Annotated in this window: 54 protein-coding genes (1 of these 54 running past the window's edge); 31 read left to right on the top strand and 23 right to left on the bottom strand. The window is 49.0% G+C overall.

What is annotated here, in order from left to right:
- From ACFQ45_RS05015 to ahpF, 10 genes are all read left to right on the top strand, one after another.
- A protein-coding gene (locus ACFQ45_RS05015; protein WP_377365886.1) for a TRAP transporter small permease crosses the window boundary here: on the top strand, positions 1 to 231 show its final stretch. It extends 285 nt beyond the left edge of the window; the window shows 231 of its 516 coding nt (coding positions 286-516); its start codon lies off the left edge, out of view; the stop codon is at positions 229 to 231.
- 3 nt (positions 232 to 234) lie between these two features.
- A complete protein-coding gene (locus ACFQ45_RS05010) occupies positions 235 to 1542 on the top strand; it encodes a TRAP transporter large permease (RefSeq protein WP_377365885.1) in 1308 nt (435 codons plus the stop codon).
- 12 nt (positions 1543 to 1554) lie between these two features.
- Positions 1555 to 2298, top strand: a complete 744-nt coding sequence (locus ACFQ45_RS05005; RefSeq protein WP_377365884.1) for a 5-oxoprolinase subunit PxpA — start codon at positions 1555 to 1557, stop codon at positions 2296 to 2298.
- Positions 2295 to 3020: a 5-oxoprolinase subunit PxpB gene (gene pxpB / locus ACFQ45_RS05000; RefSeq protein ID WP_377365883.1), complete on the top strand. Its 726-nt coding sequence runs from the start codon at positions 2295 to 2297 to the stop codon at positions 3018 to 3020. The genes ACFQ45_RS05005 and pxpB overlap by 4 nt, the downstream gene beginning before the upstream one ends.
- Positions 3010 to 3933: a 5-oxoprolinase subunit C family protein gene (locus ACFQ45_RS04995; RefSeq protein WP_377365882.1), complete on the top strand. Its 924-nt coding sequence runs from the start codon at positions 3010 to 3012 to the stop codon at positions 3931 to 3933. The genes pxpB and ACFQ45_RS04995 overlap by 11 nt, the downstream gene beginning before the upstream one ends.
- Positions 3934 to 4200: 267 nt before the next feature.
- Complete coding sequence (locus ACFQ45_RS04990; protein ID WP_377365881.1) at positions 4201 to 5430, top strand: ABC transporter substrate-binding protein; 1230 nt, start codon at positions 4201 to 4203, stop codon at positions 5428 to 5430.
- Entirely contained in the window at positions 5423 to 9286 is a 3864-nt protein-coding gene (locus tag ACFQ45_RS04985; RefSeq protein ID WP_377365880.1) for a hybrid sensor histidine kinase/response regulator, read from the top strand. Before ACFQ45_RS04990 ends, ACFQ45_RS04985 begins: the two co-directional genes overlap by 8 nt.
- Positions 9287 to 9302: 16 nt before the next feature.
- Positions 9303 to 10361, top strand: a complete 1059-nt coding sequence (locus tag ACFQ45_RS04980; protein ID WP_377365879.1) for a response regulator — start codon at positions 9303 to 9305, stop codon at positions 10359 to 10361.
- A gap of 118 nt (positions 10362 to 10479) precedes the next feature.
- A complete protein-coding gene (ahpC, locus tag ACFQ45_RS04975; RefSeq protein ID WP_377365878.1) occupies positions 10480 to 11037 on the top strand; it encodes an alkyl hydroperoxide reductase subunit C in 558 nt (185 codons plus the stop codon).
- Between the two features lie 195 nt (positions 11038 to 11232).
- Positions 11233 to 12780, top strand: coding sequence for an alkyl hydroperoxide reductase subunit F (gene ahpF, locus ACFQ45_RS04970; protein ID WP_377365877.1), 1548 nt, complete (start codon positions 11233 to 11235; stop codon positions 12778 to 12780).
- Between the two features lie 103 nt (positions 12781 to 12883).
- Here the strand turns inward: ahpF and ACFQ45_RS04965 are convergent, their stop codons facing one another.
- Both ACFQ45_RS04965 and ACFQ45_RS04960 read right to left on the bottom strand, forming a co-directional pair.
- Positions 12884 to 13168 carry a hypothetical protein gene (locus ACFQ45_RS04965; RefSeq protein WP_377365876.1) on the bottom strand — a complete coding sequence of 95 codons (285 nt, stop codon included), beginning with the start codon at positions 13166 to 13168 and terminating at the stop codon, positions 12884 to 12886.
- A gap of 43 nt (positions 13169 to 13211) precedes the next feature.
- Positions 13212 to 14102 (bottom strand): LysR family transcriptional regulator, encoded by an 891-nt coding sequence (locus ACFQ45_RS04960; RefSeq protein WP_377365875.1) that lies wholly within the window; start codon positions 14100 to 14102, stop codon positions 13212 to 13214.
- Between the two features lie 128 nt (positions 14103 to 14230).
- Between ACFQ45_RS04960 and ACFQ45_RS04955 the strand changes: the two genes are divergently transcribed.
- The 3 genes from ACFQ45_RS04955 to ACFQ45_RS04945 all read left to right on the top strand — a co-directional run bounded on the left by ACFQ45_RS04955 (position 14231) and on the right by ACFQ45_RS04945 (position 17551).
- Positions 14231 to 14992: an SDR family oxidoreductase gene (locus ACFQ45_RS04955; protein ID WP_377365874.1), complete on the top strand. Its 762-nt coding sequence runs from the start codon at positions 14231 to 14233 to the stop codon at positions 14990 to 14992.
- A gap of 34 nt (positions 14993 to 15026) precedes the next feature.
- Positions 15027 to 16073, top strand: a complete 1047-nt coding sequence (locus tag ACFQ45_RS04950) for an SDR family oxidoreductase (protein WP_377365873.1) — start codon at positions 15027 to 15029, stop codon at positions 16071 to 16073.
- 164 nt (positions 16074 to 16237) lie between these two features.
- Positions 16238 to 17551 (top strand): esterase-like activity of phytase family protein, encoded by a 1314-nt coding sequence (locus tag ACFQ45_RS04945; protein WP_377365872.1) that lies wholly within the window; start codon positions 16238 to 16240, stop codon positions 17549 to 17551.
- Between the two features lie 7 nt (positions 17552 to 17558).
- Here the strand turns inward: ACFQ45_RS04945 and ACFQ45_RS04940 are convergent, their stop codons facing one another.
- A complete protein-coding gene (locus ACFQ45_RS04940) occupies positions 17559 to 18437 on the bottom strand; it encodes a LysR substrate-binding domain-containing protein (protein ID WP_377365871.1) in 879 nt (292 codons plus the stop codon).
- A gap of 110 nt (positions 18438 to 18547) precedes the next feature.
- Here ACFQ45_RS04940 and ACFQ45_RS04935 point away from each other — a divergent pair, with 110 nt between their 5' ends.
- A complete protein-coding gene (locus ACFQ45_RS04935) occupies positions 18548 to 19468 on the top strand; it encodes a DMT family transporter (RefSeq protein WP_377365870.1) in 921 nt (306 codons plus the stop codon).
- A 26-nt stretch (positions 19469 to 19494) separates the two neighbouring features.
- On the opposite strand, the gene ACFQ45_RS04930 is transcribed toward ACFQ45_RS04935, so the two are convergent.
- Complete coding sequence (locus tag ACFQ45_RS04930; protein WP_377365869.1) at positions 19495 to 20727, bottom strand: MFS transporter; 1233 nt, start codon at positions 20725 to 20727, stop codon at positions 19495 to 19497.
- Between the two features lie 114 nt (positions 20728 to 20841).
- A complete protein-coding gene (locus ACFQ45_RS04925; RefSeq protein ID WP_377365868.1) occupies positions 20842 to 21348 on the bottom strand; it encodes a glycine cleavage system protein R in 507 nt (168 codons plus the stop codon).
- A 214-nt stretch (positions 21349 to 21562) separates the two neighbouring features.
- On the opposite strand from ACFQ45_RS04925, the gene ACFQ45_RS04920 reads away from it, so the two are divergent.
- The 5 genes from ACFQ45_RS04920 (at position 21563) to ACFQ45_RS04900 (ending at position 29797) form a co-directional block, all read left to right on the top strand.
- Positions 21563 to 23392 carry a two-component system response regulator gene (locus ACFQ45_RS04920; protein WP_377365867.1) on the top strand — a complete coding sequence of 610 codons (1830 nt, stop codon included), beginning with the start codon at positions 21563 to 21565 and terminating at the stop codon, positions 23390 to 23392.
- The gene (locus ACFQ45_RS04915; protein ID WP_377365866.1) at positions 23374 to 26409 is read left to right on the top strand and encodes an ATP-binding protein; all 3036 of its coding nucleotides are present in this window, start codon (positions 23374 to 23376) and stop codon (positions 26407 to 26409) included. The genes ACFQ45_RS04920 and ACFQ45_RS04915 overlap by 19 nt, the downstream gene beginning before the upstream one ends.
- Before the next feature lie 70 nt (positions 26410 to 26479).
- Positions 26480 to 28405 carry a putative bifunctional diguanylate cyclase/phosphodiesterase gene (locus ACFQ45_RS04910; RefSeq protein ID WP_377365865.1) on the top strand — a complete coding sequence of 642 codons (1926 nt, stop codon included), beginning with the start codon at positions 26480 to 26482 and terminating at the stop codon, positions 28403 to 28405.
- Between the two features lie 136 nt (positions 28406 to 28541).
- On the top strand, positions 28542 to 29180 hold the full coding sequence (locus ACFQ45_RS04905) for an NAD(P)H-dependent oxidoreductase (RefSeq protein ID WP_377365864.1): 639 nt from the start codon (positions 28542 to 28544) through the stop codon (positions 29178 to 29180).
- 80 nt (positions 29181 to 29260) lie between these two features.
- Complete coding sequence (locus ACFQ45_RS04900; RefSeq protein WP_377365863.1) at positions 29261 to 29797, top strand: DUF3750 domain-containing protein; 537 nt, start codon at positions 29261 to 29263, stop codon at positions 29795 to 29797.
- A 28-nt stretch (positions 29798 to 29825) separates the two neighbouring features.
- Here the strand turns inward: ACFQ45_RS04900 and ACFQ45_RS04895 are convergent, their stop codons facing one another.
- Complete coding sequence (locus ACFQ45_RS04895; RefSeq protein ID WP_377365862.1) at positions 29826 to 30086, bottom strand: YheV family putative zinc ribbon protein; 261 nt, start codon at positions 30084 to 30086, stop codon at positions 29826 to 29828.
- A 10-nt stretch (positions 30087 to 30096) separates the two neighbouring features.
- The gene (gene prlC, locus ACFQ45_RS04890) at positions 30097 to 32127 is read right to left on the bottom strand and encodes an oligopeptidase A (protein WP_377365861.1); all 2031 of its coding nucleotides are present in this window, start codon (positions 32125 to 32127) and stop codon (positions 30097 to 30099) included.
- Positions 32128 to 32298: 171 nt separating this feature from the next.
- Between prlC and ACFQ45_RS04885 the strand changes: the two genes are divergently transcribed.
- From ACFQ45_RS04885 to ACFQ45_RS04855, 7 genes are all read left to right on the top strand, one after another.
- A complete protein-coding gene (locus tag ACFQ45_RS04885; RefSeq protein ID WP_377365860.1) occupies positions 32299 to 32850 on the top strand; it encodes a gamma carbonic anhydrase family protein in 552 nt (183 codons plus the stop codon).
- 128 nt (positions 32851 to 32978) lie between these two features.
- Positions 32979 to 33605 carry an RNA polymerase factor sigma-70 gene (locus tag ACFQ45_RS04880; protein ID WP_377365859.1) on the top strand — a complete coding sequence of 209 codons (627 nt, stop codon included), beginning with the start codon at positions 32979 to 32981 and terminating at the stop codon, positions 33603 to 33605.
- Positions 33602 to 33811, top strand: coding sequence for a zf-HC2 domain-containing protein (locus ACFQ45_RS04875; RefSeq protein ID WP_377365858.1), 210 nt, complete (start codon positions 33602 to 33604; stop codon positions 33809 to 33811). Before ACFQ45_RS04880 ends, ACFQ45_RS04875 begins: the two co-directional genes overlap by 4 nt.
- Positions 33812 to 33948: 137 nt before the next feature.
- Positions 33949 to 34224 (top strand): BufA1 family periplasmic bufferin-type metallophore, encoded by a 276-nt coding sequence (locus tag ACFQ45_RS04870; RefSeq protein WP_377365857.1) that lies wholly within the window; start codon positions 33949 to 33951, stop codon positions 34222 to 34224.
- A 10-nt stretch (positions 34225 to 34234) separates the two neighbouring features.
- The gene (gene bufB / locus ACFQ45_RS04865; RefSeq protein WP_377365856.1) at positions 34235 to 35140 is read left to right on the top strand and encodes an MNIO family bufferin maturase; all 906 of its coding nucleotides are present in this window, start codon (positions 34235 to 34237) and stop codon (positions 35138 to 35140) included.
- On the top strand, positions 35124 to 35909 hold the full coding sequence (locus tag ACFQ45_RS04860) for an HvfC/BufC family peptide modification chaperone (protein WP_377365855.1): 786 nt from the start codon (positions 35124 to 35126) through the stop codon (positions 35907 to 35909). The genes bufB and ACFQ45_RS04860 overlap by 17 nt, the downstream gene beginning before the upstream one ends.
- Entirely contained in the window at positions 35903 to 36370 is a 468-nt protein-coding gene (locus ACFQ45_RS04855; protein WP_377365854.1) for a DoxX family protein, read from the top strand. Before ACFQ45_RS04860 ends, ACFQ45_RS04855 begins: the two co-directional genes overlap by 7 nt.
- A gap of 65 nt (positions 36371 to 36435) precedes the next feature.
- Here ACFQ45_RS04855 and znuB read toward each other — a convergent pair whose 3' ends face one another.
- From znuB to ACFQ45_RS04815, 8 genes are all read right to left on the bottom strand, one after another.
- Positions 36436 to 37230 carry a zinc ABC transporter permease subunit ZnuB gene (gene znuB / locus ACFQ45_RS04850; protein ID WP_377365853.1) on the bottom strand — a complete coding sequence of 265 codons (795 nt, stop codon included), beginning with the start codon at positions 37228 to 37230 and terminating at the stop codon, positions 36436 to 36438.
- Between the two features lie 21 nt (positions 37231 to 37251).
- Positions 37252 to 38031, bottom strand: a complete 780-nt coding sequence (gene znuC, locus ACFQ45_RS04845; RefSeq protein ID WP_377365852.1) for a zinc ABC transporter ATP-binding protein ZnuC — start codon at positions 38029 to 38031, stop codon at positions 37252 to 37254.
- Positions 38028 to 38519 (bottom strand): Fur family transcriptional regulator, encoded by a 492-nt coding sequence (locus ACFQ45_RS04840; protein ID WP_377365851.1) that lies wholly within the window; start codon positions 38517 to 38519, stop codon positions 38028 to 38030. Before ACFQ45_RS04840 ends, znuC begins: the two co-directional genes overlap by 4 nt.
- Complete coding sequence (locus ACFQ45_RS04835) at positions 38519 to 39406, bottom strand: nickel/cobalt transporter (protein ID WP_377365850.1); 888 nt, start codon at positions 39404 to 39406, stop codon at positions 38519 to 38521. The genes ACFQ45_RS04840 and ACFQ45_RS04835 overlap by 1 nt, the downstream gene beginning before the upstream one ends.
- A gap of 143 nt (positions 39407 to 39549) precedes the next feature.
- On the bottom strand, positions 39550 to 40161 hold the full coding sequence (locus ACFQ45_RS04830; RefSeq protein WP_377365849.1) for a MarC family protein: 612 nt from the start codon (positions 40159 to 40161) through the stop codon (positions 39550 to 39552).
- Positions 40162 to 40196: 35 nt separating this feature from the next.
- Positions 40197 to 40829 carry a LysE family translocator gene (locus ACFQ45_RS04825; RefSeq protein ID WP_377365848.1) on the bottom strand — a complete coding sequence of 211 codons (633 nt, stop codon included), beginning with the start codon at positions 40827 to 40829 and terminating at the stop codon, positions 40197 to 40199.
- Positions 40830 to 40857: 28 nt separating this feature from the next.
- A complete protein-coding gene (locus ACFQ45_RS04820; protein ID WP_377365847.1) occupies positions 40858 to 41436 on the bottom strand; it encodes a DUF1007 family protein in 579 nt (192 codons plus the stop codon).
- Between the two features lie 4 nt (positions 41437 to 41440).
- On the bottom strand, positions 41441 to 42403 hold the full coding sequence (locus tag ACFQ45_RS04815) for a homoserine kinase (RefSeq protein ID WP_377365846.1): 963 nt from the start codon (positions 42401 to 42403) through the stop codon (positions 41441 to 41443).
- A 204-nt stretch (positions 42404 to 42607) separates the two neighbouring features.
- Here ACFQ45_RS04815 and polA point away from each other — a divergent pair, with 204 nt between their 5' ends.
- The 3 genes from polA to ACFQ45_RS04800 all read left to right on the top strand — a co-directional run bounded on the left by polA (position 42608) and on the right by ACFQ45_RS04800 (position 47379).
- Entirely contained in the window at positions 42608 to 45373 is a 2766-nt protein-coding gene (gene polA / locus ACFQ45_RS04810; protein WP_377365845.1) for a DNA polymerase I, read from the top strand.
- 359 nt (positions 45374 to 45732) lie between these two features.
- Positions 45733 to 46338 (top strand): transposase, encoded by a 606-nt coding sequence (locus ACFQ45_RS04805; RefSeq protein ID WP_377365844.1) that lies wholly within the window; start codon positions 45733 to 45735, stop codon positions 46336 to 46338.
- A gap of 168 nt (positions 46339 to 46506) precedes the next feature.
- A complete protein-coding gene (locus tag ACFQ45_RS04800) occupies positions 46507 to 47379 on the top strand; it encodes a dioxygenase family protein (RefSeq protein WP_377365843.1) in 873 nt (290 codons plus the stop codon).
- Between the two features lie 45 nt (positions 47380 to 47424).
- Here ACFQ45_RS04800 and ACFQ45_RS04795 read toward each other — a convergent pair whose 3' ends face one another.
- Positions 47425 to 48237 carry an arylamine N-acetyltransferase family protein gene (locus ACFQ45_RS04795; protein WP_377365842.1) on the bottom strand — a complete coding sequence of 271 codons (813 nt, stop codon included), beginning with the start codon at positions 48235 to 48237 and terminating at the stop codon, positions 47425 to 47427.
- 258 nt (positions 48238 to 48495) lie between these two features.
- Between ACFQ45_RS04795 and ACFQ45_RS04790 the strand changes: the two genes are divergently transcribed.
- The gene (locus ACFQ45_RS04790) at positions 48496 to 48987 is read left to right on the top strand and encodes a hypothetical protein (protein ID WP_377365841.1); all 492 of its coding nucleotides are present in this window, start codon (positions 48496 to 48498) and stop codon (positions 48985 to 48987) included.
- A 36-nt stretch (positions 48988 to 49023) separates the two neighbouring features.
- Here the strand turns inward: ACFQ45_RS04790 and ACFQ45_RS04785 are convergent, their stop codons facing one another.
- The 7 genes from ACFQ45_RS04785 to ACFQ45_RS04755 form a co-directional block, all read right to left on the bottom strand.
- A complete protein-coding gene (locus tag ACFQ45_RS04785) occupies positions 49024 to 50190 on the bottom strand; it encodes an aldose 1-epimerase family protein (protein WP_377365840.1) in 1167 nt (388 codons plus the stop codon).
- A gap of 47 nt (positions 50191 to 50237) precedes the next feature.
- Entirely contained in the window at positions 50238 to 51320 is a 1083-nt protein-coding gene (locus ACFQ45_RS04780; protein ID WP_377365839.1) for a CobW family GTP-binding protein, read from the bottom strand.
- 183 nt (positions 51321 to 51503) lie between these two features.
- Positions 51504 to 52154 carry a glutaredoxin 2 gene (gene grxB / locus ACFQ45_RS04775; RefSeq protein ID WP_377365838.1) on the bottom strand — a complete coding sequence of 217 codons (651 nt, stop codon included), beginning with the start codon at positions 52152 to 52154 and terminating at the stop codon, positions 51504 to 51506.
- Positions 52155 to 52204: 50 nt separating this feature from the next.
- The gene (locus ACFQ45_RS04770; protein WP_377365837.1) at positions 52205 to 52516 is read right to left on the bottom strand and encodes a 4a-hydroxytetrahydrobiopterin dehydratase; all 312 of its coding nucleotides are present in this window, start codon (positions 52514 to 52516) and stop codon (positions 52205 to 52207) included.
- Between the two features lie 258 nt (positions 52517 to 52774).
- A complete protein-coding gene (locus tag ACFQ45_RS04765) occupies positions 52775 to 53632 on the bottom strand; it encodes a nitrate- and nitrite sensing domain-containing protein (protein WP_377365836.1) in 858 nt (285 codons plus the stop codon).
- On the bottom strand, positions 53629 to 54771 hold the full coding sequence (locus ACFQ45_RS04760) for a methyl-accepting chemotaxis protein (protein ID WP_377365835.1): 1143 nt from the start codon (positions 54769 to 54771) through the stop codon (positions 53629 to 53631). Before ACFQ45_RS04760 ends, ACFQ45_RS04765 begins: the two co-directional genes overlap by 4 nt.
- Positions 54772 to 54923: 152 nt before the next feature.
- Positions 54924 to 56234, bottom strand: coding sequence for a methyl-accepting chemotaxis protein (locus ACFQ45_RS04755; protein ID WP_377365834.1), 1311 nt, complete (start codon positions 56232 to 56234; stop codon positions 54924 to 54926).
- Positions 56235 to 56480: 246 nt separating this feature from the next.
- On the opposite strand from ACFQ45_RS04755, the gene ACFQ45_RS04750 reads away from it, so the two are divergent.
- On the top strand, positions 56481 to 57572 hold the full coding sequence (locus ACFQ45_RS04750; protein WP_377365833.1) for an endonuclease/exonuclease/phosphatase family protein: 1092 nt from the start codon (positions 56481 to 56483) through the stop codon (positions 57570 to 57572).
- Positions 57573 to 57671 lie beyond the last annotated feature (99 nt).

The raw sequence follows: 57671 nt of genomic DNA, 5'->3' as shown, positions 1-57671 counted from the left end.
GCTTTAACAGCATTCATCGCCTACGCCAGCTGTTACATGGTGTATGAGTCCTACATTTATGAAGAAGTGTCCTATGGCTACATCCCTGTTCCTCTTTGGATTCCTCAATTACCCGTGGCGATTGGCGCCCTTGCACTGGTGCTTGCGGTACTGGATGCCTGGGTGGGTTCTTTACGCGGGAAAACCCCGAACTACATGAAGCATGAAGACGAATTGTCTTTCGAGGAATAAGCCATGGATCTTACGTTAATTTCAATTGTTCTCGCCGTTGCCATGATCGCCATGTTGGCCTTCGGTGTTTGGGTATCTTTTACCCTCATTTTCATCGGTGGCTTAGGCCTAGTCATGTCCGGCAACATGCAGATTGGTCTGTTATTTTCCACCTCCTCATGGGGAGCAGGTACCGCTTGGTCCCTGACTGCATTACCTCTGTTTATTTGGATGGGTGAGATCCTCTTCCGTACACGTCTGTCAGAGGATTTATTTAAAGGCTTGTCCCCTTGGTTAGGCGGTGTGCCTGGAAAACTGCTACACGTGAATATTTTAAGCTGTGGCATCTTCGCTGCAGTGTCTGGCTCCTCTGCTGCCACAGCAGCCACCATTGGTCGTATGACCTTACCTGAGCTTAAGCGCCAAGGTTACAGCGAGCGCATGGCCATCGGCACCCTTGCTGGCTCGGGGACCTTAGGGCTGTTAATCCCACCGTCGATCATCTTGATCGTTTACGGGGTGGCCGCAGAAGTGTCCATTGCTCGTTTGTTCATTGCAGGGGCACTGCCTGGCTTACTATTGGTATGCCTATTCATGGGTTACACCATGATTTGGGGGATGTTGCGCAAAGACGAACTGCCTCAGCAAACCTCTGAGCACACTAGCTGGAGTAAACGTATTAAAGCCCTTAAACAATTGCTGCCTGTGGTGGGATTGATCGGTTTTGTATTGGGCTCTATTTATGGCGGCATTACCACACCAACGGAAGCCGCGGCGTTAGGTGTTACAGGTGCCCTAGTGATTGCAGCCATGACGGGCTCCTTGTCTACCAGTAGCTTTATGGAAAGCATCATGGGAGCCGTTAAAAGCTCTTGTATGATCACCTTCATCTTGATCGGCGCTCACTTTCTTACCCTTGCCATGGGCTTCTTAGGCATTCCTAAAGAGTTGGCTGTATGGATCGGTAGCTTAAACCTATCCCCGATGGAGTTGATCCTATACCTAACCGTCTTATTTGTGGTGCTGGGTTGTTTCCTCGATGGTATTTCCGTGGTGGTGCTAACCGTTGCCGTGGTATTGCCCATGGTAGAAGCCGCTGGGATCGATCTACTTTGGTTCGGTATCTTCATCGTGTTGGTGGTGGAAATGTCACAGATCACCCCTCCGGTAGGTTTCAATTTATTTGTTATCCAAGCACTCACTGGCAAAAACATCCTGTACGTAGCACGTGCGGCACTGCCGTTCTTCTTATTGATTGCTGTGGCAATTGGCTTAGTCACGTTATTCCCAGAAATCGTGACCTACCTACCCACTACGATGTCGCAACGCTAATTGGAGAGAATCATGAAATTAAACTGTGATATGGGCGAAGCATTTGGCGCATGGACCATGGGCTTAGACGAGCAAATCATGCCCTTCGTTGACCAGGCTAACATTGCCTGTGGCTTTCATGCATCAGACCCACTCACCATGAGCAAAACCGTGGCACTGGCTGCCAAACATGGCGTTACGATAGGTGCCCACCCCGCTTACCCAGATTTAGTCGGCTTTGGTCGTCGTAATATGGATGTGGCACCTGCTGAGTTAAAAGCCCTGATCCAGTATCAGATTGGCGCGTTACAGGGTATTTGTGCCACCCATGGCACTCATGTCACCTATGTAAAACCCCATGGTGCCTTGTACAACACCATGATGAGCAATTTCGCGGTACTTGAAACCGTAATGCAGGCTGTGAGCGAGCTGGACAGCTCATTGGTACTTATGGTCATGGCGGTGCCAGAAGCCGAGGAAGTGAAAGCTTTGGCGCAAAAATACCAACTGACACTGTGGTTCGAAGCCTTTTCCGATCGTCTCTATACAGACGAAGGGCGTCTGACGCCACGGAAGCAATCCAATGCCGTACACAGCTCCTTTGAGCGCATTGAACAGCAGGTGCTTGAGCTCAGCAATACAGGAAAGCTCACTACAGAATCCGGTGCATCGCTGGAAGTCCATGCGGACACTATTTGTGTCCATGGTGATGGTGCCCACGCCGTTGAAGCGGTAAAACGCATCCGCGCAGTGGTCAACGGGTCAAACGCATCATGAGCAGTCACCAACACCCGTTACCACAAGCCATGGATACGGCCATTGAAATGGTCAGCGATCATGCTTGCTTGCTGACTTTTTCAGACACCATCAGCAATGAAGTGTCGGACCGGATTGGCTTGGTTACAAAGAAACTGCGCTGTATTGAAGGCATCCTAGACCTGATCCCTTCTTACACTACCCTGTTGGTAGTATTTGATACGGATCATTTTGACCGTTTTAAAATTTGCCATCAGATCGCTCAAGTCATCGATAACCTAGATCCCAACGAAGCCCAAGCTCGGGATGCCCGTGAAGTGGTTATTCCTGTGTATTACGGCTCCGAGGTGGGGCCCGATATTGAGGACGTGGCGCAACACTGCCAGATGAGTGTTGATCAAGTGATTCAACAGCATTCTGAAACCGCCTACCGTGCCTATGCGATTGGCTTTACACCGGGGTTTGCCTTCTTGGGGAACACCCCCAAAGCACTGCATATCCCGCGTAAAACTACCCCAAGACTAAAAGTGCCCCTTGGAAGTGTCGCCATCGCAGAACAGCAAACCGCTGTGTACCCAAGCGTGACCCCAGGTGGCTGGCAAATCATCGGCCGCACGCCTTTACAATTGGTTGATTGGGGCAGTGAAAGTCTAGCCTTGATCGAAGCTGGCGACACCGTGCGTTTCACACCGATCTCCCGTGAAGAATTCCTCGCACAAGGAGGCAAATTAGATGGCTTTTAATGTTGTAAAGCCCGGCATGTTGGCACTTATCCAAGACCTTGGTCGCCACGGCTATCAGCACCTAGGGGTCACCTCTGGAGGCCCAATGGACGAATTAGCGTTCCGCTGGGCCAATGCTCTCTTAGACAACGCCGACAACGCACCGCAGATTGAAATCACCTTTGGTATGCTGACCTTAGAAGCCCAAGCCAATACCAGCATCGCTATCACAGGCGCAGACCTTGGGGCTCAGTTGAACGACAAGCCTATTTTGCCATGGCAAACCTACCCGATTAAAAAAGGGGATGTGCTGTCATTCCAACAACCGAACCACGGCTTACGTGCTTATTTAGCCGTCAAGGGTGGCTTCCAAGTTGAGCCAGTTCTCGGCAGTGTCTCCACTGTGATGCGGGAGCAACTGGGGGGATTATCCGGTAAGGGCAAAAAACTTGAGAAAGGTGACAAATTGCCTTTCACTGGGACCGATGACCATGTGCAGCGAATTGTGCCGCGCTTAGCCATCCCTAACTATGATAACCCCGACATTCCCGTGGTTATGGGCTATCAATTCAAAACCTTTTCGGGACTCGATCGGGCACACTTTTTTGGCAGTGATTTCAAAGTCACCCCCGACAGTGACCGTATGGGCTATCGTATGAATGGACGAGCCATTGGTGGCGACAAAAAAGGCATCATCTCAGAAGGCATCGCTTATGGTGCCATTCAGATCCCTAATGACGGCCAACCGATTGTGCTATTACGGGACCGTCAAACCATTGGAGGCTATCCCAAAATAGGCTGCGTCACAGCCTTTGGTGGAGGGCTGTTAGCACAGAAAAAACCCGGAGATATCATAGGCTTCCATTGCGTTTCCGTTGATCAAGCAGAGCGGGAGCGGTTACTGCAAATGGCTCGTATCGCCCAATGGCGATAGCCTCAGTCTGACGCCTAGCCTCTTCCCGAAAGGGCTCAACTAAGCGAAGTTGAGCCCGCTTCCACCCTCTATTTTTACAGAACATCACACAACCCCTCCCCTGTATTACACAAACATCTTCTAAACTATAACGAATAATCTCGGCCTTCTATGCATACTCTACCGTATACGAATGCCCTTAAGCCCAATCTCAATCTGTTTTTTAGGATTGGTCTTACGGCTTAAAGACTTAATACACGTTCTGATTTTTACGGGAAGCAGTACCCTATGATAAAGCGAGTGAGCCAATTGATGGCGCTGATTGCGGTTTGGATGACCCTACCTGTATTGGGCCATGCTGAACCTATGCGCGTTGGTTTCACTGGTCCATTTGATGGGCCAAACGCCTATTTAGGAGAAGAGATTTCTCGCGGAATAGAGCTAGGGTTAATGCACATTAACGCCCACAAATCTCTGAATTATGATGTCACGCTTGTACCGATGAATGACAGCTACGAACCCGCTCGAACTGCTGAAGCCATTACCGCACTGGTAGAAGAATACGATATTAAGGCCATGCTTGGCAGTGTCGGCACCCCCACAGCGGTAGCCACGTTACCCCTGCTCAAACACTACAACGTGCCTCTGATTGCCCCCTTAACCGGAGCAAAATACCTATACAGTGAACGAGCCAAAGGCACCATTTTTAACGTACGAGCAAGCTACGAAGACGAAGTCTTCCTATTGGTAGAAAAGCTCGTCGAAAACCTAAACATTCACTCTGAAGATATCGCCATACTGGCACAAAAAGACGCCTATGGTGAATCGGGATTAAACAGTCTCTTGAATGCCCTAAAGTACCATGGCATCAAACACCCAGAACAAGCCTTGCAAATACGTTACGCTCGCAACTCTCCCTTTGCCGAACATGCGGCAGCAGACATACTTTCACACAAGAAACTGCCCAAGATAGTATTTATCATTGGCACCTATGAAGTAGCGAGCCAACTCATTTCCATTCTCGACGAAATGGACATTTCACCTCTTTACGCGACACTGTCCGCGGCAGGAATTGGCGCATTGGCGGATCGTACTCAGCACACAAAAGCCATGATTCTGTTTACCCAATCCACACCACCACTGTCCCACAACTATCTACCCTTAATTAAAGAGTTTCTTACAGACAGTGCGAATTTTATGCCCGAAGACACCCCCACTAACTTGAAACTAGAGGGGTACATCTCAGCACGTATTTTAGGCTTGATACTTAGCGAGTTTCATAGGGAACATATTCCAACCAGCAAGTCCCTCTCTGTGAGCATGAATCGAGTTGGCAGTTTTGATTTAGGCGCTGGGTTTAAACTCGCTCTACAATCCACCGATACCCCTAACCACAAGACCATCTGGTTAAGGTTGATCTCGGGGGGACAGGTTCAAGACGTCTCACAAAATAGTGAACTACTATATAACAACGAATCAGCAGACTTGGCCAATTCGGAGGGCCATGACTATGACTAGCAGCCACCGTAAACACGTTTCAGTGTCGCCATTGGTTTGGACACTGGCAATATTTGCCGTGTTTTCCTCACTCATTGGTGCCATCATTTTATCCAGCACCTTGTCGGATTTGCGCCAACAGCAAGCAGACATACGGATGCAGCAAACTTCCATGCTGACTGCCGCATCAGAGCTGCGTGAGATCATCCCCGCACAGCAAAGTCGATTGCGCCAAGCCTTGTATGGCGGGACTAACATGATGTATCAGGATGTGAGCAACTTCAGCCGCTTCTCGGATGCTGTGACGACACTACGAGCGGCAGCTCCGAAAAATACCAGCACTACGGTATTGGGCGTGGTACTTAAAACCCGTGGTAACCAAATCGAGCAGGTCACTTACAAAATCAACGACTGGTTCGAAAGAAAAACCCAGTTCGAGGCCATACAGGAAGAAGACGATCTCGCCCAGAAAGCCCTCTTAAAAGTGAGTGCTTTAAAAACTCTGCTGACTGCTTTAAACGGACGTAACCGTCTGAAAGAAAGCCGCCTTTTGTACACTTATGAAAACACCGATGATAACTCTGAAAAGAGGTTGCTGTCGGAAGAGTATCTAGACTTACGTTTGGCTTCATTGAACTCCTCATTAAGTACCACCACCGAGGATATCGCCATCTTAGAGGTAGCGATCAACCTTGCGATTAATGCTTCCCGTAACGAAGAGCTGATCGATTTATTGGAAAACCAGCTCGTGCCATCTATCGATCGGTTGCAGTATGTCATTAATCAAGCCCAAGAAGAGTATCCATCGAGCGCCCAAAGCTTCCAACGCCTTATCGCGGAACTCAACGACATTTTATTTGGCACAGACTCCAGCTTTAGCCGTGATACTCAGACCATGAATTTAGGAGAAGGGGGGCTGTTTAACGAGCGCTTCGCCCAACTCAAGATCGAAACCCAGCGGGTAGCCTTAAACCGTGAGTTTCAAGCGATCTTCTCGCCACTGCCACGTCTTCTGGATCAAATTGGCGACATTGTGCAAACCAAATCCTCCGAGCAGGAACAAGAAATCGAAGAGCAGCTTACACGGGTAAACAGCACTATTATCTCAATCAGTGCCATTACCATTGCCATTTTAAGCATCTTGGCTTGGGTGGTCACCAAAGGGGTAAAACGTCAGCTCGCCAACTTGATAAACAGTGAAGACCGTTTCCGTTCCATGTTCGATGCGTCCCCAGACCCTGCATGGATTATAGTGAACGAGTCCATTGTTGACTGTAACGACGCGACCACCCTAGTGTTGCATTACCCATCTAAAGATGACCTGATGCAAACATCCGTGTTGGATTTGTCCTCTTTCTCTCAAATGAATGGCCAAAATGCGCCAAAACAACTGGAAGAGATCTACAACATCGTGATTCAAAAAGGCCACTACCGTGGCGAGTGGATTTTCCGTCGCTTCGATGGCGCCTTGCTGTATGCTGATATCACTATGATCGCGATTACCTACGATGATAAACCAGCAATCATCTGCACTTGGCGAGACATTACTGAAAAGCACAATGCCCAGCGCTCACTGCAATCTTATAAAGAGCAGCTAGAAGAAGACATTGCCGAGCAAACTAAAGAGCTGAAAGCTGCCAAAGAAGTGGCTGAAAACGCTAGCCGTGCGAAAAGCGACTTCCTTGCTAACATGAGCCATGAAATCCGCACGCCGATGAACTCTATTATTGGCATGTCATACTTAGCGCTGCAGTCCGACCTAAATCGCAAACAACGGAACTACATCCAAAAAGTCCGAAACTCCGCAGAGTCATTACTTGGCATCATTAATGACATCTTAGATTTCTCCAAAATCGAAGCGGGCAAAGTCAGCATCGAGCAAGTCTCCTTCAATATCCAAGACGTGCTGGACGAAGTGGCCAACCTGCTCAGTCTAAAAACGGAAGAGCAAGACATCGAACTCATTTTCGACATTGACCCTCATTTGCCCAAAATGGTCACAGGTGATCCGACTCGTCTACGCCAGATTCTGTTAAACCTTGGTAACAATGCCGTGAAGTTCACCCAAGAAGGGGAAGTGATCATCAAAGCACGTCACTTCACACACTCTGCTGATGAGATCGTCGTGCAGTTCACCATCAAGGACACTGGGATTGGTATCAGCGAAGAACAGCAACGCAACCTGTTCCAATCCTTCTCTCAAGCAGACACCTCTACCACACGCCGCTTTGGCGGCACCGGACTGGGCCTTGCCATCTCTAAACAACTTACAGAGTTAATGGGCGGCAGTATCTGGGTGAAAAGTGAGGAAGAACAAGGCAGCGAATTCCACTTCACAGTGCGCTTTGGCCGGTCAGAGGCAGGACTTCTTTCGGAAACCAGCCTTTCAGACAGCATCCAGATCTCCAAAGTACTGGTTGTGGATGACAACGACAGCGCACGGGAAGTGCTTCAGTCTAATATCGAATCCATGGGCTTGTCCTGTGACACCGCCAACAGCGGTGAACAGGCCCTCGAGATGCTGCAAGCAATAAGAGGCAAAGGCGGCGACTATGAGCTGATTTTGGTGGACTGGAAAATGCCTGAAGTGGATGGGGTGGAAACCTGTCAGCGCATTCTCAAAGAATTCGCTCCAGAAGAGACGCCACCGACTTTAATCATGGTGACAGCCCATGGTCTAGAGCATGTAAAAAAGGCCGCCAAAGGGACTCAAGTATCGGGCTACTTAACCAAGCCCATCACCATCTCCAGCTTATATGACACGGTCGCAAGAACCTATGGCATTGAAGGGTTTACTCTGGAAGAAAATGAAGAAATCATCGAAGAGCATGCCCTACACCCAGAGTTAACTGGCACTCGTATCCTTCTAGTGGAGGATAATGAGATTAACAGAGAGCTCGCTGAAGAGTTACTTTCTCAAGTAGGAATCGAGCTATCGATTGCTGAAGACGGTCAACAAGCCCTCGATATCTTAGCGTTCGAACCTTTTGACTTGGTGCTAATGGACTGTCAAATGCCGGTAATGGATGGCTACCAAGCCACAGAAGAGCTTCGCAGAGTGCCAAAATTTGCCAAGTTACCTATCATCGCCATGACTGCTAATGTCATCAAAGAAGATGTAGAACGCGCACTGGAAGCTGGCATGAACGACCACATCGCCAAACCCATTCAAGTGGAGGAAATGTTTGCCACCATTTCAAAATGGCTCCCCAACACCTCTATCAAGCCAACAGCCGATATCACAACTGAGGCGCAGGCCAAGCCAGAGCAAAGCACACCACAAAGCTTGCCCGATATAGAGCAAATTGACACTGAACTCGGCCTACAACATACCCGCACCGAAGCCCTATATGTACGATTGCTCAAGCGATTCTATGATAGCCAAGAGGGCTTTATTGCCACCATTAAACACACCATAGAGAAAGAAGACTTTGACAATGCTGAGCGATTAGCCCATACATTAAAGAGTACCGCCGGAACATTAGGCATTCAGAGACTAGCAAGCCTCGCAGCCGAAATGGAAACCGCCATGAGTGAACAATCTGGTCACGCTTACATTCTCGAGGCATTAGAGAAGGAGCTGACAGAAGTACTTTCCGCACTGGCAACTTGGTCCGCTCAACAGCAAGAAGAGGTAAATGAAGAAGTCACTCCAGTGACTCCAGAAGAACAGCGTCAAGCACTAGAGAAGCTTTCCTCCTATATAGAACAGAACCTATTGGAAACTCGGGACGTATTACTCGACATACAACCCTATTTTGATACGCCAGAGAAAAAAGCCGAACTGAAGAATATCGATCAGGCGGTCAACATGTTCGACTTTGATAAGGCCGCAGAGCATCTAGAATCGCTCAAAGCTTTGGTGAACGATAACTGATTTATAAGGGCATGAGATGCAAGCAGAAGCCACTGACAGCCAACACCTAGCACCAATTAAAAAGCCCATCGTCTTACTAGTGGATGACACACCAGACAACATCGACGTACTAGCAGCGTCTCTGGATAATGAGTACACCTTAAAAGTGGCTGTCCGTGGAGAGAGAGCCCTCATTGTCGCTCGAAGCACACCTAAGCCAGATCTCATCCTCTTGGATGTGATGATGCCGGATATGGATGGTTACGAAGTGTGTCGCCGTCTAAAAGCCGACCCCACTACCGCCAATATTCCCGTGATTTTCGTGACGGCCAAACACGATATCCGAGACGAAGAGAAAGGCTTTGAACTGGGAGCTGTGGACTACATCATCAAACCCATCAGCCCTCCACTAGTGAAGGCTCGAGTTCGGACTCATCTTGCCCTGTACGATCAAAACCGCCAACTCAGCATTCAAGTCCAAAAGCGCACTCAAGCCCTAGAGGACAGCAAACTACGGATCATTCAACATCTTGGTCGTGCAGTTGAATATAAGGACAATGAAACCGGTGCTCATGTGATTAGAATGAGCCAAATCACCCGCCTGATTGCCCAGCAATGTGTGGACGACCTAAATTGGATTGAACGCATCTATCACGCCTCTCCAATGCACGATGTAGGCAAAATCGGGGTCTCCGACACCATACTATTGAAACCCGGTAAGCTGGATGCGGAAGAGTGGGAAATCATGAAAAAGCATACCCTTTATGGGGCCGAGATCTTATCCCAAGACAGTGATCCTATGCTAAAGATGGCCCATAGCATCGCCCTAACCCACCATGAAAAATGGGATGGAACAGGTTACCCCTATGGCCTGACCGGAGACAAAATCCCCCTTGAAGGCCGCATCGTCGCCCTTGCAGATGTCATCGATGCCCTACTGTCTAAACGCCCCTACAAAGAGGCCTGGAGCTTAGAGAAAACAGTTGCTCACTTAAAAGAGCAATCCGGCAAACACTTTGATCCTAAACTGGTTGAACTAACGCTACCCTTAATTCCAGCCATCACGGCCATACGAGCGAAATACCCAGACGAATAGATTTATAGGAAATATTTATCAAGTATTTAGGTATTAACAATTTTATTAATCACCAATATCTCCCTAATATATCAACTGTTGGTAACGCACACAGCGAAACACTTTAAGGAGATAGACAATGATCAATACTCAAATCAAACCATTCAACGCAACTGCATTCAAAAACGGCGAGTTCGTAGAAATTTCTGAAAAAGACGTACTAGGCAAGTGGGCTGTGTTCTTCTTCTACCCAGCAGACTTCACATTCGTATGTCCTACTGAACTAGGCGACGTTGCAGACAAATACGAAGAGCTTCAGAAGCTTGGCGTTGAAGTTTACTCTGTATCTACAGACACTCACTTCACACACAAAGCTTGGCACGACAGCTCTGAAACAATCGGCAAAATCAACTACTACATGGTAGGCGATCAAACTGGCAACATCACAAACAACTTCAATGTGATGCGTGAAGGCCAAGGTCTTGCTGACCGCGCAACATTCTTGATCGATCCAGAAGGTACGATCCAAGCAATGGAAATCACTGCAGAAGGCATCGGCCGTGACGCAGAAGATCTAATGCGCAAAGTGAAAGCAGCTCAATACGTAGCAGCTCACCCAGGCGAAGTTTGCCCAGCTAAATGGAAAGAAGGTGAAGCGACACTTGCTCCATCTCTAGACCTAGTAGGCAAAATCTAATACGCCTCCCAATAGTTGGGCGCCCTGCGCCCAACTCGGGCTTGCCTTCCAGTGCTAGGCATTAAAAGCCCACAACACAACTTTCGAGCTAAGGAACCTCACGCCTCCCTCTCGCATAGAGACAGGTGATGACCTCGCTCGCTCGAAATTTTATTGGCACTGTAATCACTCAACTAAATAAACGGGTTAAATATTATGTTAGACACAAACATGAAACAGCAGTTGGGCACATACCTTCAAAACATCGTTAATCCGATTGAAATTACTGTGTCTATCAATGAGCATCCTAAATCTGAAGAATTACTTGGTTTGGCTCGCGACATTGAGTCCCTTAACCAAGACAAAATCACCCTATTGGTAGAAGAAAACCCACAAGGCCGCGCACCACAAATGGCAGTTGGCCCAAAAGGTGAAGAAGCCCGCGTACGTTTTGCCGGTATTCCAATGGGACACGAATTCACATCCCTTGTGTTAGCACTGCTACAAGCCGGTGGTCACCCATCAAAAGCAACACAAGAGACCCTAGAACAAATTAAAGGCTTGGACAACGAACTTAACTTTGAAGTGTACATTTCATTGTCTTGCCACAACTGTCCAGATGTCGTTCAAGCGGTCAACCTAATGGCTGTATTGAACCCTAAAATTACTGCAACCATGATCGATGGCGGTGTCTTCCAAGAAGAAGTCACAGATCGCAACATCATGGGTGTGCCAGCCGTATTCCTTAACGGTGAGCATTTCGGTCAAGGCCGCATGACCTTAGACGAAATCCTAAACAAAGTAGATACCGGTGCCAGCGAGAAACAAGCAGCCGCCCTATCTGAAAAAGATGCTTACGACGTTCTTGTCGTGGGTGGTGGTCCAGCGGGTGCTGCAGCCGCTATTTACGCAGCCCGTAAAGGCATCCGTACCGGTGTCGTAGCAGAACGTTTTGGTGGCCAAGTGTCAGACACCATGGCCATTGAAAACTTTATCTCTGTGAAAGCGACAGATGGTCCAAAATTGGTCGCAGGCTTAGAGCAACACGTCTTAGATTACGATGTTGACCTAATGAAGACACAGAAAGCGGTACGTGTTGAAAAGAAAGAACTCGTGGAAGTCGAACTCGAAAATGGCGCCGTGCTGAAAAGCAAATCCGTCATCCTAGCCACAGGTGCACGCTGGAGAGAAATGAATGTTCCAGGTGAGCAAGAGTACAAAACCAAAGGGGTTGCCTATTGCCCACACTGTGACGGCCCATTGTTCAAAGGCAAGAAAACCGCTGTAATCGGTGGTGGTAACTCTGGTATCGAAGCGGCCATCGACCTAGCGGGTATCGTAGAACACGTTACCGTATTGGAATTTGGCGATACCCTACGTGCAGACGATGTATTGGTGAAAAAAGCTGAGTCCTTGTCAAACGTGACCATCATCAAAAACGCTATGACCACTGAAGTACTTGGTGATGGAGAGCGTGTGACAGGTCTACAGTACACAGACCGTAAAACAGATGAGTCGCACAAGCTAGACGTTGCAGGGATCTTCGTGCAAATCGGCCTAGTGCCAAACAGTGAATTCTTGCAAGATACGCTGGAATTAACAGATCGTGGCGAGATCGTAATTGATTCTCACGGCCGTACATCGATGGAAGGTGTGTTTGCTGCCGGTGACGTGACTAACGTGCCATTCAAGCAAATCATTATCTCTATGGGAGCTGGCGCAACAGCCGCTCTGGGCGCCTTTGATCACCTGATTCGCAACTAAGCGAATCTCCCCTTTAGATCAAACATGGCGGCTGCCCCCGCCATGTGACTCTCTTCACCGGCTCTCCCTTCGCACTGGGTTAGCCGGTTTTTTTTGATCGCAATTAAAGCGCCATGGGCAATAAGCCAAACGCCAAAAAGCACAACCAAAGTACGGTCGCGACCGCGCCACCAATCAAAAAGTAACGCATCTTGGCTGACATAGGTGCTTTCTCTTCACGCACTGGCTTTGGGTGTTTTTCACGATATTGACCTAGCGCCCCACCCGCTGTGGTCGCCTCAAATGCCCCTTTTACGGCGTAACCGCAGCGCTTAAAACGTTCAATGGTCTCTGGGTCAGATTCCGCTCTCATTAGATCTTCGCGAATTAATACTGTGTATTGCGGCATGAGTAAGTCTCTCGATTAACGCTAATTTTATCGGGACATGATGCTACCATTCTTGCTCCAATTTGGCTTGTATAAAGTCTAAAAATCCTTGAACTCGACGGGGCACTAAAGACTGCCCTGGCCAAACGGCATAAATGTTCACTTCATGTTGTGTGTAGGCCTCTAAGACTGCTTCAAGGTGACCTTGTTCCAAGTCATGACGAACATCAAAGCCAGACTTAAGCACCACCCCAGCCCCCTGTCGAGCCCATTGACGTAATACGCCCCCATCACTCGCACTGCGATTGCCGGAAACGGCAACGGAGAAAGTCTTCCCCTGTTTCGAAAAGTGCCAATGAGACTGGGGCTCACCGGGTCGAGCCAATACCAAGCAGTTATGTTGTTGCAGGGCTTCAGGCTGATCCGGACGGCCGTGCTCATCCCAATAACTTGGCGCCGCACATACCTTCCTGTGATCCGTCAACAAACGACGGGAGCGAAAACGCGAGTCGGTTAATGGCCCCATACGAATCGCTAAATCAAAATGTCCTTGCACCAGATCATCCATGCCGTCACTTAAAATCAGTTCAAACCGAACTAAGGGATGCAGCAAAAGAAATGCATCAATCAAAGGCGGTAAGTGATGACGACCAAAATCATTAGTGGTCGTTAGTCGAATGGTACCCCTCAAGGGTCCCTTATCTGCGACCCGCTCAAAACTGTCGTCCACATCGTTCAAGATCCGATGGCAATCCAATAAAAAGCGCTCACCTTCCGGCGTTAAGCTCATTCTCCGGGTTGTCCTGACCAGCAAACGACTGCTCGCCTCAGCTTCTAGGGATTGCAGCGCTTGAGTAATGGCCGCCGGGGCAACATTTCGCTGGCGCGCAACAGCCGCCAAACTACCGAGCTCAACAATATCAACAAAGGTTTGCATGAGATGCAGTCGATCCATGGGAATATCCTAGAAGCCTCATAAAGATTATTAAGTTTAATCTAAATAAAGCATTCATTTACGCCTCATTTATTCAAAAAATTAGGATGCTTAAACTGATCTTAAATCCATTGAAAAGGAGACGAGTCATGACAAGCACCACACCAATCACCCAATTTGATCCACAACATTCAGTTTTAAAAGGTAAAAAGATTTTTGTCATTGGCGCAGGGTCCGGCATGGGCGCTGCCATCGCAAAAATGGCGGCTGCAAAAGGCGCACAAGTGGCTTTGGCAGGACGTACCGCCAGCAAACTACAAGGGACGGCCGAAACCCTCTCCTCACCAGCACTCGGCCTCTACTCCTTAGACGCATCTGATGGCCAGGCTCTTGAAGCGGCCCTGTCTGAGCAAGGTCCTTGGGACCACATCATCAATACCGCGGCCGACCTGACATTTAAACCCTTCATTGAGTTGTCTGATGATGACATTAACAAGATGCTGAATTCTAAATTTCATACGCCAATCAACATTGCTCGAAGCGCCAACAAACACCTAAATGCTCAAGGCAGTGTGGTGCTTTTCTCCGGTTTAGCGGCCTACCGCCAAGGAGAAGGTAGCTCCATCGTCGGCGCATTAAACATGGCACTTGAAAGTCTAGTAGCAAACCTTGCCATCGAAATGAAGCCCAAACGCTTTAACGCGGTATCCCCGGGTGTCGTCGATGCAGGAAGCTGGGACTTTTTAACGGAAGCGGACCGCCAAGCCATGTTCAAGGACGTTGCAGGCGGCTTACCTAGTGGACGTGTTGGCCATGTGGATGACCTTGCCCATGCTGCCATCAGTTTACTGGAAAACGGCTTTATTACCGGCACAGTACTCAACGTGGATGGTGGTGGTCGTATTGCCTAGGAACACCGCCAAACATCTTATATAAGGAGGACATATGAAATTCTTAATTGCTGGAGCCAGTGGTGTCACCGGTTATGGCGCCACCCAAGTACTAGAACACGCCCATCTAGACGTAATCACTTTGTCGCGCTCCTCCAGCGGCCCGAGCAAGGGCATTCATTTGCAGGCGGATCTGCTGGATCGTGAAAGTTTAATGGCTCACCAAGACACCTTGAAAACAGTGACCCATGTATTCTATGCGGCATTAAAGCCAAACGATGACGCCCTCACAGAAGCCCAAGAAAACGGTCAAATGATGGAGAACCTCGTTGAGACCTTGTTGCATGTGGGAGCACCACTGGAGCGGGTTATTTTTCTCCAAGGCGGGAAAGTCTACGGCGCTCACTTGGGTGTTTATAAAACCCCTGCACGCGAAGATGATAGCCGACACTTCCCGCCAAACTTGTACTTTACCCAAGAAGACTATGCCCGCACCTTGCCCCAAAGAGGCGTGCAATGGACCGCCCTGCGACCTGACATTGTCATTGGACATTCGTTAGGGTCTGCCATGAATCTTGGAAACCTGATCGGTGTTTATGGCAGCCTTTGTCAGCAAATGGGACTGGCCATGCAATTTCCAGGTCCTGCCCAAGCCTATGAAGTATTAGTCAATATTTGTGATGCCGAAGTGCTCGGCCAAGCCGTTCTATGGTCCGCGCTGGAGCAAAAAGATGGGGCCTACAATGTCACTAATGGGGACCAATTCCGCTGGAAACATGTCTGGCCAGCGCTGGCCAATTGGTTTGGTTTAGAAGTTGGAGAGCCCCAACCCATCTCCTTAGCCCAACGATTGGACCGCGCCAGTTCTGAAATGTGGCAACAGCTCGCAACAGACATGGGGCTAGCAGAAAAAGACATCACCCAACTTGCGTTAGGAGGGTTCGGTGACTTTATTTTTCACGTCCAAACGGATGCTGTGTTTGACGTCACCAAAGCCAGACAAGCGGGCTTTCAACACATGACCAAACGGTCGGACGACACCTTGATCGACCACCTAAATAACATGGTGAAACGGGAACTCATCCCTACGCAGCAGCCATAGTAAATATGGCAACAATCAAAGGGAGCCTATAGCAACAGGCTCCCTAACGTTTAATGTCCCGTTCAAATCGCCTTTCCCTAGGTGAGTCATCCGTCATAAAACTTCAACACCTCTTCCCTATGATCGTCCCTTCTTACCCTGTACAGGATGTCATAGGAGTTTTTATGCTACGCAACGTTTGTATGATCACATTGATAGGATTGTCGTCTTTCGCTTCAGCAACCGAAGCGACCAAGTTTACCGCTGTCCTGAAAGAGCACGCACAACTACCCGCCAATACCTTTGTTCTTCCTCCTGATTCGGCCCCGAGCTACTTCAACCATTCGGGTCGATTTACTGCCAAGGACAACCAGCGGGTCGAGCAAAACTACCATATTTATCAACCAGCCACGGGCTTGGCCTTACCCTTCCCGGGCCAACCTATTCAAGGCTTCTCTGGAATTCGAGCAATTGACCATGACCACTATCTTGTCTTAACAGACAATGGATTTGGCCGTGCCATCAACTCTGCGGACGCCTTGCTCATGTTCCATAAGGTCCAAGTTGACTGGGACACAGGTCGAGTTAACGTACAGGAGACCATTTTTTTAACGGACCCAGATCGTAAAGTCCCCTTCCCGATCACGGATGAAACCAGCCCAGCACGCTTCCTTACTGGGGCAGACTTTGACCCAGAGTCGATTCAGCCCACGGAAGATGGTTACTGGATCGGGGATGAGTTCGGTCCTTGGCTCATTCATGTGGACAACAAGGGAGTGGTTCAAGATGTGATCGCCACTCACGTAAACGGCACCCATTACGCCTCGCCCGATAATCCGTTTCTGCTCATGCCGAACCCAAATGAGAAATCACCAGACGTCATTACCATGCGTTCTGGGGGATTCGAAGGCATGGCCATTTCAGCAGACAAGAAAACCTTGTATCCCCTACTCGAAAAGCCCATCTATGATGTAACAGCGGGCAAACCTGAAACCGTCAATGGCCAGCCAGTGTTGCGCATGTTGTCATTTGATCTTGATAATAAAACATGGGGTGATCAGGTTCTTTATTACCCATTGGAGAACCCTCGCCATGCCATTGGTGATTTCAATATGATCGATGATCACCGGGCGCTTATTATCGAGCGCGATAATGGCACTGGAGATCCTAGGGAAAACTGGTCGAAAAATCCTGCTAGGTTTAAACGTGTTTACTTGGTGGATTTAGACCAAGTAAACGATCAAGGCGTTATCCGTAAACTTGCCTACATCGACCTAATGGACATTCAAGACCCCAATAAGGTGGCCATTAGAGGCACCATTGATGGCATCTTCACCTTCCCATTTTTCACCATTGAGAACGTAGATCGTATTGATGAGCATCATATTGTTATCGCTAACGACAACAACTACCCCTTCTCAGTTGGCCGTGAGCAGGGGCGGGTGGATGATAATGAAATCATCGTTCTGGACGTGAGGGACTTCCTGCAAGCCAAGTAATCCAGTGCTATTCACCCAGTTCATGGGCAACCGCATCCGGTGACGCCAGTGTGGTTTGCACAAACGCTTGGATAGCACTGGAAGGGTTATCCTTTCGAGAAATCAAATAGGTGGGTGCGTGGGCAATGTCCCGCTCCACCGTTTGTACCGTCAGGCCTTCGGTTTGGTGCAATGCGAGAACGGAGCGCGGCACCATACCGATCCCCATACCAGCGATCACACAGCCGATCATGGTGAAATGATTAGGAATCTCGATGACCCTCTCACAGGTGTGCCCTGTACGTTTCAACCAGCGCTCCAAACGATGACGATAAGAACATCCCTTATGGTATCCCACCATCATCAAGGAGCTGGGCAGTGATTCCCGCTGAGCCCACTCTGTTGGCATAATCAACACCAGCTCTTCGTCAAAACAATGAACACTCTCTAGACGCTCGTCTTCAGGTGGATCTGACGCCATGACCAAGTCCAGCTCCCCATCCAACACCTTCTCTATCAGGGGCATGGATGCCGTCGTCATAAGCTCCAACCGCACGGCAGAATAAGTCTGATGAAAGTCAGACAAGATCTTGGGCAAGCGGGATGCCGCACTACTTTCCATGGACCCTAAGCGCAACAACCCAGCAGGTTCCGCTTGGGTCAGCTCCGCAATAGCGCTCTTTTGCAGTTGTAGGATTTTGTCGGTGTAGTCCAACAGGCGCAGTCCTGCTGATGTCACCGACAAACGGTTATTCTCCCGCAAAAAAAGATCTACATTTAGCTCTGCTTCCAGCTTTTTTAAACGGGCCGTCACGTTAGAGGGGACTCGATGTAGGGCTTCGGCGGCGCGACTCACCCCATTGTGCTCAACAACTGCTTTAAAGACGGTCAGATCAGAAATGTCCATCGGCACACCTTTTCATTATTTGTGAATAAGTATTTCTTTATTATTCATTTTTAATGAAAGAAATCCACCCCTATACTGTAGGAAAGTTAATCAACAAGAGGATGCTATTTATGACTCACTCAAGCACTTCCCCGTCCTCACTACCTACTTCTGGACTGCTGTATGGACTGGCAGCGGTAGCGATTTGGACAGGATTCATATTGGTTTCAAAAGCTGGGGCATTAGGCGCGCTGGCCATCCCTGACATGATCATGGTGCGCTTTGGCACCGCCTTTGTATTGTTTTCACCCTTTATTTGGAAGCATCGTAAGGTGATTTTTCAATGGCGTATGTTTGCCCTAGGCAGTATCGGTGGATTGGCATATGCCTTGTCTGTGTTTAATGGTTTTGCCAATGCGCCCGCAACCCATGCCGCGCTGTTACTACCGGGGTTGATGCCCATTATGATTGCGGTGTTCGCCTATTTTGTCGCAGGGGAGCGGCACAGCCGCGCCTCTTGGACAGGCATCATTGTCAGCAGTTTGGGGATTTTGGCCCTATTGGTTGAGACCTTTTGGCACGGTGCTTCCTATTGGCAAGGGGATTTAAGCTTTGTGTTGTCCTGTGTGTTTTGGGCCACTTTCACTGTATTACTACGCCGTTGGAAGTTTGCCCCTTGGCACGCCACATTAGGCATCATTGCAGTGACGACCTTGTTGTTCACCCCTGTTTATGCGCTCTTTTTACCCCATAACTTGGCGGCGACACCTTGGGAAATGTTGGCGCTACAGGCGTTTTACCAAGGCGTCATGGCCACCACCATACAGATGGTGTGTTATGGCCGGGCAGTACACCTGATTGGCGCGACTAAAATGGGGGGGTTAATGGCACTGGTGCCAGTCTTTGCAAGTGTTTTGGCTATCCCTATGTTTCAAGAAGCATGGACACCAGGTTTGGTGATCGCTCTGGTAATGATTTTAGTGGGGACTTTAATCAGCAACCTGTCTTTTGCACCGATACAACGCTGGCGAAAAGTCAGTTGCAGCGCTTAACTTCAAAAGAGCCGCCAGTTTAATCACTAGGCGGCTTTTTCTTGGTGACGGTAATAACGCAAATAGTAGGTTCCACCGATGCAGAAGGCGAGCATACCAAAGACCGCCCCCACCCCGATGGACCATCGAGCCCCTATGGTATCCGCCACCCACCCCACAAAGGGGGCTCCTAAGGCAGTGCTGCCCATCATGGTCGCTAGGACAATGGCCATTACCCGTCCACGATAAGCTCGAGACGTAGAGGTTTGCATAAAGGTATTAGAAGATGTGGTGAACAACTGCAAACTCAAGCCGAGAACTATCAAGAGCCCAGAGAAGGTGAGGTAATTCGGACTCCAAGCCACAAGCACACTGGCCATGGCATAGATTGCAGGCAAGCAAACCATAAAACCAAAGTTGGGTTTGGGTCGGCTGGCGGTAATCAAAGCACCGCTAATAGAGCCAATCGCCATCATGGAGATCAATAAGCCATATTGCCCTGCATGGCCACCAAACACATGAACCGTCATGGCAGATAGGTAAACAGAAAAGTTCATCCCCAACCCACAGACCAGAGAAGACATGACTAGCATCACAATCATTTCACGGTGGGCCCCCAAGTACCGGAAGCCATCCAGAAAGCCCATTTTGTGGCTTGTCTCACGCTTGGTTTCACAGCCTGCTAGAGAGCGGCCACCTAGGATCACTAGAGCACTCAATAATGGAATGAAGGACAATAAGTTGATCATAAACACCCAGCCAGCACCCACGAGGGCGATGAGCAAGCCAGCTATCGCAGGACCAATTAAGCGGGCCGAGTTGAAAGACACTGAGTTTAGGGCCACCGCATTAGGAACTTCATTTTCAGACACCACATCTGAAACAAAGGCATGTCTGGCAGGTGCATCAAAGGCAGCGACTATCCCCAAAGCCAGCGCACAGGCATAAACATGCCACAACACAATCATGTTAGTAAGCGCCAACACACCAAGTATCAGCGCCAATATAGCCATACATATTTGGGTAGTAAGTAATAACTTACGTCGATCTAATCGGTCAGCAGCCCAGCCCGTTAGGGGAAGTAGCAGAATCTGAGGTAAAAACTGAAACATGACCACTATCCCCACCGCCGAGGCATTCTGGTCGGAGAGATCGGCAATCACAATCCAGTCTTGCGCAGTGCGTTGTAGCCAAGTACCTATGTTGGAAATGAAAGCACCAATCAGCCAAAGGCGATAATTGGAATTAGCTAATGCGCGAAAAGTGGTGGGTAGTTGCATGGGGCGCTTTGATCGATCCTGTCATAAGTGAGGCACTATTGAAGCAGGTTCTCAAAATGCTGCAATGGGCATCACAATTTTTCCCTATATGACGCCCATTACCTAAAGACAAAATCAGTCGACAAGCTCCACCACAAGGTCACTACTAATGTCCTCAATGGCTGCCTCTAGGGCTTCAAGAGATACATTTTCAGGTAGGGTAATTTCTAGCTCGGCCTTAAACAGCATTTCAGAACTCATCGGCGCAGGCTCACAGTAGCTGTTCAAATCTCTGACACTGGCTCCCAAACCACTGAGGGTTTTGGCTACTTCGCGAACGATACCAGTACGATCGTTGCCCATCACAGAGATCACTGCCGTTTCACCCAGTTTCGCAGCATGAACTGCTTTTTCAGCGGTCACTTTTAAGCCAACCGTAGACAACCCTTGCAGAGCCGCCACCAAGGCCTCCTCCTGATCTAGGGGCACTTCTACGGTCACAATCCCAGCAAACTTATCCGCTAAGTGGGCCATGCGGCTTTCGCTCCAGTTACCCTGATGGGCCACCACCACATCAGACAATGCCTCGACTAAGCCTGGACGGTCATCACCAATTACTGTTAACACCAGATGTTGCGTCATAAAGTCATCCTAATTGTTTTTTTAACTATCTTGTTCATAACACCCTGAGCTGCCTTAGGAAAGCTGTCAATGTCGGGCATCAGAGTATCTGACTGTATTCTCATTTTTATGACAAACTGACAAATTTTGCCAATAAACTTGATGATTCACTTACACTAGACTTTGCGTGAAAAATAAACGATTCTAAAAGCATGGAAAGTAAGTAGGGGTAAAGATGAAGGCTTTCACGGTTCTAATCGTTGATGATGTACCCGACAATATTGATATCCTACGCAAGGTGATCTCCCCCCTTGAATGTAAGGTGTCCGTTGCGACCTCCGGGGAGCGCGCATTAACTATTTTAGAGCAACTCACACCAGACCTTATTCTACTCGACGTCATGATGCCGGGCATCAGTGGCTTCGATCTATGTCGTTTGCTTCGTAAAGACGAACGCTTTGCCGATACCCCTATTATCTTCGTCACTGGCCGCACCGATGACATCAGCCAAGGCTTCTCTGTCGGCGGCAACGACTACATCACTAAACCGATCAATGCTGATGAAGTCTCAGCCCGTGTTCAGCATCATAAAGAACGCTACTTACTACTACAGCAACTACGTAGTTTAAATTCCGAGTTAGAAGAACGTGTTCGCCTGCGTACGTCTGAGCTGGTAACGGCGAACAAACAATTGCGTGAAGAAATTAACGAACGACGCTACATGCAGGATCGCTTAAAGTATCTTGCTGAGCACGATTTTGTCAGTCGCACTTATAATCGCACAGCACTGGAATCTTATGTGGTTGATATCATCAGTCAGCCCCCAGAATCTTTTACCCCTTCTTATTACCTTTCCATCGATTTGTCCCGTTTTCGAGTTGTGAACGAGAGCTGCGGTCTGATTGCAGGTGATGAGTTACTCAGCGAAGCAGCCGAGCTGATCTCGACTATTTTGGGCCATAAAGCTTTTGTGGCACGTTTAAGTGGCGACAGCTTTGCGGTGGTGTACCCAACCCAAGATCTGCAAGCCATCACCTCTCTCGCCAACCAACTGTTTAACGAGTTCGAACGGTTTACGTTCATTTGGGATGATCGCAGCTTTGACGTGGGCACCACTATTGCTGTGGTTAAGATTGATGAAAGCGTCACCTCCTTTGATCAGATACTGATGTTGGCGGACGATGTCATGTACAGTGCTAAACGCTCTGGCGGGCGCTGTGTTCGCTATCTCAGTGATTTAGTCAGCGACTGTAATAAAAAGGACAGCCGACAAAACTGGGCATTACGCTTGATCGATGGTATCAAGCATGACCATTTCCGCGTCTTCTTCCAACAGATTCATCCTTTAAGTGCCAAACAAAGTGGCATGCGTTTGGAAGCCTTAGTTCGTTTATACGCACCAGATCAAGGCACCTTACTGTTTCCAGACACCTTTTTATACGCCGCAGAGCGATACCAACTCATTGCTGACATTGACCGTTGGATGATCCGCAAGGTGGCGGAGTTCTTATTTGACAACCCAAGCCTCTACCAGCGCATCGATAATGTGTCCCTAAACTTGTCCCCTTCCACTTTACGAGATAAGTATTTGGTGGATTATGTGTGCGATGTGCTATCTAAATACCGAGTAGATCCGCGGAAGATTTGCTTTGAGGTGACAGAGACAGAACAGATCATTCATGTGAGCCAAACCTCGAACATCCTCCAACAGCTAAAAGAGCTAGGCTGTAGCATCGCCATAGACGACTTTGGTAGCGGCTATTCGAGCTTCAGCTATCTGCGCGAGTTCCCCTTTGACTACATTAAGATCGATGGCATGTTTGCCAGAGAGGTAGAACACTCCGAATCCAGCATGGCCATGGTTCAGTCTATCCAAGATGTGGCTCAAAAACTCAAGAAACCCTGTGTTGCTGAGTTTGTGGAAAACGAGGCTCTCGCCACCCGCTTTACCAAAATGGGCATCGAGTGGGGCCAAGGCTATTATTTCCATAAACCAGAAGAAATGACCGTGGAAAACGTTCAAAGGTGCTTGCTTGGGACTCAAGAATGCATCGATGCCGATTAACACTTTCTCTTTTAATCACGGGTTTATTGCTCGCACTCACATCCATGGGTGCGCAAGGCAAAACATTTCAAATCACCCCTAAAGAACAAGCTTGGATCGACGATCACCCCTACATAATTTTTGTGGGGGACCCAAATTGGCTACCTTTTGAAGCATTTACCGAAGACGGCCAATACATAGGGATTGTGTCCTCCTTCTTAAAGAAGTTTACCCAAGACACTGGCATCAATATCGCTTTTCGTCCGACAGCCACCTGGCAAGAAAGCTTAGATGTGGCCTCAGAAGGCAATGCTGATGTGATCTCTGACGTATTGGGCAGTGCAACCCTTTACGCTACCCACACGTTTACCAAGTCCTATATCACCAACAATCTGGTACTGATTTCAAACACCGTAGGTGTCCCCATTTCAGATATAAACGAACTGAGTGATGCCAAGATCGGCCTAATTAAGGGTTACGGCTATACTTGGGAACTGTACGAGCGCTACCCAGATGTGAGCTTCGTAGAAGTGGACAACATTCAAGAGGGACTTGAGGCCTTAGAGAACAAAGAGTTCAATTACCTCGTTTCAACCTATGCACTGGGGCAGTTTCAGCTATCAGCTTTAGGAAAATCAGGCCTACATCTACGGGGACAACTCGACGTAGAAACCTACCTAGCATTCGCTGTACGTAAAGACTGGCCTGAGCTAGTAGAGATCTTTAATCGCTGGATCAACTCCCTTTCCCCGGAACAACGCTATCAGATTGCAGAAAGCTGGTATCTGGAGAACACAGACTTTTTCTCCTACGAAACGGTAAACTGGACCTATGTGGCCTGGTTAATCGTGGTCATCTTAGTTCTGCTTGGCTTGATTGCCTACGGGATTCATAGTCGTTCTACCTTACGCCAACATAAACTACGATTCGAAACGGCCTTGGCCGCCATCAATGCGGTGGAATGGAAGATGCCTCGGGAGTCAGCTCGACTCGATGTACCGGAAGGGTTTACCCACATTCTCCCAGAACGCAAAACAGCGCCAACGACCTTAAACGAACTCATTGAAATGATCACCCTTGAGGATCAGGAGCGTGTTTATAATGCCTTTCGCAACGCCCGTTTATCGGCAGATGGCTTGATCAACATTGAGTTTCGTATAAACACCCAAACCACCTGTTGGCTGGCGTTAAAAGGCAGTGCGATTAATGATTTTGGTAAGCCCTATCTGGCAGGAACACTCGAAAACATCTCTTATCGTAAACAGGTCGAAGCAGAAAAAGGCCGCACCGATAAGCTGATCGCATTGCTCTTTGACGCCATTCCAGATCTGATATTTTTAGACTTATTTGAGCCCCAAGATCAGATATCTAATAAAGCCTATCGCCGGTACTTTGGTGACCAAAGCGTTTCTGACACCCTGTCTCCAGAGCAACTCGAAACGTGGCAAAAACAGCAGGACACCCTGATCAAATTTAAACATTCTTGCCACTTTGAAAGCTGGCTGTCTCCGACAGATGCAGCCCAAACTTATTTTAGTATTTTGCGGGTGCCCTTTATTGACGACCAAGGTCAGGTTATTGGCATACTTTCGGTTGCCCGAGACATGACCGACCAATATCTGCTGCAACAGGAGCTTCAAGAGGCCAAACACCTTGCGGATCAGGCGAACACAAGTAAAACAGTATTCCTAGCAAACATGAGCCATGAGATTCGCACGCCATTAAATGCCATCTTAGGATACTCACAAATACTCACCCAAAGTGAGCACCTAAATGAAGAAGAATCCCGTCAAATCAATCGTGTACATCTAGCAGGTCGCCGTCTACTGGGATTGATCAACGACATCCTTGACCTCTCTAAAATTGAAGCAGGTAAGCTGCAATTCAACCCTGAAAAAGTCTCTCTACGCCAGGAACTAGAAGAGCTACTCGCTATTCACCGTCAACGGGCCCAGAGCAAAGACCTCGCTTTTAAAGAAGATATTAAACTCAGCAAACAAGACCATGTGACAGTGGACCGCACGAAACTAGGTCAGATCTTACTTAACGCCATTGATAACGCCATCAAGTTCACCGAGTCCGGTAGTGTCCTGTTCAAAGTGGAATACAAAAATGGCCAATTGCTTGCCACAGTGACAGATACTGGGCCAGGCATCAGTCAAGATGAACTGGACACCTTGTTTCAACCCTTTAGCCAAGGAACCAGTGGCAATATTAACGGTGGTACAGGGCTTGGCTTGGTTTTATCACGCAGACTGGCGACTGCCATGGGCGGCAGCTTTAATCTGAGCAGTGTGGTAGGACAAGGCACCACGGTAACGATCCAAATCCCAATGGAATTAACAGTAGAGAAGGAAGGCAGCCTACCGCAGCGGAACCAAAATTGGCGCTTAGCAGAAGAAGAACCTAAAGTTGCCTTAATCATTGAAGACGACGAACTCAGCCGAGACCTGTTAAAGAACATCTTGGGGCGTATTGGTTTTAATACCCTTGTGGCGGAGGATGGGGAACAAGCCCTAGCCATATTAGAAAAGACAGACGTTGTTCACATGGTATTCAGTGATATTCGTATGCCAAATATGGACGGTTTAACACTCATTCATCACATCCGCTCTCAACAGCACTTGGCTAACATTCCAGTGGTGGCAGTCACCGCCTCCAGCTTTGAACATGAAAAACGTTACTACCTAAAAAATGGCTTCTCTGATTTTGTTCCAAAGCCAGTGGAGCTAGAGCAATTATGCCGAGCGATTAAGAAAGTCTTCAATATGACCTTGGCGTCTCCCCCCCCTACTAAAGAACTTCCGTCCAGAACCCAAGACGATCGTCTTCCCCCCATGACTGAAATCACTGCTAGCGAAGAGCAAGCCTTGGTAGACAGATTTACCCATGCTTGCCAGCTAGGGGATGCAGATGAAGCCTTATTTTATCTCCACAAACTTCAAGAAACCTCTATAGCTGCCAATAAGTTAGATATAATTAAACAAAGCTTAGAGCATTACGACTTCGACGCAGCCTTGGCTGTTGACCTATACTGACTAGAATTAGAATTCTATTTTTCATTTGGTACCCGTACTAAGTCGCTCTCACATGGATTAAAGACGCCCGATGCCACCAAAAGATTTCTCACATATTGAGCAAAAAGACGCGGTAGACTTACTCTACTACAACATGAATACGGGGTTGGCGAGTACCTTTCTGGCCGCCACCATTTTCGTGTTTGCCTTTCCCCATGGCGGGAGCTTAGGAACACTACAGTTTGGCTGGTGGATGGGCATGTGTGCACTCTTAGCGTTGCGCGGTATCGACATGTTGTACTACTACCGCCGTGTGCGTCATTCAACCAGTGACTTTGAATATGGTCGAGCGTTTGCCCGATTTACCATTGGCATCCTATTAACCGCCGTGTTTTGGGCGAGTTACGCCCTGTATATGATTCCCCATGCCTCTGTGCCCGAAGTCGCTGTGTTCAGTATCATCCTCTCTGCCTTCGCTGGGGGCGCAGCCAATCTACTCTCTGGCTCCCGCACAATATCGATTTTGTATTCGAGCATTTTGACCATTCCGTTCACCATCGCCTTAATTCTCGCCGATGAGCCGTTTTACAACACCCTCGGCCTACTTGCTTTGACGTTCGCTATTATCATGCTTCTAAGTGCTAATAAGTCTGCCCGTTTCACGGCTAAGGCCATCCACCTCAAGCATCAAAACGATCACTTACTGGCTCATATGGAGCATGAGGTCGTTAAGCGGACAAAAGAAATTTATTCTCTCTCCAACTCTGATCCCCTGACAGGCTTATACAACCGTAAAGCCTTTGTGGAAAAACTGGATTACCGATTGCTGACCCAACCCAACATTAAGCAAGCAATCCTGTTTATCGATTTAGATGGTTTTAAAACCATTAATGACTCCCTCGGTCATGAAATCGGAGATCATGTGATTCGAGAAGCTGGTAAACGTATTCTTCAGAGCAGCCATGCGAGCGACCTAGTCTGCCGCTGGGGCGGTGATGAGTTTCTGTTAGCACTGGAACAAAACGATCAAGTGATCGAAAATGCCCAAAAGCTCATAGAAACCATTTCCGAACCCTATCTAATGGATGGTTCTAAACTCTCCATTGGTGCCACCATAGGGGTATCGTATTACCCAGCCCATGGCAATGATCACGAACGCCTGATACAGCGCGCAGACATGGCCATGTACCATCAAAAGCGCGCCCAAAAAGGTGGCGTTGGCATCTTTGATGAATCCCTACGGGAGCAATTACTGCGGGAAATCCGCCTGCGTGATCATCTTGAAAACGCCATCCATCGCCACGAACTGTTTCTCGTTTTTCAACCGATTCTGGAAGCCAAGACCAACCGCATCGCCGCCGTGGAAGCCCTATTGCGCTGGCGTCTAGATAATGAATACATCCCACCGGATGAATTCATTAACATTGCCGAACAGTACGGTTTTATTAAACCCATTGGCCTTTGGGTGCTCGGTGAAGCCTGTATGGCAGGCAAACGTTTGCAACAACTGGTACCGGATTTGTCTGTCTGCGTTAACGTTTCCATCCAACAATTACTGGATGAAAACTTTCCAGAGGATGTGAAAGCCACCCTAGAGCGGACAGGTTTCAGACCTGAAAACTTGCACTTAGAAATCACAGAGTCTCTATTTGCCCACGACAAACACCGACTCATTGAGAACATCTCTCGCCTCAAAAAAGTGGGCATTGAGGTCTCCATTGATGACTTTGGCACCGGGTACTCCTCTTTATCTGTGATGCAAGAATTCGACGTGGATCTGGTTAAAATCGATCGAACCTTTATCTGGACTATGGATCAAGGAGGTCGCGCCATCGTCGAAGCGGTATCTCAAATTGCCTCCTCTTTTGGCTATCAAGTAGTGGCCGAAGGGGTTGAGACCGAGGAACAAAAACAAATCCTCACGGACATGGGCATCGATTATTTGCAGGGCTATCTCTTCCTTCACCCGGTGACAGAAGAAGAAATGGTGGAGCATCTCAACATTCAGGCAAGTTAAAGATAGTCCTAACTTGCCCTAGAGATATAACAAAGAAGCAGATCAGTTTACGCAATTCATCCCCAAAGGTTGCCTTGAAGTTCGACGAAAATGACTTAATTTAGTGGGTATCTATCCACAAATTACGAGTTTTGTTATGTCTAATACTATCGATCTACTGAACTGGCGCTATGCCGCCAAAAAAATGGATGCCAACAAATCTGTTCCACAAGAAAAGGTTGACCGCATTCTTGAAGCCATCCGACTATCTGCTAGCTCTAGTGGCCTACAACCTTACGAAGTGTTTGTGGTCACCAACAAAGACATCCGCGAGCAAATCATGCCCCACGCTTGGAACCAGCAGCAAATCCTAGACGGCTCTCACCTACTGGTTTTCGCTGCTTGGGACAACTACACCGAAGATCGCATCAACATGATGTTCGACTTAGTGAATGATGAGCGCGGCTTCACCAACGAAGGCTGGGAAGCTTACCGCAAAATGATCCTTAACACTTACCCTCCACGTGACCCTGAAGTGAACTACGCCCATGCGGCACGCCAAGCTTACATCGGCTTAGGCTCTGCTCTGATTGCAGCCGCTGAAGAAGGCGTCGACAGCACACCAATGGAAGGCTTTGATCCGGAGAAAGTTGACCAGATCCTTGGCCTAAAAGAGCAAGGCCTACGCTCCGTGATCATCCTACCTTTGGGTTATCGAGCAGAGGAAGGCGACTGGCTAGTGAACCTGAAGAAAGTTCGCCGCGCCAAAGAAGACTTCATCCGAAACGTGGATTAATCGCGTAACAAACGATAACAGGGGCTCTTTTTGAGCCCCTGCTTGTCTAGGGGTTAATGACTGACAAAAAGGATCACACCATGATGAAACGACTGCTTCCACTCACTGCACTGGCCGCTCTGCTCAGTGCCTGCTCTTCTAATTCAGATTGGCGTACCGCCAGCCGTGAGCCAGCGGGCATAGCTCCAAATCCTGCGCAAGAGCCTGAAGCCGTGGTAGAAGTCTATGGTGCGGACGCCTTTAGCTGGCGCGGCTGGTTCGCCATTCACACATGGATCGCCACCAAAGAAGCTGGTGCGTCTGAGTACAAGGTTCATGAAGTGGTTGGCTGGCGTGTCGAACGGGGGCAACCAGCGCTCTACTCTTATACTACCGCCACACCGGATCGATACTGGTTTGGAGCGCGTCCGGAAAAGATTCAATCCATTACCGGTGAACGTGCGGCTCAAATCATTCCAAAGATCGAAGACGCCATCGCCCATTACCCATGGGCCGATGAGTACACAGTCTTTCCGGGACCAAACAGCAACACCTTCCCCGCTTGGGTTGGTTTGCAAGTACCTGAACTAGAGCTAGATATGCCGTTTCGCGCCATCGGCAGCGGTTACGCTGACTAGGCACTAGGAAGGAGGCAAAACACCAAGCTTAATGCTTGGTGTCGCCTGGGTTTGGGATAAAGTTAATTACCACAGATTCCACTTCTGGCGCAGCAGAATGAGGCTGGTTCACACGAGTGGGGATTTCTTGGGGCTGAGCTTGCACCACGGTGGATTGCTCATCGGTATAGCCACAAGACACACACTCACGAAACTGCTTTTCTGCCTCATCATCACGCCATGCGCGAATCTTATCCATCTCATTACAGCGAGGGCACACGGCCCCCGCAATAAAACGTTTGGTCGTCATCACCTACCTCTTAAGCTGCAATACCACTGTGGCGTAGCAGCGCATCGACACTTGGCTCACGACCACGGAACGCTTCAAACAATTCCGCAGCGGGGCGTGAACCACCATTTGCCAATATGGTATCACGGAAGTGAGCACCGGTTTCAGTGTTGAAGATGCCATCTTCTTCAAATTTAGAAAACGCATCCGCAGATAATACTTCCGCCCATTTGTAGCTGTAGTAACCCGCCGCGTAGCCCCCAGCAAAAATGTGCGAGAAGCTGTTTTGGAAACGGTTAAACGCTGGCGGAATGGTCACCGCCACTTGGCTACGCACATCGTCTAAGATCTCCTGCGCCTTGATGCCCGTCTGGTATTCACGGTGCAAACGGAAATCAAACAAGGAGAACTCAAGCTGGCGCACCATCTGCATGCCCGACTGGAAGTTCATCGCAGCCAGCATTTTATCCAACAGATCCTGAGGCAGTGGCTCACCCGTTTCATGGTGTCCTGCAATGTGTGCTAGGGCTTCTGGCTGCCAGCACCAGTTTTCCATAAACTGACTTGGCAACTCTACGGCGTCCCACGCCACACCATTGATACCAGATACGGAAGACACTTCCACTTGAGTCAGCATGTGGTGCAGACCATGGCCAAACTCGTGGAACAAGGTGGTCACTTCATCGTGGGTAAGCAGCGCAGGCTTATCACCAATCGGTGGCGTGAAGTTACACACTAGGTAGGCAACTGGTAGCTGCAAACGACCATCGTCTAAACGGCGGCGCACGCGACACTCATCCATCCAAGCACCACCACGTTTACCTTCACGGGCATAAGGGTCTAGGAAGAAGCGCGCAATGTCTTCCCCATCTTTAGAGATGGTAAACAGCTTCACGTCTTTGTGGTAAGTGTCAAAGTCAGACTCTTCACGAATGTCCACACCAAACAGGGTTTGCGCTGTGTAGAACAAACCAGAGGTCACCTTGTTGATCGGAAAGTAAGGGCGCAGCACTTCTTGAGAAATAGCGTATTTCTTCTCACGCAGTTTTTCCGCGTAGTAGCCCACGTCCCAAGAGTTCAATTCCTCTACACCATGCTCCGCTTTGGCGAAGGCTTTTAGATCCGCAAGATCCGCTTCAGCAGACGGTTTAGATTTCACCGCTAGGTCATTCAAAAAGTCGATAACCTGCTGGCCGTTTTCAGCCATTTTCGTGGCGACTGACAACTCAGCGTAGTTATCAAAGCCTAAGATCTTTGCCATTTCATGGCGTAACGCGAGAATCTCATCAATCAATGGCGCATTATCAAACTTACCCTCATTGCTTTGCTCTGACGCACGGGTGGCGTAGGCCGTGTACATTTCTTCTCGCAGGGCTTGGTTGTCCGCGTAACTTAACACCGGCAGGTAGGACGGAATGTCCAAGGTAAATAACCAACCTTCCTGCTCTTTCGCTTCTGCCATTTGCTTCGCTTGGGCCAAGGCGGATTCTGGCAGACCTTCCAGTTCACTTTCATCGGTAATTAACTTGCTCCAAGCGCGGGTAGCATCCAGTACGTTTTCACCAAACTGACTGCTTAACTCAGACAAGCGTGAGCTGATCTCCCCATAGCGTTTTTTAGCATCACCTTCTAGACCCACACCGGATAATTCAAAGTCGCGGATCGTTTGCGTTAGTGCTTCCGTTTGCGCTGGGGTTAAGGTTTTGGCTTCTTCACTTTCCGCTAGGGCTTTGTAGGCTTCATAGAGCGCCTTATTTTGTCCCAGCTCCGTGTAATACTCGCTCAATTTTGGCAAACACGCATTGTAGGCTTCACGAATCTCAGGGGTATTTTGTACTGAGTTCAAATGACTCACGGGTGACCAGAAGTGTCCTAGACGGTCATGAATCTCATCCAATGGCGTCACTAGGCTAGCCCACGTCGGGGCGCTATTTTTCGCCACTACCGCTTCGATGTCTGCACGGTTCTTTTCTAATAGAGCTTCAAGGTCTTTGGCGATGTTAGCCGGTTCAACCTTGGAAAACTCAGGCAAGCTTGTGGCATCCCATACGGATTGTGTCATATCGTGTTATCCTTTTTTGCGTCAGCGAGATGCTCTAGCACCTCGTCAAAAATTTTAGTACTGACATATAAGATATGTGGTCTTGGCGCTTTTTCAATGGTGTTGCGTCGATCACTTCCATAGCTTTCATTAATGCTGCACCTTGAGTGCTAAGGTCGAGTCAAAATGGTTATGAAAACGTTTCGCGGTCACACGCCAAAACTGGGGCAACGGGTCTGGGTTGACGACAGTGCAGTCCTGATTGGCGACATTGAAATAGGTGACGACAGCTCAGTTTGGCCTTTGGTAGCCATTCGTGGTGACATGCACCGCATTCGTATTGGCCAACGCACCAGCATTCAAGACAATTCCTGCTTACACATTACCCATGCCAGCAGTTATAAGCCAGAGGGCCACCCACTTCACATTGGCGACGATGTGACCGTCGGGCACATGGCCATGCTCCACGGCTGCACCATTGGTAATAAAGTGTTAGTGGGAATGGGCACCACCATCCTAGACGGTGCCGTGATCGAAGACGAAGTCATCATAGGTGCAGGCTCGTTAGTGCCTCCGGGTAAGCGCTTGGAGTCCGGCTATCTGTACATGGGCTCTCCCGTAAAACAAGCACGTCCTTTAAGCGAAAAAGAAATCGAATACTTCCAATACGCTGGCTTAAATTACGTGAAGCTAAAAGACGAGTACCTAGCTGAAGCAGCGAACACCTCGTCACCAAGCGAGTAATATTCGATAACTTTAAGGCGCTTAACTTTTTTTAAATTTTTTCTGCCGCAAAGTGTAATAAATACTCGGCTTGAGACGTCTAGTTGGCTACATTGCTAATTAACGTTTACGACAAGCCGAGATTTAACATGACACAAGCCCTATCTCGCTCCACCGAACCCAGCAACGGATACATCTTCCAGGACACCGTCTTTATGGAAGGTCTGCGCCAGCAAATGTTTAAATTTGCCCTGTTACAAGTACGTAACGAAGCCATCGCTGAAGATGCAGTGCAAGACGCCATGCTCTCCGCCTATCAAAATATTGAACGCTTTAACCGACAAGCAGCTCTAAAGACGTGGGTGTTCGCCATTTTAAAAAACAAGCTGATTGATATTTTGCGCAAGGAGAAGCGCTATACCAATGCCAGCTCTCTAGAAGAAGGCCGTAACAGTAATGGTGAAGCCCTTCTCGAAGAGTTGTTTACCGATAATGGACATTGGCAAAAGCACGAACGCCCACAAAAGTGGGATGAGCCAGACCATGGCATTGAAAGTCAGCATTTCTGGCGCATCTTCGATGCCTGCCTCGATGCTCTGCCGGCAAAATACAGTCGCTTTTTTATGATGCGAGAATTCCTCGAGTTGGACACCAATGAGATCTGTGACAACGAAGACATAAGCGTCAGCAACTTAAACACTACGTTATTCAGAGCGCGCCTGCGCTTACGTGAATGCCTTGAGAACAACTGGTTTCAAGAGGAGACAACAACATGATTCGCTGCATCGAAGCCACACAATTACTGTCCGAAAAACTCGACCGACCATTGTCGAAAAAAGAAAAGGTTAATCTGGGCATTCATACGGCCATGTGTCCCGCTTGTCGTCAGTTTGGCAAACATATGCTGATCTTACGGGATGTGAGCCAACGCTATGTGAGTCAAACTGGAGACAGTGAAGATCAGACTCCAAAAGACCGTTAAATACCTCTCAAAATCCCCCTAATCTGGCGGGCGGTGAAAAAATATTCAGTTTTTTTCACCGCCCCTGTAAGAAGCCAACCCCTCCCCCGTCAAACGAAGGTAACTAACAAAAACGTTTCCTTTGGAGGATCCAGATCATGTCTACTAAAAACGCTTCTCTTGCTCTAGCACTTGGTACTGCGGTGGCTCTGTCTGCGGTTTCGATGCCAGCTCAGGCTGCCAGTAAAGAAAAATGCTACGGTGTTGCCCTAGCGGGCCAAAACGATTGTGCGGCGGGCCCAGGCACCTCTTGTGCTGGCACTTCCACTATGGATTACCAAGGTAACGCATGGAAACTGGTACCAGCAGGTACTTGCATGGACATGCCTTCACCGAAATCCCCAAGCGGTCACGGCAAACTGGAAGCCTTCTAAGGGTTCCCCCATGACCATAACAAGCACCCAACGTGGGATGCATACCGAGGGTAGCCCACTACCCTCGGGCTTTTCCCAACGTACTGGCATCAGCCTTAAACCCGCTTACTATGAGCAGATCTTAGCGGAGCGCCCTAACATTGGGTTCTTTGAAATCCACGCGGAAAACTACCTCAGCGCTGGCGGCCCTGCGCCCTATTATCTGGACAAAATTCGTGCCCTGTATGAGGTGAGTATTCACGGCGTGGGGTTATCTTTGGGCGGGAACGAGCCCCTCAACCTTGATCATTTAGAGCGTGTGGCGCAACTGGTAGAGCGCATCGAGCCGGCGGTCTTTTCTGAACATCTGGCTTGGTCGACCCACGGGCAGAGCTTCTACAATGACCTGCTCCCTGTGCCTTACTCAGAAGTCCGCCTAACGGCCCTATGCGAACACGTTCATCAAGTACAAGAGCGGCTCAAACGCCCAATGCTGATCGAAAACCCGTCTACTTATTTCGAGTTTTGTTCCAGTGTGATGCCAGAACAAGACTTTATCGCCGAGCTGGTACAACGCACTGGCTGTGGTTTGCTCTTAGATGTGAACAATGTAGAAGTATCCTGCTTTAACCATGGTCGTTCCCCACTGGACTACTTGGCACACTTTCCGTTAAACGCAGTAAAGCAGATCCATTTAGCAGGCCATAGTCTAGATGTGGCAGACGCTACCCAGCTAAAAATCGACTCCCATGACCAACCGGTCGCGGCAGAAGTCTGGCACCTGTATCAGTATGTGCTGCAACAGATTGGCGATTGCCCCACTTTAATCGAACGAGACGGAAACTTCCCTGCTTTAGACGTCCTATTACAGGAAGCGGAACAAGCCAACCAGATTCGCCGGTTAGTCATGGAGGCTCCCCATGCAAAAGCAATTTAGCCAAGCCTTGTTTGCCCCCAACCCAGAACAGCGGAACAGGCTCCTAGAGGACATTCAGGGACAAGATAACTCCGAGCGCAATCAACGTTTAAACATCTACCGCAACAATGTGTTTGTGTCCCTCATGACCGCCCTTGGAGACATTTTCCCTGTCTGCAAACAAGTGGTCGGCGAGGATTTCTTTAACGCCATGGGGCGGCAATTTGTGGAACGCCACCCGCCTAAATCCCCAGTGTTAACCTGTTATGGGGATGAGTTTAGCGAGTTTGTCACACACTTCTTTCCCGCTCAGTCCTTACCCTACTTAGCCGAGCTGTGCGACCTAGAATACCGATTACTTCAGCTGACTCATGCCGCCGAGCCGGCCACATTGAGCTTGGAAGCCGCACAACAAAGCTTGAGTCAGGTGCAACACCCAGAGCGACTTGAGTTACATCTCAGCCCCCTGTGCACCCTGCTGCGCACAGGGTATAGGGTGGGCTCTCTGTTTCTCGCCCACCAAACGAATAAATATCAAGTGCTCCCTACGTTAGAACAGATCGATATTCACCAAGCTGAGTGCTTATTGTTCACCAAGCGTGGCCTATACGGTCAGGTCTATGTACTCACTGAAGCCGAATTTGCCTTTGTGGAAGCCCTACAGACTCACCCCAGCTTGAGCCGAGCTTTGCCCTCACAGGAAGATTTTGATCTCGGCCAAACCCTAGCAAAGCTGATGACATGGCAGATGTTCACGGCCATTAAAGAATCCAAGGAGCCTTTATGCTGAGCCTTATAAACAAACTACCGGAACAAGTTTTTCGCCACATTCCTGAATCCTTGGTGTTATTACTAGCGCGCTTTGCTTTGGCGGCGGTCTTTTGGCTCTCAGGGCAAACCAAGATAGAAGGATTCGCCCTAAACCCTTTGACCGGAACCTTCGAATTTGGCTGGCCGAGCATCAAAGACACCAGCTTCTTTTTATTTGAATACGAGTACGCCCTACCGCTGATTCCGGCCACTTGGGCAACCTATCTCGCCACCACAGCGGAGCATCTTTTACCGATCATGTTGCTGTTAGGTGTAGGGACACGTCTAAGCGCCTTTGGCCTAATGCTGATGACCTTGGTGATTCAAACATTTGTCTACCCAGAAGCCTACGTACTCCATGCTTCTTGGGCCGCTATAGCGCTCTTCATCATGCAACGGGGGCCGGGCAAACTGTCTTTGGAAGGTTGGCGTCACCACTAACAAAAAGGGCCTGCTTTTTAGAGCAGGCCCTTTTAAAATCGTCTTCACCTAGGAAGGATCCAGCATTAACTGCGCGCCTTCATGAACGGCAAGGTATACGCCACTAAGAATAGGAAAGCCGCACACACCACCACACTTGGGCCCGTTGGCGTATCCCAATGGTAAGAAGCCCACAAGCCGCCACACACGGACAAGCAGCCTAATACCCCCGCCATGGTCGCCATCTGCACGGGCGTGTTAGACAAGCGGCGAGCCGTCGCAGCAGGAATAATCATTAACGAGGTAATCAAGAGCACACCGACGATCTTCATCGCCACAGCAATTACCAAAGCCACCAATAGCATCAGCAACAGGCGAATGGTTTCTACTGGGTAGCCTTCTACCTTCGCCAGCTCTTCATTGACCGTCACCGCTAAAAGGGGCTTCCAAAAAATCACTAACAAGGCCATTACCAGCGCCCCACCACCAAAGATCCAATACAAATCCGTTTGCCCGATGGCCAATAAATCACCAAACAAATAGGCCATCAAATCAATGCGTACATGGTCCAAAAAGCTCACCGCCACTAAGCCTAACGACAAAGACGAGTGGGCCAAAATCCCCAGTAAGGTGTCCGTAGCAATGATGTGTTTCTTTTGTAGCGTCACCAGCACCAGCGCCAAGCCAACACAGAGCACCACAATGGCTAAATTCAAATTGATGTTTAACAAGAAGCCAAGAGCAACCCCTAATAACGCCGAATGGGCCAAGGTGTCACCGAAATACGCCATGCGGCGCCACACCACAAACGCTCCCAAAGGACCGGCCACTGCTGCGACCCCAAGACCGCCTAACAAAGCCCGTATCAACAGTTCTAACATTTCTTTCTACTCTACTTGGGATTAATGGTGATGCTGACAGCTAGCACTGTGCACATGGCCTTCTTCGACCACTTCACCACTGTCATCATGAACGTGGTCATGGCTGTGGGCATAAATGGCAATGGATTCTGCCGCCCCGGGCACACCAAACAGTGCCTGATAGGCTGGGTGGCCTTTCACATGTTGCGGCGAGCCAGAACAACACACATGCTGATTAATGCATACCACAGTGTCTGTTTGCGCCATCACCAAATGCAAATCATGGGAAATCATCAAAACGCCGCAATTCAGCTCATCACGAATACTGGCAATGAGGTTATACAGCTCCACCTGACCATTCACATCCACCCCTTGGACCGGCTCATCCAACACCAATAAATTGGGACGATTTAACAAGGCGCGAGCCAGCAACAAGCGTTGCGTCTCACCACCAGACAAGACCTGTACTTGGGAGTTTTCTAAATGAGGAATCCCGATTTTCTCAAGGGTTGGGCGGATCTCACGCTTATCCACGCCGCGCACCAAGCCCAAAAAGTGCTTCACCGTCAGGGGCAAAGTGGGATCAATATGCAGCTTCTGGGGCATGTAGCCGATGCGCAGCTCACTGTGTCGCACCACTTCGCCACTGGTGGGGGTTTGTAATCCCAGCAAGGTACGAATCAGGGTACTTTTGCCACTGCCATTTGGGCCGATCAGGGTAACAATCTCACCACGATGCAGAGGCATATTAATATTGCTCAACAGCTGACGGTCACCAAAGCGAATGCCGATGTCTTTTAGCTCGGCCAAGCAGGTACTCATTGGGCGCTCTCCTGCTGGCAGTTTGCACACAGTCCCGTCAGCTCAATGGTTTCGGCACGCAGTTGAAAGCCCTGCTCTTTGGCTTTATTGATCAACGCACTGTGGATGTCCTGATAATCGAATTCCGCCACATTGTGGCACTCATCACAGATCAGGAAATAGCCTTTGTGGGGCTTGTCCGCATGGGCACAACCAAGGTAAGCATTCATAGACTCCACCTTGTGAATCAGCCCCGCCGCCAACAAAAAGTCTAACGCTCGGTAGACGGTTGGCGGCGCAGAGTTAAAACCTTCTTCCGCAAGTTTTGCCAATAATTGATAAGCCCCGAGCGGGCGATGGCTTTGCCAAATCAGCTCCAAGGCTCGACGGCGCACCTTAGTTAAGCGCTGACCTTGTTGGGTACAAACCGTCTCGGCGGTTTCCAAGGCTTGCTCAATGCACACATTGTGATTGTGGCTATGGTCGTGAGAATGATTGTCTTCGGTCATTAGAATGCCCGTCCTGCTACTTGTAGGTCGCTGTAAATCATAGCAACACTAATAAAAATTAACGCCAGAGCCGCCACCATGCCCAGTAAACGGGTCATACGTGTGCGCCAAACGCTTGGTGTCAGTCCTACGCTGGCATCGCGCAATGCCACACTGACAATCGCTAAAATAGAAACGGTGATCGCCGTCCCTAGGGACATAGCGACTACCGCTAACATCCCCCAAAACATAATGCCGGTACTGGTGGCGAACAAAAGCACCAAGACCGCCCCAGAACAAGGTCGAATGCCAATGGCAGACACCATGGCCCAAGTACTGCGCTTCGCGACTTGCTGGTCTTGATGATGCTCATGGGCATGATCATGGTCACAGCAGCTGTGATCGTGGCTGTGATCGTGGCCACAGCTTGACTTGCCCCAGGCCAAACGCCACAACATCCACACCCCAATCAGACCAATGGCCACATAAGAAGCGATTTCCAGCACTCGAGTCGTCTCAGTAATAATACCCGCCAAGGTAAAGACTTGGGACAACATAAACACCAAAGCAATCGCCACCAAACCTTGGATCATGGCCGAAACAAAAGATAACTTAATACCTTTCATCGAAGGGGCTTTGGTCGCCAGCATGTAGGATGCAATTACCGCCTTGCCATGGCCCGGTCCCGCTGCGTGGAAAATCCCATACAAGAAACTGGCCACCAACAAACTGCCGATCAAAAACGGATCTTCTTCACGGGCCAACGTCTGTACTAAGCGCGCCAACTCCCGGTGAAAATCCCGTTGTTGCTCCATCATCCAGCGACTGATTTCGAACACTTCCACTTGGCCAGACGCCCAAGCACTACCCGATAACAGCAACAAAGCTACTAGTATCCATCGACCCATTAGGACGACTACTCCCATTGAATAAATTTTAGGCTGTTATGTTATAACAAGTGACACGCCCCTTGAAGGACTTTGACCCTCAAAAGGCGTAAAGAGAAGTGAATTCCGGCTTCCCTTGAAAACGAGAAGCCGTGGCAATTGCTTTAAGGAGCAACTGGGTGCAAAAACCCCATCACGCCACCCATAAAAATCTGTGCCGCCATGGCCGCCAAGATCAAGCCAGTAATCTTAGATAAGATGTTTAAGCCAGTACGGCCTAACAATTTTTCGATCAAAGAACCCGAGTACAAAATCACGCCCAAGGTGAGCAAAGCTCCCACTAACCCCAGCACGCCGATGACCAGATCCCAGCCCTGAAACTCAGCACCATAGACCAGAATCGTACCTATGGTGGCAGGGCCTATGATGGTGGGTACCGCCAAGGGCACCACAGAGACATCGTCCCGTTCCTCGTTGGGCATGCCTGTCGCATGATTTCGAGTCCCGTCCCGCACCAAACTAATGGCAGACATAAACAACAAAATCCCAGAGCCAATGCGGAACGAATCCAAGGTAATGCCCAACACTTCAAACAAGGCACTGCCAAAAAACATCAACACTAGGGAAATAGCTAACGCCGCAATAATCGCTTTGTTGGCAACGCTCTTGCGTGCCTGTGGCGCTTCGCCACGGGTCAACGCCAAAAACATCGACAACACGAAAAACGGTGCGAAAAGGAAAAAGAACTTAATCCAAGTAGAGATCAATAAACTCATGAAGGTGAATACTCAACAAGCACCTCATAACACGATCAGCGTTGTGTCAGTGCTAATTTAACGCCAAAGCCCACCAGCAATACGCCAGTGATGCCGTCCAAGACTTGCGCCACTTTTGGTCGCGCCAGCCAAACTCGCGCGCGATGAACCATCACGGCAAGAAACGTTTGCCACACCATCGCTATGATAAAGTGCAGTGCGGCCATAAACAGAGATTGCGCCACAGCCGAATGGGCTGGGTCGATAAACTGTGGCAAAAACGCCATGTAAAACACGATGGTTTTTGGATTCAGTACATTTGATAGGATGCCCTGACGAAACGCGCTACCAGCGGTTACCTTACGACCTTCTGGTACATGCAATGTCAGACCTTTTGGTCGCCAAGCGCTACGCAATGCTTGAATCCCTAAATAAGCCAGATACAAAGCCCCCGCCATCTTAAAAGCGGTAAACAGAGTCGCCGAGCCTAGCAGGATCACCGACAAGCCCAGAGCTGAAATCGTCGCATGGGCAAACAAGCCCAGACAAATCCCCAAACTACACACAAAGCCAACACGCCAACCCGCTACCGCAGAGTTACGCAGCACCAACAAGGTATCCACACCGGGACTCATAGTCAGCACAGAAATCGCCAACAAAAAGGGTAACCACTGAAAATGCTCTAACACGCTGCTGACTCCTTAATGGGAACGGCTACTAGCCACGATCACAATGAAGGTCGATCCAACCTTCCATATAAATTTCTTCTGCGTCGACCAGTGTTGGCGTGCAGGTTTCTGCCAGCACACCCGTTAGCTGAATTAAGCCAGCATCTGGGATCACCATGGCAAAGTAATTTTCTTTGTCACCAAAGCCAATGCGCAGGGTCTGCTGCTGAATGTTCACCGGCTCAGCCAGCTCAATACCCAGTTTCACCTGTAGTTTTTGATCCGAAATAGCCAGATCTACAATGGACACCTGTGCTGGCGCGATTTCTTCCCCATCCACTTGGATACGCAGGAAATAACCGTATTGGGCAAGGTTGGTCATGGCCACCGCAGCTTCCGCCTTTTCTTGACCTTGAAACACCCCATCCGCATTGGTATCAAACGCCATCAACATGTCTAAACTGGAGAACAGGTCGAACTCCCAGTTGGCTTCGAGGGTTTGCAAGGTGGGCTGATTCACCACCACCCGATAATAAGAATCCACCCAAATATGAGGGTGCGCCATGACAGCGGTGGATTGCCAAACCGCTCCCAAGGCCAACAAGCTCATGATTAGGCGTCTTATCATGGGATTAATTCTCCATCAAACTCGGGGCAAAACGCACACGGGCTTCTAAAATACGCTGGAATTCCATGGGATCATGTTGCTGCGCCAAACGCTCAGGGTCATCCTTCGCACCGTGCCATGCTTCCAAACGGGACAACCAAAAACGCAACGCTGCAATGCGCAACATATGCGGCCATGCCATGATTTCTGCGGCACTGGGCTCACGCTCATGGACATAGGCATTGATCATGGCGTGGTACTTATCCATATCCAATTCGCCCGTTTCAAAATCCGTACACCAGTCATTAATCACAATGGCTAGGTCATACATCAACCATGCATAGCAGGCATTGTAGAAGTCGATGATGGCGGACAACTGGTCCCCTTCAAACAGAGTATTGTTGTAAAACAAATCACCGTGAATCGTGCCCTTTGGCAACTGATCATCGTAATCCGCAATAAAGGTATCGAACTCAGCCACCTGTGCTAACAGCAAATGGGCTTGTTCCGGCTCTAGCTCAGGGGCGATGGCTTTAGAGGTGTTGCGCCACCATTCGATACCGCGATGACTTTCACGGTGCTCGGGAAAATCCATGCCCGCCGTATGTAATTGCGCTAAGACCTTGCCCATCAAACGACAGCTTTCCACCGAGGTGCCATCGATCAAACCGCCGGCAAAGCAATCCACGATAATTGCAGGACGACCTTTTACTGTACGCAGGCGCTCACCATGGTTGTCGATCAGCGCCGCTGGGACGTTAAAGCCTTTATGCTTAAGGTGAGCCACCACATCTAAGAAGTACGGTACTTCATCAAACTCAAACTCTTCAAACAGGGTAAGCACGTATTTTCCAGTGGTGGTGGTCAGAAAATAGTTGGTATTTTCCACGCCCCCAGAAATGCCCTGAAAAGACACCAATTCACCCAAGTAATAATCGGCCACAAGGCCGCGCATGTCAGAGTCCGTAAGAGTTGTATAAACCGCCAAGTGATGCACCTAAACTTGTTAAAATCGAGCGTAATCGCATTAAGCCGCTTATGCTCCACAATCAGAGCAAAAAGGTCAATTCAAGACCGCCAAAAAGCAGCGATTATGTTAGTCTAACTGACAATTTAGCATTCGTATTCACCGCAAACAGCGGAAGACTTTGAACAGAGCCGTCCACGACACCGGACGGCCAAGAGGAAAACTATGTCGGCTCAAGACTCACTGACCAACACATCCCCCATGGTTCTGGTAGACGGTTCTTCGTATTTGTACCGTGCCTTTCACGCGATTCCACCGTTAACCACTAGCGACGGCCAGCCCACTAACGCGGCCCGCGGTGTGATCAGCATGATCCGTAGCCTGATTGGCCGCTACCCGAATTCTCCGATCGTGGTGATCTTTGATGCCAAGGGCAAAACCTTCCGAGACGACCTTTACAGCGAATACAAAGCACAACGTCCGCCTATGCCAGACGATTTGCGGGTTCAGATCGAGCCGATTCACCGCATGATCGAAGCCATGGGCCTACCTCTTGTCATCATCGAAGGCGTGGAAGCCGATGACGTGATCGGCACCATCGCCAAACAAATCGGCGGTGAAGGCCGTGAAGTCGTCGTCTCCACTGGTGATAAAGACATGGCACAGCTGGTGACGGACAAGGTCACCTTAGTGAACACCATGACGGACACAGTGATGGACATCCAAGGGGTACACGACAAATTCGGTATCCCCCCTGAGCTGATCATCGACTACCTAGCTCTTATGGGCGACAAGGTCGACAACATCCCCGGTGTACCGGGCGTTGGCGAAAAAACCGCTCTGGCAATGCTGCAAGGCATTGGCTCCATCAAAGAGATTTACGAGCGTCTGGACGACATCGCCCCATTGGGCTTCCGTGGTTCCAAAACCATGGCGAAAAAGATGGAAGAACACCGTGAGATGGCAGAGCTGAGCTACACCCTTGCCACCATCAAGTGCGATGTGGAGCTGCCTTTTGATCCCCATGCGTTGAAAAACGAAGAAATCAACAAAGAAGCCCTACGTGAATGGTTCCAAAAGCTGGAATTCAAAACCTGGCTACGCGACATCGACAAAGCCCCTGTTCACGGCACCGCCGATGATACTGTAGACAATGAAGATGAGCCTGCACCGGCCGCCAACATCGAAGTGGACTATGACACCGTCCTAGATAAAGACAGCTTCAACGCTTGGCTGAAAAAGATCCAAGAAGCCGAGCTGGTGGCATTCGACACGGAAACCACTTCCCTCAACTACATGGCCGCAGAGCTAGTAGGCGTGGGACTTTCAGTAGAAGTGGGCAAAGCGGCTTACATCCCAGTAGCGCACGACTACGAAGGCGCCCCAGAGCAACTTGACCGTGATTGGGTATTAGAGCAATTGAAGCCTTGGCTTGAAGACGACAACCAAAAGAAAGTCGGCCAACACCTAAAATACGACGCCAACGTACTGAACAACTACGGCATCACCCTGCGCGGTATCGAATTCGACACCATGCTGGAGTCTTACGTGTTCAACTCCACCGCCACCCGTCACGACATGGACAGCCTAGCGTCTAAATTCCTCGGCCACACCACAGTGAGCTTTGAAGAGATCGCAGGCAAAGGCGCGAAGCAAAAAACCTTTAACCAGATTGAACTTGAGCAAGCAGCGTTTTACGCGGCAGAAGACGTAGACATTACCTTGCGCCTGCACCAAGCCATCATGCCTAAACTGGAAAAAGAAGGGGACCTGGTCAAAGTCCTAAAAGACATCGAACTGCCCCTAGTGCCAGTCTTGGCAAAAATGGAACAAACCGGTGCCCTGATCGACCCTGACCTACTCCATGCTCAAAGCGCCGAGATTGCCAGCAAGCTGCAAGAAATCGAGATCAAAGCCCACGAAGAAGCGGGCCAAGCCTTTAACCTAAGCTCTCCCAAACAGCTCCAAGAAATCCTGTTTGAAAAGCAAGGTTTGCCTGTTATCAAGAAGACACCAAAAGGCCAGCCTTCGACCGCAGAGCCAATCCTGCAAGAGCTGGCGGAACAATACGAGCTGCCACGCTTGATCATGGAGCACCGCAGTCTGTCGAAGCTAAAGTCCACCTACACGGACAAGCTACCAGAGATGCTGCAAAAGACTGGGCGCATTCACACCTCATACCACCAAGCGGTGACCGCCACAGGTCGTTTGTCGTCCACAGATCCAAACTTGCAGAACATCCCGATTCGTACCACCGAAGGCCGTCGTATTCGCCAAGCCTTTGTTGCACCACAAGGCTACAAGCTCATCGCCGCGGATTACTCGCAAATCGAACTGCGCATCATGGCACACTTGTCCCAAGACAAGGGGCTACTGGATGCCTTTGCCAATGACCTAGACGTGCATAAAGCCACCGCAGCAGAAGTCTTCGACACTACCGCAGACGAAGTGACAACAGAGCAACGTCGCCGCGCCAAAGCCATCAACTTCGGCTTGATCTACGGCATGTCAGCCTTTGGTCTCGCGAAACAGCTCGGCATTGGCCGCCCAGAAGCGCAAAAATACGTACAACGTTACTTTGAACGCTACCCAGGTGTGCGCTCCTACATGGACAACACCCGTGAAAGCGCCAAAGAAAAAGGCTACGTGGAAACCATCTTCGGTCGCCGCCTGTACCTACCTGAGATCAAAGCCCGTAACGCCATGATGCGCCAAGCGGCCGAACGCACCGCCATCAACGCCCCAATGCAAGGCTCCGCCGCCGACATCATCAAACGCGCCATGATCAACATGCACAACTGGCTCGCCGACACCGACCTAGACGTACGCATGATCATGCAAGTACACGATGAATTGATCTTCGAAGTTGCTGAGAAAGACCTTGATGCCGCGCAAGCTAAAATCGTAGAAATCATGCAGACCAGCAGCGAGATCGACGTACCATTGCTTGTGGAAGCAGGGGTTGGGAACAACTGGGACGAGGCGCATTAAGCCTCGTCTATTATCAACGAACTTACTCTCAGTGGTCAGATCCCTTATACACTGAATTTGATTGAGACTAACACTTAGCCTTTACGTGAAAGGGATCTGACCCCTTTCTATTCTGCACAAGCCAAAATCGTAGAAATCATGCAAATCAGCAGCGAGATCGACGTACTATTGCTTGTGGAAACAGGGGTTGGAAATAACTGGGACGAGGCGCATTAAGCCTCGTCTATTATTAACGAACTTACTATCAGGGGTCAGATCCCTTATACACCAATTTGGTTGAGACTAAAACTTAGCCTTTGCGTGAAAGGGATCTGACCCCTTTTCCTAAAACACTTTGGTTTCTATTCACGGAGGAAAAGATGCCAAGAAGACCTCGTGCATTACTACCAAATGTACCCGTCCATATCGTTCAGCGTGGTGCTTCACATAAAGCTGTTTTCTTCGAGAATGAGGATTACAAAGCCTATGCAAGTTGGATGAAGGAAGCCGCTGTGGTTTATGACATTGCCATCCATGCATTTGTCTTGATGACTAATCACATTCATATCCTGCTAACGGCTAAGAATCCTGAAAATGTAGGCAAGTTTATGCAGCACATAGGACGCCGCTACGTTCCTTTCATAAACCATAAATATGGCCGCAGCGGTTCTATCTGGGAAGGTCGCTATAAAAGCAACCTAGTGCAATCAGAACACTATTTTCTGGCAGTAATGCGTTATATCGAATTAAATCCTGTAAGGGCTAATATGGTGGAGCAAGCCGCCCACTATCGTTGGTCTAGCTTTCAACATAATAGCGGCTTAAAGCCACTGTCTTTTATTACGCCTCATCCTGTTTTTAATGCACCTGGTTCAGATACTGTCACACTAAGCAGTAACTATTTGTCTATGTTTGAGCAGCAGCAAAACACACAAGAGATCAATACTATTCGAAATGCTTGGCAAACAGGCAGATCGCTGACTTAGCTTCGGGGTCAGATCCCTTATACATCTAGCTCAATTGAGACTATCACCAAGTCTTGATATGAAAGAGATCTGACCCCTTTGATGCTATTTGTTTACATAACACATGCCTGACAGTGCTGGCCTAGCTGCTAAAATAGGTTGTTCAAGCAAATGGAGCTTTTTCCCCTCATGACTAAATTAAAATCTCTTCATTCGGCTGTCAGTGACAGCTATACCCGCCGCACGGTGGTTAAATCCCTAGGGGCTTTGCCCTTTATGTCGGCGTTCGCTTTAGCTGGGTGCGATCGCACCGGTGTTATGAAAGATGGTGCTGTGGCAGCGTCCACTGTGTCTCAAGGAACTTACTCTGGTCCTTGGGCTGTGGGTGGTACCGATTTGATTACAAGCGCTTATCCTCCCACGTCCATTTTTGAAACGGGTCGCACTTGTAGTATCGCACTGACGGAACGAACGACGGAAGGCCCTTGTTATTTTCAGGACAGTACGGGGGAAGACATCTCCGAGGGTCGTGAAGGGTTGCCGATGCAGCTCTGCCTGCAATTAATCGATGAGAATTGTCAGCCTTTGGCCAATCATAAGATCGAAGTCTGGCACTGTGATTCAGAAGGCATTTACTCTGCTGACACCAGCAACAGCGAATATTCTCGTCGCTTTAATGAAGGTTTCTGTTCAGGGGACAAAGAGTCCGCGTTATCCTCCACATGGTTCCGTGGACAGCTGATGACTGACTCAGATGGCCGAGTCAATTTTAAGACGTGTTTCCCAGGCTGGTATCAAGGCCGCACCATCCACATTCACTTCAGTGTGACGGATTCAAATGGTAATGCGAGCGTAACGTCTCAGTTTTGCTTCCAAGACGGTCTAGCAAAAGAGATTTGCACACAACACCCAAATTACATGGCCCGTGGCGAACAGGGCACACCGCTCTCTAGTGGCCGAGATACCGTCTTCCCAAGAAGTGGTTTTGAGGCATTTATGTTAACCACTCGCTTAAATGATGACGGCACTCTTCTTTCTTACGGTTCCATTCAAATCAGTTAAGCTCAAAGGGGGCTGCAGACCAGTGCGCCCCCTTGATTAACGCGTTTACGACTTAGCTTTTTCAACAATCTTTTCTAGCAGTGGCATCCACTCACTTTCGACCTTCAGCGCAAAACATTCCTCTAACGCATCGGCTAACTGCTCTGCGTTTAGCTCTCGCTGCTCCACTGCGCCGTTGCGAGGGCGGACGGTTAGGCGATTGTTCAATAGTGCATAGCGAGTGTCCGGTATTGCCCGTGCCATCATTAGGTTATGGCGAAATTTAGAGTTGGGGCTGGCCGAGGTAAACCAGTTAGCCACTTCCATATCGATCGGCTCAAGTGGTTGGCTGGCAATATCGTAAAGGTCTTCCCATTGATCCTGTACGCTCACCTGCAACATCCAGCCGTGGTCTTGTGGGAGAATACGAAACGCTTCGTGTTGTCCCTGTTGCGCCTCACTGGTCCCCAATCGCAAGGGATCAGTCAGCACGAGACCACCAAAGCCCACATCGGCTAGCCACCATTCCCCTTCGATACGAACTCTGAGCACCTGATGGGTTCTTGGGCCAAATGGTGCATTTTCGGGTTGTCGCCAAACGTTGCGCGCCATTAGGGATTCCACTTCAAACCCCAGTTGTTTAAGGGCTTGCATAAATAGCGCATTGTGCTCAAAACAGTATCCACCGCGACGATCGCCGATGAGTTTTTGTTGGATGCTGTCTAAATCCAGACGGATACCACGATCAAGTAAGACGTCAATATTTTCAAAGGGAATGTGCTTTGGATGCAGAGCGTGAATGGCTTTTAGAGTCGAAAGCTCTGGTGTTTCTGGCCCTTGATATTGGATACGGGCGAAGTAGTCTTGCAGGTGGATCATGTCTAATACCTGATTCCTATGATTAAAAAGAGCACTTTAACAGTTTGCTTCGGTTTCACAATTACAGGCCAATAAATGGCATCTAATAAAACGTTTCAAAGCATTGGTTGATGGGGAAATCATCATTTAGCCCTTCTCAACTTACCTTTGTTCCCCAACCTCCCCCTTTATTGGATCTTATCTGCGCACTATTTAAAGAGTGCTGATGGGGGGTGGTGCTAGGCTTTAAGGATATGAAACACATAAAAGGAAGCCCCCATGCTTGTACGTATCTTAAGTCTGTTGATTTTGCCTCTGCTACTGGTGGCCTGTAATGCAAATCCGAGCCAACCACTGAATGGTGGCACCCAAGCAGAACCAGCCAAGTCTAGTGAGGTGCAAGCTGCGCCGTTGAAAGACGCTAGTTCGTCAGACGAAGGCGTGCTAGCACAGATTAAGGCCGATGAGCAGGAAGCCAAGCAAGAGCAAGCCGCCACAGAGCAAGAGATTCAACAACGTGAGGCGACGTTTGAGCAGCGCCTTGCTTTGGATAAGTCTGTCGGCACGACTGTGTGTACTTGGCAAAACAGTGTCGGGGTCGTAAAACAGGTTGAGCCAGACCGCATTCAGGTGGCCGTGCAAGGCCGCGCTATGTCAGCCACGAATGGGGCGTTTTTTAGCGACACTGCCAATCACCCCGAGCTGACAGAGCAGGAAGGCAACGTCTGGACAGACGGCAGCGATTGGGCCGTCTGTGACGTGGCTTTGTAAGACGAAGCTTAAATTTATACAGATGAAGGCTGGTGCTTAGTCCAAACGCACCGTGGGGGTAGTCTCCACAACGCAAGGGGTTTCGCCTTGAACCTTTGCGATCTGGTCTTTCGAGGCATGCACTTCTGTTGCATTGGTCAGCAAACCAAAGCGCACATAGAAATGTTTACTTTCTTTTCCCTTGATCGTTGGCACCAAATTCAAATCCCACTGGTGTCGGCGATTATAGGCGTAGGATGTGCCCGGCTCGATGCCGACCACATAACCCTGCTCTGGGGTATCTAGGTTCTTCCAAATGGTCAGTACAGGCAGAGTGTCCATCTTATAGGCGACTTCTATGCCTTGACCTTGGCTAGGACTTTCTAACAGGGCATAGGCCATGTCGTGCTCATCCCCTAAGCTTTCTATGTTGAACACCATTTCATCAAATTGCGCTGTGGGCTCAGACATCTGCGCCCAAGTATCTAAGCCTGTTGCAGCGTAGTCATTGAACGGCGCAACTTTTTTACCTGTGACGTGTAGACGCGCCCCTTTCCCAAGAATGGGAGCACCGAAGTTGTTGTGGTATATCCCCTGATAGGTGTTGTCATAGCTAGACAGGTTGGTAAGGGTGTCCTGCACTTCAATGTAAGGCGATGAAGGAGTCAGGGTTAGACAGGTATCTAATTCAAAATTGGTGAATTTAAAGCGTTTCTCATCCACGCGACCCCGCAATCGCACCCTATAAGGGGGCTGCTGATCTACTTCCAATACAATGTCATCTGCTGGGGTATTTTGAATACGACCATGGAGGGTCAAGAATTCACCACGGTCTTCCCCCGGATGCCCTGCCCACTGGTAACCGCAACGCACCATCATTTCGTTAAAGCCATCCAGCCAACCACAGCCACCGGAGGCTTCTTGGTTGATAAAGCCAGGGTGCACGACTTCTTTTACTGGGGAATCCCAACCGAATCGAACATCCCCGCGAACGGCGTCTAAAATCCCCATCCCACGGGTGGGGATCACTCGCACAGTGATGTCCCCCACGGTCAGAGCAATGAGGCGGGAGCCTTGTTGCTTACCGCCCACTAGGGTGACTTGTTCCACATGTAAAGGCACATCAGCGGGTAATCCAAAGTCTTTGGCATCACGCTGGAAGTCACTTAAATCAATGCCGTCACGCTGGCTTAATATGGTTAGGGTGGCGGTTGTATTTGCCATCAGAATTCGTCTCCACTAGGTTGTCGCGAGGGGCTGTACGCCATCCATTAATGCTGCAAGCAGGCCAACATTTCTTGCTCTATCTGCTGCCAATCAAGGTCCGTTGGACTGATGATTTCGATACGTGTGTCACGTCGGTAGGCGACTTTATCAAAGTCATGCTCATCGTTAACACGATTAAAGAACACCCAAGCCGTGCCAATACGAATCACGCCTTTTACGCGATTAACACCTTTGAGCCCCGTTAGAATTTTCTCTAATTCCCAGTAGTCAAAGCAGTCATCCCGGTGAAAGATCCAACCACAGCTGTACAAGCCGCTACCATGGCCAGTTTTTCGGATCGGTTGCCCAGGTTCAGGCTGAGCTTCATGGTGCGAGTGATCGTGATGGGAATGATCATGATGGTCATGGTTGTGGTTGTGGTTGTGGTTGTGGTTGTGGTCGTGGTCGTGGTCATGGTGCGAATGTTCATGATCATGATGAGCATGGGCGTCTGGAAATTGCGCTTTTAGCTGACCATTACGCACCAGATCAAGCAATGCTGGATCGATATTACCCTGTGTTATTCGCCCGATAAATTGCTTCGGTGGGAACATGTCGTTCAAACCAGATTCCGCCACTTCGATCTGTTCTGGTGTTGCAAGATCGCACTTGTTGATCAAGACCACATCCGACAGGTTAAGCTGGTCATGAAAGATCTCATTATTAATCACACCTTCCTCTTCCAACCAACGTGGATCGAGCAAGCAGACCGTTGCCCGCAGGTCGAGCACCGTTTTAAAGTTTGGCCCCATGAGAGTGTCGATAATGCCTTCTGGGTGACCTATACCCGTTGGTTCTATGATCAAGCGATCAGGCTTCGCCTGTTCAATCAGCGCCCGCAGAGTTTGTCCCAAAGACGCCCCCAATGAACAACAAATACAGCCACCGGCTAGCTCTTTAATATGGAGTCCGTCTTGGGTGGGCATCATTTCTTGGTCAATTCCCACTTGGCCGAATTCATTAACGAGCACAGCCCAGACTTCTCCTTCTGGCTTATTCGCGAGCAGCGCATTAATGGTGGTGGTTTTGCCAACACCCAAGAATCCAGTAATGATATTGGTTGGGATGGCTTTCGATTGTTCGTTCATAGTGACTCTTTTGTCTGGTGTTTTAGGAGCTATGGAAAGGACTGACACAGCCATTTAAACCAAACAATTGGGGCTGTTAAGCATTAATCCACCCCAGTGGAGCAAATTTCGTGGAATTCCCTATCCAGTGTTCACAGACGACAATGGGCATGCCGCCTGTGCTGTAGGGTCATTAAGGCGGAATTAGATGGCTTTATCAAAATAGGTATGAGTTTGAGTCAGCTTGGACACTTCATCAATGTAGGCTTGTACCGAATCAGGGAAGGTTAAATTTGCCACCATGGTCAGGTTACGTAGCACGGGGTAAACCAGCACATCATCCCAGCTCAGGGTGTTTTCTCGGTCTGAAGGGAGAGACAAGGACGGCAGTTTCCCTAGGGCATTTTCAACCTTATCTATGTGTTCCTGGGTCTGGTCCATGGCGGTGGCAAAGGACATATCAATGATCTTCTCTTTTTTACCTTCAAAGTAATCTTGAGCCGATTGAGTTTTGAATTCAGGTAAGCCAATGCGGATATTACGGGGGAATAGCAGGCAATTAATCGAGAAGTTCACCTGATTAAGCACCTCTAGCACGTCTTTCGCGTGACCGCCCTCTTCAATGATCTTTTCTGGATTGCCTAGCTCATCAAGGCGCTTGGCAATGTCCAAGCTCTCGCCCATGGCATCACCTTGATGCTCTAATATCGGCAGCACTTTCGCACCAATCAGCTTATAGCAGCTTTCTTCGTCATCGTTAGCAAGGTAGATGTTCTGCTGGTTCACTTGTTTGTAATTGGCGACCATTTCAGCTCGCACACAGAATGGACAGTGATCGTATAGATACAGATTCATGGGGGCTCCTTTTGATGTTCAATACTTAACAATCTATCGCACTGGGTGCTTTATTGACAGTTCGCAGCGACCGCATCCATATGTTTTGCAAGATCAAAGTCTTTTAGAGATAAGCCAGAAACATCGTGTGTCATCAGCTGAACACTGACCTTGTTATAGACATTGAACCACTCTGGGTGATGGTCTTTTTTCTCCGCATAGAGGGCACATTGAGTCATAAAACCAAACGCCTGACGAAAGTCTTTGAAGGTAAAGGTTTTGCTCAGTTTGCCCGCTTCGATTACCCACTTATGCTCGGTCTCTGCGTTCAGCTTGTTAAAGGCGGCTTGAAGTTCTTGTTCTGAGAGTTTTTGATTTGCCATGTAAGCTCCTTAAGCCCCAAGGTTTTCCCTTGAGCCCTTTAGCGATATGTCTCATCTGACTCTAAGTTATGGGCCCGTGACTCAGAAACGCATCTCGGGAACGAAAATGTGCCATGTATTTGTGGTGCATGAAGTAGTTTAGCACAGGGTTGAATTCATCGAATTGGAAGCCTTTGATCCACCTCATGGTTGTTTAACCTTACTGGCGTTTCTAATAGATAGGCCGAGTGGGGCTCGGCCTATCCATTCAGGTGAGTTTTAATACTTTAGCTTTTGGGATTGCACTTGATGTAAGGCGATATCCACTAAGGCAAACAATGCATCAATGGATTCTGTTGCCCGTTTAAAGTAGCTTTTGGCATCGATTCCCGGGGACGCAGTACTCAGTAGTTCTGATTTAATGCAAGTGAGAAACTCCGCCATCACTGCTTCCTGTTTCTGCAGCTGAAACCCTGTGGTTTCAGGGTGTGCCGCCAAATGGGCCTGCAAAGTATGAAACGCATCGCCCGATAACTGTTCGATCTTTTCATAGAGGAATTGCAAACGCACTCGCTGGGCTGGACTGCTGTAGCCTGTGGCAGCAATGCTAGCGCCAAGTGCCCGAGCTTGTCCCGCCCACTCTGCTGCGGGAATGACTTCCCGCCAAATGCACGTTAAATAAGCCAATTCTGCTTTGCCTTGGGTAAGATCCACCTCACAAGCAATGTCTTCCATCAAAAAGATACAGTTGCGAATAATCAGATTGTGCTGTTTCAAGTTATTTTCTGGGTCCTGACTGCGCCCTTCACGCATACGGGACCAGTGATCAATAATGCCAAACCAAGTCTCTTTGTGGGTGCTTTTACAAGACTCTGCTGTGGCAATATGCTGATTAACCCGCTGGCGGATATTCTCCATATCTTGAGCCATGCTGGTATCGCCATTTAACACGGCACTGGTTAAACCTCGATGCTTTTGTAAGTCTGCGGTCAAAGCTCTCAACAGCAGCAATTGCTGAAGGTTAGATTCCGCGTGGAGTCGATCTTGACGTCGAAGGCTTCGGTGCAATCCGTAAAACAACAGCCCAAAAGCCACCGCAATAATCATTAGATAATAGAATTCTGTGAGAATACTCATAGGGTTTGTCCTGTAAGATGAGCCAGATGATGGGCAATGGTGCGTGCCTGATCAGCAGCATTAAGATTGTCATTGTTGCCTTGACGAACTTGGTCCGCCAACTGCGCAATCTCTGCTACGGCTAGTCCTTGTTGTTCGGTGCTGAGGGCCACTTGGTCAACCTGTTCGGTCAACTGTTGAGTGCGTTGTTGAACCTCATTTAATAAGGTGCGAACAGTCTTTGAGCTTGTCGCACTTTGATGGGCCAGTTCGGTAAGGTCAGAAACCTGTACCGTGGCATCGGAAATATGCTGCTGCACGGATTCAATATTGCGACTGATCTCGTCAGCGGACTCCAAACTGTGTTGTGCCAAGCGACGTACTTCGTCAGCCACCACCGCAAAACCACGGCCACTTTCTCCAGCTCGGGCAGCTTCTATGGCCGCATTCAACGCTAGCAAGTTGGTTTGATCCGCAATGCTCCGTATTGCCCCAGACATTTCATTGATCGTATGGGATTTCTCATTCAACTCTACAATCAAGTTATTGGTCTTGATTGATTGCTGCGCCATATCCGAAACTTGTTGCACCAAGTTGGTGAGTTTCAAAATGCCATCGGCGAGCTGTTCGCTGGCCACCACACCAGATTGACGGGAGGCTTCTGCCAACGCGGCAACCTCCACAATGCTGACATTAAGCTCCTCAACCGCCGCTGCGGCCACACTGGCTGATTCACTTTGCCCTTGGGCGTTACGCGTCACCAGTGCTGCACTTTGCTGCAACTCAGTGGACGAATGGGAAATCTCGTCCAGTCGTTGTTGTAATAACTGTTGCTGACGATGTTCACGGCTCAGCCATTGCTGAAACTCTCGGTTCACCGATTGCAGCATAAGCCACTTAGTATCATTAGTAGGTGCCTGCTGAACAGGCTGGGCTGCGGTCTCACAGTAACGCTGTAACTGCCCAAGCTCCTGATGCATTAGCCATAAACTCGCCACGGCTAAATACGTTAACAGGGCCCAAAGCCATTGAACTGGCCAAGCAGGGACTAACAGTATTGTGGTACCACCGATCACGGCAATGCCGATCAAAATGCGTAGCATGCCCAATACTCCTAGGGCACGCATTAACAGAAATGCGGGGTAAGTAAGCCACCTCATAATCCTTCACTCCAGTGTAGAACCAAAAAAAAGGCGCCTGAACCACCACAGAGAGTCTGTCGCGGAATCAGGCGCCTTTGCCTAGCAGGAATAACCTGCCGAAATATTTGTCTAAAATTTAAGCAAAATTAATGCCATTGGCAATAATTTTGTTACGCATCCGAGGTATCCACCAGCTCACCCACCACAACCGACACATGTTCGGCTCCTTTTAAGATTTCATCAATAATGGCCGCGGCCTCTTGAATTCGTCCTAGGTTATCACTGGCTCGTTCAGTGACTTTGGACATGCTGGCTTTGGTGTTGGCCACCAGCTGGGTGTTTTTATTGACCATCAAGCTGATCTCTTCCGTGGATTTGCTGGTTCTCGCCGCCAAGGTACGTACTTCATCAGCAACCACCGCAAAGCCTCGACCATGCTCTCCAGCTCGGGCTGCTTCAATGGCTGCATTCAGTGCCAGCAAGTTCGTCTGATCAGCAATGGCACCAATGGTGCTGACGATTTTGTCGATTTCTTCAGACTGGTGATTCAAATCCTCTACAAGATGCGCTGAAGCATTAATGTCTGTAGTGATGTTTTCCGTGTTACTCACGGTTTGTTTCAACAACACCGCACCACGCTCCGACACTTGGGCAGTTTCCACAGAGGTGCTGTGGGCTACTTCTGCCGCGTGTTGGATCTTTTGTGAACGCTCAATACGCTCGGTGACATCAGCCGCGACTTTTACCACACGTAATACTTCACCTTTAGTGGAGATCACTGGGTTATAGGAGGCTTCGATCCATACTGCAGAGCCATCTCGACGCATCCGACGAAATAAGCCTGTTTTAGCTTGGCCTTGAGCCAGCTCCTGCCAAAAATTCGGTTGTTCCTCGTAGAAATCGTCAAAACAAAACATACGATGGTGACGCCCTTGAATGTCCGCTAACGACTTGTATCCCAAGGCCTGCACGAAATTATTATTTGCCGTAATAATCGTGCCATCTGGCTGAAACTCGATAATGGCATTGGAGCGATCTATGGCTTCCAGTAATGCATCTTGAGCTTGGCAACGAATTTTCTCCGCCGTGATATCTGCCGCGATTTTATAGACTTTAATCACTTTGCCTTGGTGTTTTACAGGGAAGTAGGTAGCTTCGATCCACAAGATACTGCCGTCTTTACGACGACGTAAAAATTGTCCTTTATGGCTTTCACCTGACGCCAGCTTCTGCCAAAACGAGGCATAGGCAATAGAATTCACCTCGTCTTGATCACAGAAAATACGGTGGTGACGACCAATGATTTCGTCCAGGGAATAGCCGGTTGCCTCTAAAAAATGCTGGTTTGCTTCCAGAATTTCGCCTTCCGGTGTAAAGCAAATAGTGGCGCAATGCTCGTTTAGAGAATCAATAAGGCTTCCTTGCTCAGAGGTATCGGCTGCGTCCTGCAATATTTGGTGTTTTTTAAAGGAAAATAGCATGTCGAGCCCTCGCCTTAAGGAAACGTTAATGTTTATAGATTAGACGACTGGATCAGTCTGAGTCGTAATAATTTGTTCTATTTATTAATCATTATGGTTTCAATCTAGGCACCTTTGTTTCGGATTACGGAGCTTTTGGGGATAAGTTTGGTGGAATGATGCTCTTTTGTGCAAAGCGCTGGTTTTTCGTCAACGGCGTGTTAGCGTTATAAGTCACTAATATGGATGCTAGGTAGCGAACCCCCTATGACCTATTCGATTGTCGCTGGTTTTACGGCTTTTATTTGTGTAATCACCCTATTACCCATGTGTCGAATAACACACTGGATCGTACGTAGTTGCGACTTTCCACGTTTGCAATTTGCGCTATTGGCGTTGCTCTTGCTCGTCTCTCAAGTGGCGTTACTGCCCATGGATCAAGCATCAACTTGGGGGCTGATCCTGCCGACACTGGTTGCCCTAGGGATTCAACTCTGGTGGGTTTTGCCTTACACGCCCCTATTGCCCAAGGAAGTGAAAGCGGCACATCAGCCGCCAAAAGACAGCCTAATCACCATTTTAACCTCCAATGTACTGACACCGAATCGTGACGCTTACAAGCTGGTGAACTTAGTCAAAGAGCACCGCCCCGATGTACTGGTAACACTGGAGTCGGATCAATGGTGGGAGGATCAACTTAAGGAGATAGAAGAGCAACTACCCCATACGGTGAAATGCCCTCTGGATAACCTTTACGGCATGCATGTATATTCCCGTTTTCCAATGGGAGATACAGAACTCTGCTACCTGGTAGAAGACGACATTCCCTCGGTGCACACCACTCTAACCCTGGATAATGGTCGCGTCATTCGCGTGCACTTCCTCCATCCTGCGCCACCCAGTCCTACGGAAAACACCGAATCCAAAGAGCGGGATGCGGAAATTACCATTGTCGGAAAGAGCGTTGCAGAAAGCACCATGCCTGTGATTGTGACGGGGGACCTCAACGATGTGGCTTGGTCGACCACTACTCGGCTATTCCGCAAGATCAGTGGCCTGTTAGACCCACGTATTGGCCGGGGAATCTTTTGTACCTTCCATGCAGGTTATCCATTTCTACGCTGGCCCCTTGATCACGTGTTCCATAGTTCTCACTTTACCTTGAGCCACATGGAACGAATGCCCTCCATTGGCTCAGACCATTTCCCGTTACTGACACAGCTGGCTCTAACACCTGAGAAAGGTTCAGACCAAGAAGCCGTGGAATGCACAAAAGAAGATAAAGAACTGGCTAAAGACATCACTAAAGAAGAGGGCGTCACCAAGGACGATGTACCTGAGCCGGGGCAGCGCTCGTAGAAGATATCGCCTGAAAACATAACCATTGAAAAAGCCACCCTAAGGTAGTTTTTTAATAAACACAAACCACTGATAATAAAGAGTTTTATGTTTTTATGC

The organism is Rhodanobacter aciditrophus (assembly GCF_042679525.1).
Classification (GTDB): Bacteria; Pseudomonadota; Gammaproteobacteria; order Pseudomonadales; family Marinomonadaceae; genus Marinomonas; species Marinomonas aciditrophus.
Note: the sequence above shows the minus strand (reverse complement) of the source record. Positions and strands in the feature narration are given on the sequence as shown.

Bases quoted from the DNA above. Each gene is read 5' to 3' on its own strand.
- ACFQ45_RS04930 (WP_377365869.1), bottom strand. From the start codon at position 20,727: ATGCAACTACCCACCACTTTTCGCGCATTAGCTAATTCCAATTATCGC.
- ACFQ45_RS04935 (WP_377365870.1), top strand. From the start codon at position 18,548: ATGACTCACTCAAGCACTTCCCCGTCCTCACTACCTACTTCTGGACTG.
- ACFQ45_RS04780 (WP_377365839.1), bottom strand. From the start codon at position 51,320: ATGAACGAACAATCGAAAGCCATCCCAACCAATATCATTACTGGATTC.
- ACFQ45_RS04785 (WP_377365840.1), bottom strand. From the start codon at position 50,190: ATGGCAAATACAACCGCCACCCTAACCATATTAAGCCAGCGTGACGGC.
- ACFQ45_RS04985 (WP_377365880.1), top strand. From the start codon at position 5,423: ATGACTAGCAGCCACCGTAAACACGTTTCAGTGTCGCCATTGGTTTGG.
- ACFQ45_RS04765 (WP_377365836.1), bottom strand. From the start codon at position 53,632: ATGAGTATTCTCACAGAATTCTATTATCTAATGATTATTGCGGTGGCT.
- ACFQ45_RS04910 (WP_377365865.1), top strand. From the start codon at position 26,480: ATGCCACCAAAAGATTTCTCACATATTGAGCAAAAAGACGCGGTAGAC.
- ACFQ45_RS04990 (WP_377365881.1), top strand. From the start codon at position 4,201: ATGATAAAGCGAGTGAGCCAATTGATGGCGCTGATTGCGGTTTGGATG.
- ACFQ45_RS05010 (WP_377365885.1), top strand. From the start codon at position 235: ATGGATCTTACGTTAATTTCAATTGTTCTCGCCGTTGCCATGATCGCC.
- ACFQ45_RS04960 (WP_377365875.1), bottom strand. From the start codon at position 14,102: ATGGATCGACTGCATCTCATGCAAACCTTTGTTGATATTGTTGAGCTC.
- ACFQ45_RS04965 (WP_377365876.1), bottom strand. From the start codon at position 13,168: ATGCCGCAATACACAGTATTAATTCGCGAAGATCTAATGAGAGCGGAA.
- ACFQ45_RS04920 (WP_377365867.1), top strand. From the start codon at position 21,563: ATGAAGGCTTTCACGGTTCTAATCGTTGATGATGTACCCGACAATATT.
- ACFQ45_RS04860 (WP_377365855.1), top strand. From the start codon at position 35,124: ATGCAAAAGCAATTTAGCCAAGCCTTGTTTGCCCCCAACCCAGAACAG.
- znuB (WP_377365853.1), bottom strand. From the start codon at position 37,230: ATGTTAGAACTGTTGATACGGGCTTTGTTAGGCGGTCTTGGGGTCGCA.
- ACFQ45_RS04755 (WP_377365834.1), bottom strand. From the start codon at position 56,234: ATGCTATTTTCCTTTAAAAAACACCAAATATTGCAGGACGCAGCCGAT.
- ahpF (WP_377365877.1), top strand. From the start codon at position 11,233: ATGTTAGACACAAACATGAAACAGCAGTTGGGCACATACCTTCAAAAC.
- ACFQ45_RS04940 (WP_377365871.1), bottom strand. From the start codon at position 18,437: ATGGACATTTCTGATCTGACCGTCTTTAAAGCAGTTGTTGAGCACAAT.
- ACFQ45_RS04795 (WP_377365842.1), bottom strand. From the start codon at position 48,237: ATGATCCACCTGCAAGACTACTTCGCCCGTATCCAATATCAAGGGCCA.
- ACFQ45_RS04830 (WP_377365849.1), bottom strand. From the start codon at position 40,161: ATGAGTTTATTGATCTCTACTTGGATTAAGTTCTTTTTCCTTTTCGCA.
- ACFQ45_RS04870 (WP_377365857.1), top strand. From the start codon at position 33,949: ATGTCTACTAAAAACGCTTCTCTTGCTCTAGCACTTGGTACTGCGGTG.
- pxpB (WP_377365883.1), top strand. From the start codon at position 2,295: ATGAGCAGTCACCAACACCCGTTACCACAAGCCATGGATACGGCCATT.
- ACFQ45_RS04885 (WP_377365860.1), top strand. From the start codon at position 32,299: ATGAAAACGTTTCGCGGTCACACGCCAAAACTGGGGCAACGGGTCTGG.
- ACFQ45_RS04760 (WP_377365835.1), bottom strand. From the start codon at position 54,771: ATGAGGTGGCTTACTTACCCCGCATTTCTGTTAATGCGTGCCCTAGGA.
- ACFQ45_RS04980 (WP_377365879.1), top strand. From the start codon at position 9,303: ATGCAAGCAGAAGCCACTGACAGCCAACACCTAGCACCAATTAAAAAG.
- ahpC (WP_377365878.1), top strand. From the start codon at position 10,480: ATGATCAATACTCAAATCAAACCATTCAACGCAACTGCATTCAAAAAC.
- ACFQ45_RS04995 (WP_377365882.1), top strand. From the start codon at position 3,010: ATGGCTTTTAATGTTGTAAAGCCCGGCATGTTGGCACTTATCCAAGAC.
- ACFQ45_RS04900 (WP_377365863.1), top strand. From the start codon at position 29,261: ATGATGAAACGACTGCTTCCACTCACTGCACTGGCCGCTCTGCTCAGT.
- ACFQ45_RS04950 (WP_377365873.1), top strand. From the start codon at position 15,027: ATGAAATTCTTAATTGCTGGAGCCAGTGGTGTCACCGGTTATGGCGCC.
- ACFQ45_RS04835 (WP_377365850.1), bottom strand. From the start codon at position 39,406: ATGGGTCGATGGATACTAGTAGCTTTGTTGCTGTTATCGGGTAGTGCT.
- prlC (WP_377365861.1), bottom strand. From the start codon at position 32,127: ATGACACAATCCGTATGGGATGCCACAAGCTTGCCTGAGTTTTCCAAG.
- ACFQ45_RS04750 (WP_377365833.1), top strand. From the start codon at position 56,481: ATGACCTATTCGATTGTCGCTGGTTTTACGGCTTTTATTTGTGTAATC.
- ACFQ45_RS04925 (WP_377365868.1), bottom strand. From the start codon at position 21,348: ATGACGCAACATCTGGTGTTAACAGTAATTGGTGATGACCGTCCAGGC.
- ACFQ45_RS04880 (WP_377365859.1), top strand. From the start codon at position 32,979: ATGACACAAGCCCTATCTCGCTCCACCGAACCCAGCAACGGATACATC.
- ACFQ45_RS04945 (WP_377365872.1), top strand. From the start codon at position 16,238: ATGCTACGCAACGTTTGTATGATCACATTGATAGGATTGTCGTCTTTC.
- ACFQ45_RS04915 (WP_377365866.1), top strand. From the start codon at position 23,374: ATGCATCGATGCCGATTAACACTTTCTCTTTTAATCACGGGTTTATTG.
- ACFQ45_RS04875 (WP_377365858.1), top strand. From the start codon at position 33,602: ATGATTCGCTGCATCGAAGCCACACAATTACTGTCCGAAAAACTCGAC.
- ACFQ45_RS04895 (WP_377365862.1), bottom strand. From the start codon at position 30,086: ATGACGACCAAACGTTTTATTGCGGGGGCCGTGTGCCCTCGCTGTAAT.
- ACFQ45_RS04800 (WP_377365843.1), top strand. From the start codon at position 46,507: ATGACTAAATTAAAATCTCTTCATTCGGCTGTCAGTGACAGCTATACC.
- bufB (WP_377365856.1), top strand. From the start codon at position 34,235: ATGACCATAACAAGCACCCAACGTGGGATGCATACCGAGGGTAGCCCA.
- znuC (WP_377365852.1), bottom strand. From the start codon at position 38,031: ATGAGTACCTGCTTGGCCGAGCTAAAAGACATCGGCATTCGCTTTGGT.
- ACFQ45_RS04790 (WP_377365841.1), top strand. From the start codon at position 48,496: ATGCTTGTACGTATCTTAAGTCTGTTGATTTTGCCTCTGCTACTGGTG.
- ACFQ45_RS05005 (WP_377365884.1), top strand. From the start codon at position 1,555: ATGAAATTAAACTGTGATATGGGCGAAGCATTTGGCGCATGGACCATG.
- ACFQ45_RS04840 (WP_377365851.1), bottom strand. From the start codon at position 38,519: ATGACCGAAGACAATCATTCTCACGACCATAGCCACAATCACAATGTG.
- ACFQ45_RS04805 (WP_377365844.1), top strand. From the start codon at position 45,733: ATGCCAAGAAGACCTCGTGCATTACTACCAAATGTACCCGTCCATATC.
- polA (WP_377365845.1), top strand. From the start codon at position 42,608: ATGTCGGCTCAAGACTCACTGACCAACACATCCCCCATGGTTCTGGTA.
- grxB (WP_377365838.1), bottom strand. From the start codon at position 52,154: ATGAATCTGTATCTATACGATCACTGTCCATTCTGTGTGCGAGCTGAA.
- ACFQ45_RS04855 (WP_377365854.1), top strand. From the start codon at position 35,903: ATGCTGAGCCTTATAAACAAACTACCGGAACAAGTTTTTCGCCACATT.
- ACFQ45_RS04955 (WP_377365874.1), top strand. From the start codon at position 14,231: ATGACAAGCACCACACCAATCACCCAATTTGATCCACAACATTCAGTT.
- ACFQ45_RS04770 (WP_377365837.1), bottom strand. From the start codon at position 52,516: ATGGCAAATCAAAAACTCTCAGAACAAGAACTTCAAGCCGCCTTTAAC.
- ACFQ45_RS04820 (WP_377365847.1), bottom strand. From the start codon at position 41,436: ATGATAAGACGCCTAATCATGAGCTTGTTGGCCTTGGGAGCGGTTTGG.
- ACFQ45_RS04905 (WP_377365864.1), top strand. From the start codon at position 28,542: ATGTCTAATACTATCGATCTACTGAACTGGCGCTATGCCGCCAAAAAA.